Raw genomic sequence first — 49,864 nt, 5'->3', positions numbered from 1 at the left:
TCAATTTTGGAGATACACCCAGGCGAAAAGATGACTTTGGAAACACACCAGAAAACAGCCTAACATTTAAGCTCATAATAATTTGGTGGCTCTATCGACCCGGAAAGATCAGAAAGCCCCGGCGCCTCATGGCGATATATACCGCTCTTCGACCAATGTTCGTAGCCTGTTCCAAAGAGGGGGTTTCAGCGCTAGATCTTTATAAATTCCCCGCAGTTCAGAATAAAATTTTCACGGAAGCATCAAAAGGCAGAAATAAAACCGTGATTATGATAGCTCACGAGATCTGGGAGTCCAGAGACGAACTCGGCTTTTATCTCTTGACGCCATGGGACATCGGTAAAATCGCAGTAACAATAGAAAAAAACGACAAAGTCAAACAAACGCCTTACATACCTCCTCGCATATGGCTTTATCAGGCCTCGCGATTGAGAGCCTGCCTTGAAGATTTTATGGCTAATCGGGAGGCAATTGCCAACTGTTTTAAATTTTGCCTGGATACTTATGCGCACAATGCAGGCTCATTGGCGAAAGCCTGTTCGCAGGATTTCCCAGCCCACTTAAGGCCTTTCAATGTCAATAACAAGCGCCACCATAAAAAGCACCCAGAAGCCATATACTTCAAAACCTTCTTTGAAGTATCCGACAAGTTTGGCATTACGGAACTTTTAGAACGCTGGGTCCCCAGAATGAAAAAAGGCGGAGCCGCATCATTTTCAGCGTACTTCAATTTAATCAGTTTGGTTGGCACTGCTTATCTGGTCAACTTCTCTCTAATGCGGATCGAAGAATCATTCTCACTAAAGACCAACTCCCTTTCCATTGAAAGAGATGAGAATACTGGAGAAGACATATACATTCTAACAGGCGTCACAACGAAGACCATACACGATGACGATGCAAGGTGGATTACGGCACCATCGGCTAAACTAGCAATAGACGCTCTATCAATCGTTGCTAAATTACGAATCCAGTGCGCTGTACTGAACCCCAACGTCCCAATTAGTGCTTCCGACACATCTGACCCTTACCTTTATCAGCGCCCCTATGAACCCTGGAGAAAAAAATCCAAGGGATTTGAATATACGCAAGATATCAGACCCACGGTAAGCTCATACGTGGCAACGCTTCAAAAAAACACCAAGTTATTTGATCCTAGCGAAATGCGAATCACAGACAGGGACCTTGAGTCTGCACTTCTAATCACGCCATCATTGAACCCTAAAGAGTATTTTGTCGGCAATGAATGGTCCCTGGGGTGGCACCAGCTTCGCCGAACCGGAGCGGTTAACATGGCAGGTTCCGGCATAGTTTCTGAGAGCGCCATGCAGTACCAGTTGAAGCACGCCACTCGGGCAATGACTCGTTACTACGGCAGTGGTCATTATCACCTTCGATTTGGTCTGAATAGTTCTGCGGTGAATGAATACGTTAGAACGATCTATGAAATGCTTGCGAAAGAGGTAACGCTAGTAACATCGCCGAGATTCATTAGCCCCCACGGTGAAAAGCGCAAAGAACAATTGCTCGCAGCCATTTCAGAAAAAGACCATAAAGCCCTTGTGTCTGAGGCAAGAAAAGGGCGAATAAATTATCGTCCTATGTTTTTAGGCGCGTGCATGAACGACGGGCCATGCGAGTATGGTGGATTTGAGCATGTTGCTAGGTGCGGAGGGCTAAATGGTAGTCAACCTTGTGAGTCCGCACTCTATGACAAAAACATGCTGCCCAGAATTCAGGCTTTGCGGGACAATCTGCAAACACGACTGAGCGGAGCTGAGGAAGGAAGCCCCTTAGAGACTTCACTTTCCATACAAAAACTAGCAGTGGAGAATGCAATTAATGTCATCAACCTCTCATGAGAAGCCTATGAGCCGTGCTGAAGGGGCGTTCCGCCAAGCTTTTGAAAGGTTGAAAGTTAACCAACCTCTCATTATTCCAAAAGGCTCTGCTGTAACGCAAAATAATGTGGCTCGCGAAGCAGGGGTTGATCCTTCTGCTTTAAAAAAATCGCGCTTCCCTGCACTGGTCGAAAGCATTCAAAACTGGGTATCAGATAACAACCAGCGAATGCAATCTGGTCAGTCTCAACGTGGCAAGAATCGTGGGCTTAGGGAGAGACTTGCATCAATGAAGGAACAGCGAGACAGAGCACTAAACCTTCTAGCGAATGCAGATGCACTGATACTGGAACTTTTACGGGAGAATGAGCGCCTTCAAGCAGGAAGACCTCCAAGTAACGTTAGTCCGCTGAATGCAAAATGATTACATAGCGCCGCCACCGGTATCTTCGAGTACATTGAGATCTTTTATAGTCGCAAACATCGACACTCTGCACTCGGTAATATAAGTCCAGCAGAGTTTGAGCGAAAATGCGCATAAACAGTGTCTACTTTTTGTGGACAGGACCAGGTGAATCGCCCCGGCTTTCCTAGACACTTTCCAGGCTCAGTAAATGTTGCCTTTCAAGCTCTACCGGTGACAGCTGGTTGTTGAAACCGTGTCGGCGTTTTGGGTTGTAAAACATCTCGATGTAGTCGAACACGTCAGCGCGAGCATCCTGCCTAGTGCTGTAGATCTTTCGCCTAATCCGTTCCCGCTTCAGCAGTTGGAAAAAGCTTTCCGCTACCGCGTTGTCATGGCAGTTGCCACGTCGACTCATGCTGCCAAGCAAGTTGTTGGCTTTCAGAAAGCTCTGCCAGTCTCCGCTGCTGAACTGGCTACCCTGGTCTGAGTGAATCATCACCCCCTGCTTTGGCTTGCGGCGCCAAACGGCCATTAGCAACGCATCAATAGCCAGGTCGCTGGTCATCTGCGGCTTCATTGACCAACCGATTACCTGCCGCGAGAACAGATCGAGCACCACCGCCAAATACAACCAGCCCTCATAGGTGCGGATGTAGGTGATGTCCGTGACCCAGACCTTGTTGGGTTCGGTGACATTGAACCGACGCTCCAGATGATTCGGTGAGGCCGCTGGAGGCTTGCCGCCATAGCGGCCCGGTCGACGACGATACCCTGTCTGTGAGCGCAGCCCTTCCAGGCGCATCAGTCGAGCAACACGATGCTTGCCGCATGCTTCTCCAAGCTCACGCAGGTCGTCGTGGATTTTGCGGTAGCCGTAAACGCCACCGCTCTCTAGCCACGAGTGCTTGATCAGGCCAAGCAGACGTTGGTCATCCTTGGCTCGTGCCGACTTCGGTTCAGCCAGCCAGGCGTAGTAACCGCTGGCATGTACTTTCAGGGTCAGGCAAAGCCGGCGAACGGAATAGTCTGCGGATAGCTGACTGATGAGGGCGTACTTCAGCCGCACTCCTTGGCAAAGTACGCGGCGGCCTTTTTTAGGGTGTCTCGCTCTTCGGTCACGCGCTTGAGTTCGGCACGTAGACGACGCAGCTCAGCTTGCTGGTCGTCTTCTTGCACGCGTTGCTTTTCAGGTTTGCTGTAGCGCTTAACCCAGGCATACAGGCTGTGGGTCGACATGCCCAAACGAGCAGCTACCTCAGCCACCGGTATACCTCGTTCGGTCACCTGCCTGACTGCTTCGATTTTGAATTCGTCGGGATAACGCGGATTGCTCATGGCACCTCCTAGTGGGCCGTATTATGAGGCCAGGAGGTGTCTACGAAACTAGGGGCGATTCAAATGCATGAGGCGCGCTGCTAAAAGTTGAGTTGCGTAAGCGGGCTAAACTTCAGACAGTGGCGGTAGCAAGCCTGCGGGATCGCAGCCAAGAACTTTCGCAATACGGTACAGCTTCTCGATCGTGAGGTTGACTTCTCCTCTTTCGATTCGCCCAACGTAACTACGATCAAGATTGCTGGTTAGCGCCAAGACGTCTTGGGAGATGCCACACTTCCTTCTTTCTTCGCGGATGCGGTGCCCTAGCGATATCGCCAACGTTTCCATGACCATCTCAACTCAGCTTGAGATGGTACTATCGTGGGTTTGCGGACTCTGAGGCCACGGACTATAATCCGCATTTTGCGCTTCTCTTCCCTGGTACCTACATGAAATCGGCCGCGTTTACTTTTGACAGGCGCCTTCACGACTTACTCCAAGACCCAGGCCTCGCTAAGTTCACAACTGCAGAGTTGCGCGATGCATATGCTGCAAGCCTAGACAGCGAAAGTTTCCGCCTTGCAGATCTCCGTCTTTACGTTTACGAGCAGATCCGCAGGCTCGTGCGCGTAGGGTGGGTTACCACTGATGGTGAGCGCCGCTCAAGAGGGCAGCGCTATCAAGTGCTGAGCGCGCCACAGCATCTGCAAGTTGAGCTGGTAACCGGCAGCTTCGAGAGTAGCCTTGCTGATGCGCCTGAAGTCAGGAAAGAGGCTCTTGCAGGCACGGCAGTCAAAGTTGCCGCGAACCGCTCTGATCAAGACCTAGACAGGCTGCATAAAGAGACTCGCATGGACTTTTTGTCCTCCATGGGCGAGGCAGAATGTTTCAAAAAGCTCCTGAAGGAAATGCCTCATCTCCACCACTTGCTTGAGAGCCAATATATGGAAGCTAGAGACCGCAGCTCACGCTTGCTTGGTCATCTTCGCGCCATCGAGAAGACGCTCAAGACCTTAGCCAGGCCGTGATGAGCGAAGGACTTCGTCTTTGGCAGCGCCGTTGCATATCTCAAGCGATAAAGCGCTATGCACTTTCCCCGCACTTTTTTTGTCAGGCGACACCTGGCGCAGGCAAGACTCGCATGGCAGCTGAACTGGCGAAGCGGCTGGTCGACGAAGACCAGATAGATCTAGTCTTATGTTTCGCGCCCTCGTGCCAAGTAGTCGAAGGCTTTCGGACAACTTTTTCTTCTGTCCTTGGCCGGCGCCTCGATGGGCGTATAGGTGCAATTGGGAGCGCGTACACTTACCAAGCAATGGAGTTTCGCGACCACGACTTTTGGCAACTTTTTTCTGATTATCGAGTGCTCGCGGTTTTCGATGAGATCCATCACTGCGCGGGAAGTGATCCTTCCTTTAGTAATGCTTGGGGGCTTCAAATACTGTGTAGGATTCAGGACCGCGCTAGATTCACCTTGGCGCTGTCGGGCACCCCTTGGCGCACTGACGATAAGGGCATCGCACTTGCTCGTTACTCGACGCCGGACGGGCAATTGATCTGTGACTATCGATACTCGCTGAGAGAGGCAATTGCCGATGGCGTATGCAGAAGCCCTCGCATTGTGCTGCTCGACAACAGCGAGGTGACGCTGGAGGAGGCGCAAGGGCCAAGTAGTTCCTCCAGGCTGTTCAGCAGCGTAGAAAGCCTCCTGAGCGGATCCCGCGTTACATACGAGGCATTGGTGCGTCACGAGGAAATTATTGAGCGCGTTCTTGATCTCGGCTGCAGGCAGCTTGATGAGCTGCGCCAGGTAAGAGCCGACGCTGCGGGTTTAGTCGTTGCGACTGACATTGAGCACGCGGAACATATTGCTCGCTCTCTTCACGCCCGGGGCGAGACGTATAGCGTAGTCACAAATAAGACCCCGAATGCGCAGCAGGCCATCAACCGCTTCCGAACCAGTAGCAGCCGATGGATCGTAGCTGTCGGCATGATTAGTGAAGGTACTGACATCCCCCGGCTGCAGGTATGCTGCTATCTCAGTCGCATTCGCACCGAGTTACACTACCGTCAAGTACTGGGGCGGGTTTTGCGACGTTCTGGCGGGCGAGATGGGCTGGCGTGGTTGTTTATGCTGGCCGAGGAAAAACTGCGGGGGTTCGCTGAGCGTATTTCTGACGACCTGCCGGAGGACCTAGCTGTGCTAAGGGAGTTGCCGATGGCTGCATTGGAGGCCGGTGTTACCTTTGATTCTCTGGAGGGGGGGGTGGATGGTGTCGATGATGCTACAGGTCGAGGTGAGACCAGAGCAGATGACGAGGCTGATCTGGAATCCCATCACTGCCTATCGCTGGCTGCGAATGTTATTGAGCCGACATTCAAAGTTAGTTTCTCCCAGCAGTATAGACAGCAGCTACTGGCCTGCTTTTGATTGCTGGCAGGGATCTCCAGATTATTCAATGTGGGCGATGCATGTCGGCAATGTGGTGTCCGCTTCCACGCCTGCCAATGAGATGAACGGAGGTGGTCGCCGTGAGCCTTCGCTATGAGCGAACCCTGAGCATTTTGGAGACCGAGACCTTTCTGCGCGAAATCAGCCGAAATTCCGAGTTACCAGTGCACATCCGAAATCATGCGAAAGACCTGCTTAGGCATTACCCGTCCGCCGATCAGATCTTTTCGCTCGGGCGTTTAGAAGAGAGCTTGGCTCAGGAAAAGGTAGGAAAAGCGGTGCCAACGAGGTTGGTGGGACCCCATCAACCTCTGTTTTGCTCCAGCCTTAACCCCAGTATGAAAGATGAGCGGCTCTCGACACCGTTGGCAGACACTCCATGCGGTGTAAGCCCAGGTAATCAACGAGCAGCGCTGAAGGGCGATGGTTTTTCAGCTGGTCTTGCTGAGGGTACCAGTCACTTGGGTCAGGTTCGTATTCGGGCGGCGGAAGTTTTCAATGATGAGGCAGTCGCTGCCGCCTGGCTTACTGAGCCAAATGTTGTGCTAGGAGAAGAAAGCCCTGAATCGCTTTGTGCTTCAGAGGCTGGGGCGCAACGAGTACTTAAAGCTCTCAATGCGATAGAGTGGGGAGGCGCTGTGTAACTGGAGCGAGTACCTTTCGTTAGTGCAGTGTTTTGCACCGCCAAAAGGTCCACCGCCTCTCGGCTGCTCACGCGTTTCAATCCTTTCATTGTGGCCATCGGCACTCTTCGCCCAGGGTCCTCTATCAGTAATTTCTGGGTATCCGGATTTTTTGGTTGATTGGCTCATATCATGATGACGGAACCAACCATCAGCTCAGCGGATTACCTGGTTGATGACGACTCTTCTTCACGGCCCCTGCAAGTTTGCAGCAACGCCCAGGTTCGCATGCCGAGATACGCAGTGAGGCTTCGCGATCAACACACCATGCATTCACAATGTCACTGCAAGGTCCGGCATGTCTCTGCTCAGTCCTTACGGCCTGAGCTAGCCCTATACAGCTGTTGTTTGCTCTCCTCGCTGATCCCCGTCAGGATGCCGCAGGCATTGATCTCCCGACCCTCGTTGCAACTCGCCCTCAGTGAAACGAGTTGTTGCTCAAGCGCTTGCAAAGCAGTTATCTGCGACCGCACATGAGAGATGTGGTCATCGAGCATGGCGTTGACGGCGGTACAGGGCTGGCGAGGGTCGTCCTGATAGCTCTGTAGCTCGCGAATCTCTGTCAGTGACAGGTCCAGAACTCGGCAGCGGCGGATAAAGGCAAGCCACTCGCCATGCTTCTCGGTATAGACACGGTAACCATTCTCCTGCCGTTCTGGCGGCGGCAACAGGCCCTGCTGCTCATAGAAGCGGATCGTCTGCGTGTCGATACCCGCTATCTGGGCTAACTGACCAATGCGCATCAGGCTTACTCCTCAACGGATCATCTGTCCCATTGACCTTATAGTAGCTATATAGTTTTTAATACTAGCAATCTATGTTGGTTAACTGGAGCCGTATCGTGAGTAAAGCCTGTGGTGGCCCATGTAGCTGCGATGCAACGCCTGCAGCGGATACCGATATGCCGGTCTCCTCCGAAGCGTCAGGGGAATGGGTCAGCGTGTATGCTGTGCCGAAGATGGATTGTCCCTCAGAAGAACGGATGATCCGCTTGGCGCTGAACGGCTTTGATGAGATTCGAACGCTGTCCTTCGACTTGTCGAACCGCCGATTGGAGGTCGTGCATGACGGCGAGGCTGAGCTCATTACCGCGAAACTGGCGACCTTGGGGCTAGGCGCCTCTCTTCAGGAAACCGTCATTGCCGACCCAGAGACGATCAAGGCCGCTGAGAGCTCGGCAGTCTCTGCTACGCAGGAGTCAGGCACTCTGCGCGTGTTGCTCGGTATCAATGCGATCATGTTCGTGGTGGAAATGACTGCTGGCCTGATCGCCCAGTCTACCGGCCTGATCGCTGATTCCCTGGATATGTTTGCCGATGCAGCCGTCTATGGCCTGGCTCTCTATGCCGTAGGGCGCAGTGCGAAAATGCAGGTACGTGCCGCGCATCTGGCAGGGGTACTGCAACTGATTTTGGCTATCGGCGTACTCGTCGAGGTGGTGCGACGCTTTGTTTTCGGTAGTGAGCCTGAATCGCTGATGATGATGGCGATCGCCTTCGTCGCGTTGATCGCCAATACCGGTTGCCTGCTGTTGATATCCAAGCACCGCGAAGGCGGCGCGCATATGAAGGCAAGCTGGATATTCTCGGCCAATGATGTGGTGATCAACATGGGCGTCATCGCCGCCGGTGCCTTGGTCGCCTGGACGGGGTCCAGCTACCCTGACCTGATTATCGGTACCATCGTGGGCCTGATCGTCCTCAACGGCGCTCGGCGCATCCTGGCGCTCAAGGGGTGAGGCTGCACGGTACGCAGCTATCGATGCCTGGGACACTTGATCGAAGTGGCTGTACAAGCGCGCTAGGCCTGAACGACAGCATATAGCGCGAAGGCTCGGAGCCAGCAAGGTAGCGTATCTAGGAATCAACCAAGGAAGGAAGATGATGGATAGTATCTGGCTGGTACTCGGCCTGGCGCTGTTGCCCGCCTTAGGCAATTTTAGTGGTGGGCTCGCTGCGGAGGCCTCCCGAACTACCGGGCGCCGTCTCAATTACGCCCTTCACGGCGCTGCCGGCCTCGTCATTGCGGTGGTGGCGGTTGAAATCATGCCGCGCGTGCTAGAGAACCTCTCAGCCTGGGTAATCGCCCTCGCTTTCGCGCTGGGCGGCATTGCTTACGTAGGTATCGAGAAGCTCGTTGAGAGTCTCCAGAAGCGACAAGGCCAGCAGGGAGAAGGCGGTCAGACGAGTGTCTGGATGATCTATATCGCCGTATCCATCGACCTGTTCAGCGATGGCCTCCTGATCGGGGCGGGGTCGGCGGTCTCACCGTCGGTCGCGATAATCCTGGCGGCGGGTCAGGTTCTCGCCGATGTTCCTGAGGGCTTTGCGACGATCGCCACCATGAAAGATAAAGGAATCCCTCGTAGCAAGCGGATACTGCTCTCTGCTTCCTTCGCGATTCCTGTGCTCTCGGCAGCCGTCTTTGCTTACTTCGTACTCAGGAACCAGCCGGAGGCATTTAAGCTAGCGGCACTGACGTTCACGGCAGGCCTTCTCACGGTCGCTGCCATCGAAGATATGGTCTCCGAGGCTCACGAGAGCGGTGACGATACGCACATCTCACCGCTGGCTTTCATAGGCGGCTTCGTCCTGTTCGTTCTGGTATCAGCGGGCTTGGAAGGGGTGGTATCGCAAAGCTAACGTACTGCTCCCCAACACAGCCACTGTCGTGCTGGCCGAATACGAAGCAGCTCCCAGCTTACGGCGCACCTAGTCGAGTCCAGAAACATTCACTTTGCCACCCTGGCCAGCCGGCCGAATGAATTGACGCAGCTTGATTAAGCGGAGCAAGAAAGCATGAGCCACAGGGTTGATCCTGGATTCGGAGGCGAGAGAGCATTGGGTGATAAGTGCGCGCTACCCTCTAGCCTATACACGGGCGTGCGCTATAAGCCGCTTCTGACAGGGGGGATGGCTCTACTTGCTGGAGGCGCCATGCCGCTTGCCTTTGCCCCTGTGGGCTGGGCATGGCTTGCGGTGATCGCTCTGGCAACATTTTTTGTCCTGACCGCGCAGTCTTCAAGGCGTCAGGCGCTGTGGTCGGCCTACCTCTTTGGCCTTGGCTACTTCGGCGTGGGTGTCTCCTGGGTCTTTATCAGCATTAGCCAGTACGGCAATGGCCCCGTGGTGGCGGTGTTAGTCACGGCGGCCTTTGTCTCGCTGCTCGCCCTCTTTCCATGGGGCGTCGCGTACCTCGTGCGCTGCCTGCGCCCTGAGATGGATGCAATGGCACTCTGGCTAGGGCTACCTGCGGCATGGGTGCTGAGTGAATGGATGCGCACCTGGTTCTTGACCGGCTTTCCCTGGCTCTTCATTGGCTACAGCCAGACCGACACCACACTTGCCACTATCGCTCCCGTCTTTGGCGTGCTTGGCGTGAGTTTACTGGTGGCACTTCTCGCTGGCGGGCTTGCCTGGATTGTCCAGGGGCCAAGCCTGCGCCGTGCTGCGGTAGTCGGTGCCGTGTTAGTCGCTACCCTCGCCGGCTTGCAACTGCTGGATCGTGAATGGACGCAGCCAGCCGCTGACCCGATCGATGTCGTCCTCTTGCAAGGAAACATCGCGCAAGACAAGAAATGGGACCCGAGATACCGGGACATCACACTTGAGCGCTATCAGGCGCTTACCGCGCAGCATCTCGGAGCCGATATCGTGATCTGGCCAGAAGCGGCAATCCCGATGTGGCATGACCAGGCCAAAGCATATCTTGCTGAGCTTGAGGCGTTAGCCGATCAGGCAGGCACATCGTTAATGATTGGCGTCCCGGTACGCGAGGCGGAGGGCCGTACCTACAACGCCGTGGTAAGCCTCTCCGATCCCTCAGGCTTCTACTACAAACGCCACCTGGTGCCCTTCGGTGAATATGTTCCGTTTCGGGATCTTTTGGGGTCGGCCCTCGACGTGCTCGGGGCGCCCATGTCCGACTTCACACCGGGACGGGAAGCGCACGTCCTGAATGCAGCAGGGGTGCCCGTAGGGGCACTCATCTGCTACGAGGCGGTCTTTGGTGCCGAAGTCACTGAGCTTCTGCCCGAAGCGCAGTTACTGGTGAATGTCAGCAACGATGCCTGGTTCGGCAGCTCGCTCGGCCCCCTCCAGCATTTCCAGATGGCACGCATGCGTGCCATCGAAACCGGACGTGACCTTCTTCGAGCCACGAACACCGGTATCACAGCAGCCATCAATCATGAGGGCAAAGTGCTCAAGCGTGCTCCGCAGTTCGAAGTGGCCACCCTCAGCGCCGAAGTGACACCGCGAACTGGCGCGCCCCCTTATGTGCGCTGGCGGGATTGGCCTGTCCTTGGCCTGACCGCACTCGGACTCGGCCTGCTCCTGCTCCGTCGAATTCGTCGGCATCATCGGTTGGGTACATGACGCTTGTTATTTAGCAGCGAGCAAATTCTAGATTGGGTCAGGAGGAAGGGGATATGTCTACTTATGGCAGTCGGCTCGCAGAGAAAGCCCACGAGCCGGGAAAGGCGATGCGCTGGCTGTGGCTCTCGCTCCTGTTACTGTTTGTCGATCAGGCGAGCAAGTACCTTGCCAGCACCATGCTAGCGCATGGTGAAAGCGTGCCTGCCGCACCCTTCTTCAATTGGGTCCACCGCCACAATACGGGGGCGGCCTTCAGCTTTCTCGCGGATGTCGGCGGTTGGCAGCAGCCGCTTTTCATCGGACTGGCCCTGGTTATCTCGATATTACTGGTGTACTGGCTTTGGCGTTCACCACGCGTACTGAGTTATCGGCTCGCCCTCAGTGCGATCCTCGGCGGCGCGTTGGGCAATGTCGCAGATCGCTTGCGGTTAGGCTACGTAGAGGATTTTCTCGATTTTCACTATGCCCAGTGGCACTGGCCATCGTTCAACCTAGCGGACGTATGGATCTTCCTCGGTGTCGCCCTCTTTATTTGGGCGGAAATACGACATCAACCAGGCAGCCGCCGCCGCTGAATCGCCTAGCGTCTTCGCTATCGCATGCTTGACTTCCGGAATAGGCGCGTCCTGGGCCTTGATAAGGCGGCACGCCTTCATGAGCCAGCTGTACGTTCCTGATGCACGACTGCTGCCAAGGGCTCTGCTGCATCCTAACCAATCTGGAAGAGCGCACCCTGCTGGACCTGCTACCCGGTCGTCAGCAAGAGAGGGTGACAAGACGCCTCATGAGCATGGCCAACCGCCACCAGGTCGAGATCGTCAGCATGGACATGTGGAAGCCCTACCGCCGCGCCTTCCAGACGGTGCTGCCACAGGCCCGTATCGTGGTCGATAAGTTCCACGTCGTGCGCATGGCCAACGAGGCCTTAGAGAAGATCCGCAAAGGCCTAAGGAAGGAGTTGAAGCCCAATCAGCGCCGGACCCTCAAAGGTGACCGGAAAATCCTGCTGAAGCGCGCTCACGACGTTTCAGACCGCGAACGGCTCATCATGGAGACCTGGACAGGAGCATTCCCCCCAGCTCTTGGCGGCTTACGAGCACAAGGAGCGCTTCTACCATATCTGGGACTGTACCAATCGGCGTGGTGCCGAACAGGCTCTCGCCACCTGGATTGACAACATCCCTCAGGGGCAGAAGGAGGTTTGGAAGGATCTCGTCAGCGCCGTCAGTGGCTGGCGTGAAGAGATGCTGACCTACTTTGAGACCGACATCCCGATCACCAACGCTTTCACGTAGTCGATAAACCGCCTAGCCAAGGACAAAAACCGTGATGGCCGGGGCTATTCGTTCGAGGTAATGCGAGCCCGGATGCTCTATACCACCAAGCACAAGAAGAAGGCGCCACAAGTCAAGGAATCCCCGTTTCTGGGCAGAGCCACCATGACCTACAACATGGGACTCCCCGAGCCTGAGAAGAACTTCGGTGTCGATCTATCAACCTTCTGGAAGGACTAAGGGTTGGATGGGGCTGGAAGGCCCATCAACCACTTAATCCGGATACCCTAATTTCTCTGGTTGTCGGCGCAAGTTTGAGCTTCTTGGAGGTCGATCAAGCGACCCCGCCCACACCAGGCAGAAGCACTCATTTCCTGATTGTATCCATGCGGCCACTTGACCGACTTTTTCAGTCAGCCGCTCCAGGGCGCAAGCCTTGATACCCCAGGGCTCTATTGGGCAGTCCATGTTTGGCTATCGCTACTAAACCGCACTGCTGTTTGGGCTTAGTGCTTTGGTCACGTTCGGTCGAAAGTCATGTTGAAGCTATGTAGTATTCCGAGGCGGTGTGGACAGGTGGACTGTTCAATACGCACGCTGCCATGCGATTATCAGGTCCTTTATGCTTTGCTCGGTGTGCTTGTGCCGCCGGTCGGTACTAAAGGTTTAGTGACGGAGGAAGTCGCGACACTCACGGAGTGGTATATGGAAGTTTTCAGCCAGTTCGACACATACAGCCTTAAGGCCCGCGTTTTCCCTGCGCTGATATCGGGTCTTCCTTTACTAATCCTATTGTTCATGCTCGTGCCTTGGGATCACCTTGCACTCTCCCAAGTGATCGCAAGCAGCATAGGCTTCGTGCTTATTTTTGCGTTCGCAGACTTGGCCAGGCACAGAGGCAAGAAGCTTCAAGAGCGTCTAGGCACAGGAGAAACGCCGGACCAGTGGCTCAGGGGAAACCGGGATGTCCCGGAAGGCTCGAAGGATCGGTATAGAGGGTTCGTTGCCGAACAGCTTGCGTTGACAGCGCCAACACTTGAGGAGGAGCAAAGCGGTTCGGAACTTTCCGCTGATTTTTACCAGTCCGCTAACGCATGGCTGCGCGAGCAAACACGCGATCACTCTGCATATCCGCTTCTGTTTGCTGAAAACATTACGTATGGTTTTCGACGGAACCTCCTGGGTCTAAAGTCAATCGCGCTGGTGTGTAATTTACTAGTGCTGCTTAGTTGTGCCGGCATACTGTACTTTGAATCAGGTTATTTCGCCGCACTTCCGAATGTGGAAGAAAAGGTCTATATCGCTGTTGCTGCCGCGTTACTGCATTCGGCTTACCTGATGACCGCAGTTAACGAGCTGGCCTTACGAGAGGCCTCTCGGGCCTATGGTCGACAACTAATCTTGAGTTGTGAATCACTGATGCACTCGCACAAGTCCTCCCCTCCCAAAGATGAGTCGGCTTAGGCGTAAGGTTGTTGTGCTAGACCTATTGGCTGGCAAGCTCTGTTCAGTTGAAGAGATATTGCATTTGAGGGACCGGCAACATTTCATTGAGGTTCATGTGTTATAACCCCCTCCACCACCGCATGCTCAGCCCATCCAGTGCGAATCCAGGTGTCGTCTTCGCCGCAGATGGCCATAATGTATGGTCCTCCTAACGAACCTAAATGAGCTTCAAGGTGGGAGAATACTCCTTCATCATCATCGCTGGGTCTTGCAGGCACGGCTCTCGGGTGACTGTGCCATTCACCGAGGTAATGCAAACGTCCCGCTGAGCCAGACGACAGCTCTTCGATCCGAGGTTTGAGGTCCTTCTTGCCTCGGACGAAGTAGGTTGGAGCTTGTTTGCTGTCGGGAGGAGCTGGAAGCGCTGCCACGATATGAACCACATTACGAACGAGGTCGAAAGTGCCTATAAGTACCCCGCCCGTTTCGTTTCCGCCTGCTTCACGGCGAAGCTTTCGCATCGTACTAATGACACCGCTTGTAATAGACACCCGCACGGTGCCTTCTTGATAGCGGTGTACCTGTTGTACAGGAATAACCACTGGTTGGACTGCACCTGTTACGGGCTCCAGTCGCCAGACTTGAAAGCATGCATCTTCGTTCTGGAGCAGTCGCGCTACCTGACCAGCAGCGAGACCGCAAAGGGTTTGAAGCTGCCAAGGAGGCAGAGGTGCTGAAAGGTCCTGACAAGCGTTGGCATAGCGAATTTTATCCAGCCGTGCAGCAGACAAATGTCCTTTCAACTGCGCTTCTGTTGCTACATGCCAGAAGTATTGAGCCTCAATTTCATCAACTCTGACTGCCCGAGATTTGTTTTCTGCAAGCACAACCAGATCGGAACCGTCGGGTCCGAAGAAGGCACTGACTCCTCGCCTTATGGGTTGTTCAGATAGCCAGCCCAGAACAGCTGGTGAGGCGCTGAAGTCGATAGCAATTTCGGAGCTCCTTACAGCAGCGTCCAGCGCATCCGCCTGCTCACCTGGTGCGAACACATTGACAGGAATCGCAGTGTTCCCGCCTTCCTCAAAGACATTATCTAGAGCAAACTGCAACCCCAGCGCCTTTGGATATCCAACCGAGTCGCGTTTGTGAACTTGGCGAACAGTGTTATGTGGCAGAGTGATGTCCCCGTCGACCACTGTCCACGGCCCAATGCCTGAACGGGTCACCATCATAGCCACGTTCGATCCGATAGCACCGGCACCGATTGCTAGTAAAGGGGTGTCTGTCTTATTGGTTGCCCCCGCAAACTGACGGGCTGTTCCTCTATCCAGTCGTTGCACGACGCGCCATGGTTCGAGGGCGATCGACGGCAAATCCGCGTTCTCGGCAGTTCCTAGCAGCTTGTACGTAGTTTGTTTAGTCTTTTGGTCTGTAATGGTGATGTCTAGTCGCTCGCCGAGTTGGGCAAGGCTTTCGCCTAGGGTGTAGCACCATAATTCCAATTGCTCTTCTGGCGCGTCGCGCTCCCGACGCTTTGGTACTGTAAGTACTAGGATAGGTTGCAGCCTGTCCGCGTCTCTCAACTGATCAGGGGCCTGTAGCCAGCCCGTCAAGTCTCTTATTAAATCGAACCCGAGGTTTAAACACAGCTGCTGTAGGGCTCCCAGGTCATAGGGGGTTCTGGCTAATGCACCATGCTGTTGCCCGGGAAGCTGCGGCGCGTAGATCGCAAAATTGTGAGTGGTGAGCTCTCTTTCAGGCTTTTCTTTTGAAAGCCCAAGGATCATTTGGCCTTCATGCTTGTAGGCCTGTTGAATGTACCAAGGGCCATGCATCTCACCTGGAGGGATAATGAGCGTGTGGGAGCTCGCTAGGATTAATGGCTCCAATAGCTGCTCATCATCATGAACGGTGCCGGCCGCCATAGACGAGAACCAGCTACGAAGTCTCTCGACAAGTGCCTGCCCGGTGAGGTTGGTCGACAGATCTGGCCACGCCTCTTCCCATATACATAGGGCTAATCCCCCCGCTTCACGATCAAGGTTGGTATGGACCATGCCTGTCGGAAAGTTCTCGCGTGTTGACAGTACTCGTGGTGGCCAGCTGTCGTCATGCGCCATGAAAGTTAAACGGACGGGCTCTTTATGCTGAATAGGAACTGGGCGTCGCTGCGCCAGCTCAATCTCAAGCTCTATCTCTAACATATCGAATGAGCCGTTTAGACTGACTTGGTTTAGCGTCGCGTAGGGGTGATTTGGAGAGCCGACTAAGTACCGGACAACAGAGCGAGCCAACCGAGATCGAGGTGTGTCAAACGCCTCGCACATTATTGAGCTCCTGCGCGCGGGGCCGCCGTGGAGATGACGACCTTGGCGGTCTGCTTCCGGATCTTGTAACCAGCGCTCGTGATCTCGATTACCAATGGCTCTGGTTTAGTTTTTGTGGGGTGCTCCATAGAAACAATCCATTCGCCGCCCAGTTGATTGGCAACACTTTTGTAGTATGCCGCTGCCTGTCGGTGAGGCGGCTGATCGTCTTCATCACCATCTGGAATGATCTTGGATGTGCTGACTAGCAGCCCACCGGTTTGACCTGCTTCTTCGTACAACCATTTGGAGGTTGCCGTAGGTTCAGTCTTCTCGTCCCCTTTTTCGTCAGATAAAGACTTGTAGCTACAGTGATGGGGGATGTTGTTGATATCCCACTCAAGACGATACTCTCGGTCATGGCGTTGGGTCACCTTCACAATATCGTCGATGACTTCATGGGTGACGTCAGCCGACAGCACCATTTTTGTCTGCTGCTCCTCAACCTCAAACGTAGCCTGCATGAAAAGGGCGTCGTTATTTCGGACACGTACGACATCATCATCACCGCGCTTGCCGAAAGGCGAGTGCACGAAAAACTCCACCCCGTCGTGCTCCAGATTAAACTCTGGACACAAGGTGCCAGCGTCGCTGATCAAGTTGCGGCGCTTGGCCGGATCGATGTCTCGCTCGGTCAGAAAGTCATCCAGCTCTTCAGGCCGAGAAAAAACTCTTATGCCCTCACCGTTGATAAACCGGTGACGGGCTTCTGTGCGAAGGGTGCGGGCTTGACCGGTGACCCCTTGCTCTAGAACAGCATGGGCAGGAACCCAGAGCGTTTGAATCTTGATTCGGTCATCGTCTTGGTATTTCTGCGCGTGGTCTAACCAAAAAACTTCCTTGGCGCGGTGGCAATGATCACGATCTAGGTGAGTAAACGCCACGACGTCGATCACCTTGTCGTCCCCGAGAATTTCGCGTAGCTCCTTTTCGAGGTCGCATCGCTTATCGTCGGCGTCATCGGGGTTGTGCATGTCAGCGAAGTCGAAAAGAATTCGGCGACCGTTGGCTAGTTCAATCAGACAGGTGTCGGCATTGCCGATGGGGAAAAACCTAACGATATGCATCCTGAGGCTCCTCAAAGTAAGTCTTCGTTCGACTGGCCTAAAGCTATTGGGATGCTATCAGGATACTACATGTTGGTGTTTTTTTGTAAAGATAGCACTATAGGTGCTGTTTTGTGTCGCTGGATTGAGGTGATGATTCTCTTCTAACCACAGATGATTTGAGAGATAAAGGCATGCTTTCACCTCCTCGCGCATTGTTGGGAGTCGCGAAGGTTGGGCTTTGGGAGCGCGCTAGAGCATGCGCCATATTAAGGCGCTAAGGGACGTATCAGGGAGCTCGGTCACATTTCGTCGCGCGCCGGGTAGTAGAGTCGCCTCAAGCGAGCGTCGCATTGGTGCAGGCCCGCTTATCAACTCTTGGAAGGTAATGATGCTCCGTGGGCGCTGTATTTCAGTTTCGTTTCGGCTATCAACTGTGCTGAAGACAGGTGGCCGCTAGCGTACTCTTCCATTTTGGCTGCCATGTAACTGCTAACTCTGGCCCCTGATAGCCTGTTGGTCGCATGAACATGAAGTACATTTGCACGGCGTTTCTCAAGGTCGTTGTAATGCGGCATGTGAGGCTCCAGAAATGGCGTTCCAGCTATACATCTTTACTATAACGATACCCAGGGCAGATCAAGGTGGGCCACTGGTCCCGGGTGCCCAGGTGGTGTGGGCTTTGCTGGGCCGAGTGACGGTTACTGCTGGCCCTGCAGGCAACGTCTCCTGACAACCATCCGCAGAGCAAGAGACCGTGCTTTGTTCAAGTATGCCTAATTTGTACTCGTAACTCTGCTGGACTCTTCGCTTCGGTGTCGCTGCCGAAATTGAATATGTTTTGGCCAGCCATGAGTGGCTCCTTCAAGCTTTTTCATAGAGATTACTAGATGGGGCGTTGATCAATGGCTACTTCCAAGTGGCCCAAGGGCCTAGGCGTCCTGGCTGGAAAGCTGGCATTTGCGCGTATTGGGTAATTGCACTGGCTTGATCGCCTGTTCGCATTCGACTTGACTAGTCGTTTGCGTTCGATTTGACCGTCACGCTTTGCGATCGTAACAGGCAAAAATCGGCCAGAAGCGGTCGTTATCGACATGCCGCTTTCAACTCACAGCCAACACACGCCCTGCAAAATTCTAGGACAGGAATCGTTCATATGGATGGAAAGGTAAGCTGGTGATTGCGCATGCTACGACTAGTGCGCATCGCAGCCCGTAATGTGAGCCAAATCCCTTCTAAGGTTGGTCAGGCTGCAACATCTGGGGGCGGCATTTGGCGAACAGGTAATTCCATCAGTTTGCGGTATGTGCGTATGCACATGTAAAGCGCAGAAGAAGGCCAGGCACTGCTCTCTCTGATTGGGGAGCAGTGCCTGTGAAAATTACTTCTTAAGTGCTTGTAGGTAATCTTTCAGGGTCGCCTCGTCGGCAGACTTGACGGTCATACCTTCAGGGCCAGAACCGATGTCGGCGAACTGCTTAGCCGGCTCGCCGGATTTCTTGAACTCTTCTAGCTCCTTGGAGCCTTCACGGAATACCCACAGGCGACCATCTTCAACCTCGGTGACAAAGCCGGGTTTGTCGTATTGGCTAGCGAAAGTGGCGCTGGCAAACAGGCTGGTGAGCAGCATTGCGGTCAGGGTCAGTTTTTTCATCACAAGGTTCCTGCTTGGGTTTAGGTGAAAGCAATCCTAAAGCCCGTTTGATTACGGAAAAGTTACAAGATATGGATATGCGAGTAACCAGATGTTTCGCGATTTATCTGAATCGGATTCTGACCTTGTTGCGGTTACGCCAAAGGAAGTTTGGCTGTAAATCAGTAGGGATGATGCATGGTTCATCCCCTTACTATCCGTAATCGCAGCAGAGTCATGATTGATATTTAGAGATCAAGGCATTCGCGAGATGGGGCAGCGGTGCTTTTGCTGCCTTGATGATTTTGGTTTGATAGGCAAGGGCGTGGCTGGCTAGCCCGTCGGCCGGTCTGCATGTGGAGACTTCGAAAATGTCATCACGCTGTGCGATAAGTCATGCTGGAGTACCAGACTCTTTGCCGGGCATTAGCCTTTCATCGCTAAAGCTGACTGATCTTACCTAAGCAGCATCTCGCCGGATGAGCTCTATCAGGCCCACGACTACCTGAACGTACCAAGATATTCGTACTGAAAAAACTAAGCGCTGAGACCCTATGGCCGACTACCTTACTCCAACCACCGTTTTCAAATGCTTGGCTGATGAAACTCGTATCCGGCTGATGTTGCTTATCACCCGAGAGGAAGAGCTGTGTGTTTGTGAGCTGACCTGTGCACTGAATGAAAGCCAGCCAAAGGTATCCCGTCACCTCGCGCAACTGCGTAATTGCGGCTTGCTTGAAGATCGCAGGCAAGGTCAGTGGGTTTACTACCGCCTGCATCCGCGTCTTCCGGATTGGGTGATTCTGCTTTTGAAGAACACTTTGGCCGCTAATCAACACTGGCTCAGCCCAGATGCTAAACGCCTCGATCTAATGGGTGACCGCCCGCAGCGTCTTGCCGTTTGCTGCTGAGCTTGGCTTCAAGCTGAGTATGCCGATAACCCTGAGTTCAGCGCATTGCGTTAATTGCCCCCGAGCTGTTTCTCAACCTCTTCGGTGCTCAGTACTTTGCCAACCGAGACCACCTTGTTATCAATCACTAGGGCCGGTGTCGACATAACACCGTGGGCGGCGATCTCAGCGAAGTCTGTGACCTTGATGATCTGCGCCTCACGGCCGAGATTGGCCAGGGCGGCCTGAGTGTTTTCGGTCAATGTGATGCACTTCTTACAGCCGGAACCAAGAATTTTGATGATCATGCTGTGCTCCAAAAGTTAGATAAACAGATAGGCAAAGGCGTTAAAAAGGTAACCGATCAGTACAATGCCGACCGTAACGATGCCGACGAACAAGGCCAGTAGCGGTGCCTTGACCACTTTCTTGAGCATGATCAGTGAGGGCAGCGACAGCGCGGTAACGGCCATCATAAAGGCCAGCGCCGTACCCAGGCCGATGCCCTTGCCGACCAGCGCTTCGGCTATCGGCAGGGTGCCAAAGATATCGGCATACATCGGCACGCCGACCAGGGTGGCCAGCGGCACCGACCACCAGTTGTCCTGCCCCAGCAGCGCTTCGATCCAATCAGCGGGAATCCAGTTATGGATTGCCGCCCCGATGCCAACGCCAATCAACACATAGAGCCAAACCCTGCGGAAAATATCGCTGACCTGTGCCCAGGCAAATTGCGCCCGGTCACGCCGCGTCAGTTCTGCCTGGGGTATGTCTAGCACCGGGTTGTGCATGACAAAGGCTTCGACGTATCGCTCCATCTTCGCTCGGCCGATCAGGGTGCCGCCCAGCACCGCCAGCACCAAGCCGATCAGCACGTAGGCGATGGCAATCGACCAGTTGAAGATGCTCGCCAGCAGAATCACCGAGGCCAGGTCCACCAGCGGTGAGGAGATCAGAAAGGCAAATGTCACTCCCAGCGGCAGACCCGAGCTGGTAAACCCGATAAACAGCGGAATCGACGAGCAGGAACAAAACGGTGTGATAGTGCCCAGTAATGCACCGGTCAGTTTGGCCTTGAAGCCACTCATGCCGCCGAGAATCCGCCGCGTGCGTTCGGGTGGGAAATAGCTCTGCACCCAGGAAATGCTGAAGATCAGCACCGCCAGCAGGATAAAGATCTTGATTACGTCATAGATAAAGAAGTGCAGGCTGGCACCGCTTCGGCTGGTCATGTCCAGGCCAAAACCGTCCTCCAGCAGCACGCGCACCAGCCAGGCCAGCCAGTCCATGCGCAGCAGTTGGTCATTGAGCCATCTGAACAGTTCCATAGGGCTTCCTTATCCTTGCGCCGGGGCGCGCTCATACCAGCCCTTGCTGTTATTGACCATGCGTACCAGCCAGAGCATGACCGGCACCTCGATCAGCACACCGACCACCGTGGCCAGCGCCGCGCCGGAGTTGAAGCCGTACAGCGCGATAGCCACGGCTACGGCCAGTTCGAAGAAGTTCGACGCACCGATCATCGCCGCCGGGCCGGCAATATCGTGGCGTACCTTGAGTTGCCGGCACATCCAGTAACCGAGGGCGGCGATAAACAGCGTCTGCAGCAGAATCGGTACCGCCAGCATGGCGATGATTAGCGGCTGCGCGACTATGGTCTGGCCCTGGAAGGAGAACAGCAGCACCAGGGTGGCCAGCAGGGCGAGGATGGAGAACGGGCCGATGCGCGCGAGCACCGCTTGCAACGCCGCGTCACCCCGGCGCAGCAGACGCGCGCGGATAAATTGGGCGATGGCCAGGGGGATGACGATATACATCACCACCGACAGCAGCAGGGTGTCCCACGGCACTGGGATCGACGACACGCCCAGCAGCAGGGCGACGATGGGGGCGAAGGCGAACACCATCACCAAATCGTTGATCGCCACCTGGGTCAGGGTGAAGTTGGCGTTGCCCTTACACAGGTTGCTCCAGACAAACACCATCGCGGTACACGGCGCGGCACCGAGCAGAATCAGCCCGGCCACGTAGCTGTCGATCTGTTCGGCCGGCAGCCAGCCTTCGAACACATAGCGCAGAAACAGCCACGCCAGAAAGGCCATGGTAAACGGCTTGATCAGCCAGTTGATGCTCAGGGTCACGCCCAAGCCGGCGCGCTGCTGGTAGACCTCGCCGATGGCGCGAAAATCGATCTTCATCAGCATGGGGATGATCATCACCCAGATCAGCAATCCCACCGGGATATTGACCTGAGCGATTTCCAGCGCGCCCACCGCCTGCGCTGCCGTCGGCGCATAGAGGCCGAGCAGAGTGCCGCCAATGATGCAGAGAAAAACCCAGAGCGTCAGATAGCGCTCGAAAAAACCCAGAGGGGCACCTGCGGCTTGCTTACCGATGACTTCACACTGACTGGACATTGCTGGTTCCTTGTTGCTGAGTGCCGAGTTTAATGGCACTCGGGTGGTCTGCTATTGATCTGTATCGCCCTGCAGGGCTTCTGCGATTTCATTGACCGTACTGCGCGCGGTGCGGGTGACGCCGATCAGGGTCGCCGAAGCCGCCCCGGTCCACTCGCCATAACCGACCAGCCACAGCTTGGGTTGCTTGCTGGCGCGAGTGTCGTCGACCGTGACCTTGCCATCGGCTTCCAGCACGTCCAGGCATTGCAGATGATCCAATGCTGGGCGAAAGCCGGTGCACCAGATCACCGCATCAACCGCCTCGCGGCGGCCATCGATCCACTCAACACCTTCTTCCGTGAAACGCTGGAACGGCCGTTCGGCCACCAGTACGCCGCGCTCGCGGGCTTCCCGCACCGGCTCGACCATCACGATATCGCCCAGGCCGCCCACCGGCTGGTCGATCACGCGACCTTCCTGTTGGGCCTTCCAGCGTTCGGTGGCGCGCTCGAACAGCACCCGGCCATCGACTTCATCAGGCAGAAAGGCCGGCGGCTCTGGGGTGATCCACAGGGTCTCGGCGACTTTTGATACCTCGGCGAGAATCTGCGCCCCGGAGTTGCCGCCGCCTACCACCAACACGCGCTTGCCGGTAAAGGCCTGCGGGTTGCGGTAATGCGCCGAGTGCAGCTGCTCGCCGGCGAACTCTGCGCTGCCGGGATAGGACGGGATAAACGGCTTGCTCCAGGTGCCGGTGGCGCTGACCAGGGCGCGGCAACGCCATTGCTGGCTGCCGGCCTGCACCACAAACAACTCGCCGTCATGCGTCACCGAATCGACATGTACCGGTCGCACAATCGGCAGCTGATAGCGCGCCTCGTACTGCGCAAGGTAGTCGATTACGGCATCGCGGTGCGGGTAGCCAGGCTCAGGGTTGGGCATCTGCCAGCCGGCAATCGAACTCCAGGTGGCGGGGGAGAACAGCCGCAGCGAATCCCAGCCATGCTGCCAGGCGCCGCCGGGTTGCGCCTGATCATCCAGCAGCAGAAACGACAGCTGGGTGCGCCGTAGAAAGTAGGCTGTGGCCAGCGCGGCCTGGCCGCCGCCGATAATCAGAACATCCACTGGCTCTTGCAGGGTCATGCAATCGCTCCTTGGTTGCTCGCTTGTGGCGAGAGTAGGGTCATCAAGATATTCGGTTTACAAGATATATGGTTTTTAATATATTCGCCAAACCGAATTTTAATGGCGCTGCTGCAATGACATCGAAAACCCGAGTGTTATTTCTCTGCGTGGCCAACTCGGCCCGTTCGCAAATGGCCGAAGCTTTGCTGCGCCATACCGACCCGGATGGCTACGAGGCGTTCAGCGCCGGTACTTTGCCTGATGAGATTGACCGGCGAGCACGCATGGCGCTGGATCAGCTGGGGGTTGCAACCGATAGTCTGCGTAGCAAGTCATTAGATGAGTTTGCTGGTCAGCACTTCGACTACGTCATCACTTTGTGTGACAAGGCTGCTTTCGAGTGCAGCACCTTGCCGGGCGCCGGAGAGTACCTTGCCTGGAATTTTGCAGACCCAGCGACCAGCCAACAGGCCAACGCCTATAAACACACGCTTCACGAGATTCACGAACGCATCAAGCTGTTTGTATTGGTGAAGAGCAAGCGCTGAGGCCCCGATGCTAGAACCCATAAGTCCCACCAGTGTCTTTAAATGCCTGGCCGATGAAACCCGCGTACGCATGACCCTACTTATCGCTGCCGAGGGCGAGTTGTGCGTATGCGAGCTGACCACTGCGCTGGAAGACAGCCAGCCGAAGATTTCTCGTCACCTGGCACAACTGCGCAGTTGCGGCCTGTTGGAGGATCAGCGTCGCGGTCAGTGGGTGTACTACCGCCTACACCCACAGCTGCCCGAGTGGGTGCAGCAGATGCTGAAGGTGGTTGTGCAGGCTAACCAGTCTTGGCTGGCGGTTAATAGCGAAAAGCTGCTGAGCATGCGCAATCGACCCGAGCGGCTAAGCCTCTGCGGTTAGCCTAAGCCTCACATCAAGGAATGCCATGAAAGTCTTGTTTCTCTGCACCGCAAATAGCTGTCGTAGCATCCTTTCCGAGGCGCTATTCAATCACTTGGCTCCAGCCGGCATGCGCGCTTACAGCGCCGGCAGCCAGCCCAAGGGCGAGGTTCATCCTCAGGCTTTGGAGGCCTTGCGCCGCGCAGGTATTTCCACTGAGGGGCTGAACAGCAAGGGCACCGAGGTACACGCCGAACTGGCGCCGGAGTTGGTTATTACCGTGTGCGACAAGGCCGCTGGTGATGCCTGTCCAGTGTTCTTCGGTCCCGCGCTCAAGGCACATTGGGGTTTGGCTGATCCATCCGAATTGGTCGGTACGCCCGCGCAGATCGACGCGGCTTTCGATGCAACCGTGGCGATTATTCAGGCGCGGCTTAATGCTTTTTTTGCGGCCCTGCCGACCACTCTTAACCGCGAGGCTCTGCGGGCCGAGTTGCGCCGTATCGCCAGCCTCTGATGCCAGGAATTGCTATGTACCCTGAACTGCCGAATATCGACCCTGAACTGCTCGATCCGCCCAGCCAGGAGCAACTGGCCAAGCCGGCCCCGCAACACAAACCGCGCATTCTGCTGCTGTACGGTTCCAACCGCGCGCGCTCCTACAGCCGCCTGTTGACCGAGGAGGCCGCGCGCCTGCTGCAGCAGTTCGGTGCCGAAACGCGCATCTTTAACCCCAGTGGCCTGCCGTTGCCGGACGATGCGCCCGAGGATCACCCCAAGGTGCAGGAACTGCGCGAGCTGGTGCTGTGGAGCGAAGGCATGGTTTGGTGCTCACCGGAGCGCCATGGTGCTATGACCGGGGTGTTCAAGTCGCAGATCGACTGGATTCCCCTGAGCATGGGCGCCGTGCGCCCTACCCAGGGCAAGACCCTGGCGCTGATGCAGGTCAGCGGCGGCTCGCAGTCTTTCAATGCGCTGAATCAGATGCGCGTGCTGGGCCGTTGGATGCGCATGTTCACCATCCCCAACCAGTCCTCGGTGGCCAAAGCCTTTCTCGAATTTGACGACGCCGGGCGGATGAAACCTTCGGCTTATTACGACCGCGTGGTCGACGTGATGGAGGAACTGGTCAAGTTCACCCTGTTGCTGCGCGGCCAAACGGACTACCTGGTGGACCGCTACTCCGAGCGCAAGGAATCCGCCGAGCAGCTGTCCAAACGGGTCAATCAGGCTTCCATTTAATTTTCAGGATCAATCAGCATGTCCCATCCCTTTGATGTTCTCAGCATTCCTAATCGTCCCGGCCGCTTGATCTTCACGCCTTGCCCTGGCACCAAGGACAGCAGCATCGACAGCGCTTTGAACACTCTGCAACAGGCTGGCGCCGATGCGGTACTGACCCTGATGCCCTACGCCGAACTGGCGCATAACGCCGCTAGCGATTTGCCGGCGCTGTGCGCCGCGCAAGGTTTGCTTTGGCTGCATCTACCTGTGGCCGATGAGCAGGTGCCGCAGGCGGATTTCGACGCCGCCTGGCCGGCGGTCATGGTGCAGATTGCTGGGCTGCTGGCGGCCGACAAGGCCATTGCCATTCACTGCAAGGGCGGCTCCGGGCGTACCGGGCTGATTGCCGCGCGCATCTTGGTCGAATTGGGTATTGAGCGCAGCGAAGCCGTCAGCCTGGTGCAGACGCTAAGGCCGAAAGCCATTCAGCATCCGGCCCATGCGGACTGGATCGCCCAGTTCGGCAACTGAGGTGAGCATGCTCAACACCCTGGGCCTGTTCGCCCTGACGGCCCTGGCCGAGATTATCGGCTGCTACCTACCGTACCTGTGGCTCAAGCAGGGCAAGAGCATCTGGCTGCTGGTGCCGGCCGCCGCCGCGCTGGCGCTGTTCGCCTGGCTGCTGACCCTGCATCCAACCGCTGCCGGGCGGGTGTATGCCGCTTACGGTGGGGTGTATGTGGCGATGGCAATTATCTGGCTGTGGCTGGTGGACGGCATCCGTCCGACCCATTGGGACCTGCTGGGCGCGGCTGTGGCCATGCTCGGTATGGCGATCATTATGTTTGCGCCGCGTAGCGCCTAATCACTTTGTAGAGGGAATTGGTTTATGGCTATCAAGGTAGGTATCAACGGTTTTGGTCGTATCGGTCGCCTGACGCTGCGCGCTGCCTGGGGCTGGCCGGAACTGGAGTTTGTGCAGATCAACGACCCGGCTGGCGATGCGCCGACCCACGCCCATCTGCTGAATTTCGACTCGGTGCACGGCCGCTGGCAGCATGAGGCGAGCAGCGAAGGCGAGTGCATCCTGATCGACGGCAAGCGCATTCAGGTCACGGCCAACAAGACCATCGCCGATACCGACTGGAGCGGCTGCGATCTGGTGATCGAGGCCAGTGGCAAGATGAAAACCGTCGCAGTGTTGCAGGCCTATCTCGACCAAGGCGTGAAGCGCGTGGTGGTCTGCGCGCCGGTCAAGGAAGCCGGTGCGCTGAATATCGTGATGGGCGTTAACCAGCAGCTGTTCGACCCAGCTGTACACCGCATCGTCACCGCTGCCTCCTGCACCACCAATTGCCTGGCCCCGGTGGTCAAGGTGATTCACGAGAACCTCGGCATCCGCCATGGCTCGATTACCACCATCCACGACCTGACCAACACCCAGAGCATCCTCGATACGCCACACAAGGATCTTCGCCGCGCGCGCGCTTCAGGCATGAGCCTGATCCCCACCAGCACCGGTTCGGCCACGGCAATTGCCGAGATATTCCCTGAGCTGCGCGGCAAGCTGAATGGCCACGCAGTGCGCGTGCCGCTGGCCAACGCCTCGCTGACTGATTGCGTATTCGAAGTCGAGCGCGCCAGTACGGTGGAGGAGGTCAACGCCCTGCTCAAGGCCGCCGCCGACGGTCCGCTGGCAGGCATCCTCGGCTATGAGGAACGGCCGCTGGTATCCATCGACTACCGCACCGACCCACGCTCCTCGATTATCGATGCGCTGTCGACCATGGTGATCAACGGCACCCAGGTGAAGCTCTACGCCTGGTACGACAACGAGTGGGGCTATGCCAATCGTGCCGTGGAGTTGGCACGGATGGTCGGCGCAGCCGGCTGAGAATCGCTCTGCGTATTTGGGAGGGGCTTTAGCCGCGACTTGCCTCAACTGCTGTCGCGGCTAAAGCCCCTCCCACCTAGTTGCACACCACCAGCCAAGTAACCTGAGCAGGATCGATATGCACGCCTTATCCCGCCTAGCCCCAGAAGTGCGCCAATACCTGCTGGTGACCGGCAACTACTGGGCCTTTACCCTCACCGACGGCGCGCTGCGCATGTTGGTGGTGCTGCATTTTCATAGCCTGGGTTACACGCCGCTGCAGATCGCTGCGCTGTTTCTGTTCTATGAGATTTTCGGCGTGGTCACCAATCTGGTCGGCGGCTATCTGGGCGCGCGGCTGGGGCTGAATCGCACCATGAATATCGGCCTGGGTCTGCAGGTGGCGGCCTTGCTGATGCTCACCGTGCCGGCGGCCTGGCTGACGATTCCCTGGGTGATGGGTGCGCAGGCGCTGTCCGGTATCGCCAAAGACCTGAACAAGATGAGTGCCAAGAGCTCGATCAAGTTGCTGGTGCCGGACAGCCAGCAGGGCACGCTGTACAAGTGGGTGGCAATCCTTACCGGCTCGAAAAACGCGCTCAAAGGTGTGGGCTTCTTTATGGGCGGTGCATTGCTGGCGCTGCTCGGTTTCGCCGGCGCGGTCCTGGCCATGGCGGCGGTGCTGGCGTTGATCTGGCTGGCCAGCCTGTTGCTGTTGAAAAAGGATCTGGGCAAGGCGAAAGCCAAGCCGAAGTTTCGCGACATTTTGTCTAAGAGCCGGGCGATCAACATTCTGTCAGCCGCACGCTTGTTCTTATTCGGCGCCCGCGATGTGTGGTTTGTCGTGGCGTTGCCGGTGTACCTGTCCAGTGTGTTTGGCTGGGATTTTTGGATGGTCGGCGGCTTTCTCGCTGCCTGGGTGATCGGCTACGGCATTGTGCAGTCCTTCGCCCCGGCCATCACCGGCAAGGCCAGCGGCCAGTTGCCGGATGGTCGTGCGGCATTCGCTTGGGCGGCCGTGCTGGCTGGGTTGCCCGCCGCAATTGCCCTGGGTCTGAACAGTGATTTGCCGGCGCAGTGGGTCTTGCTCGGCGGGTTGATGGTGTTTGGCGCGCTGTTTGCGGTGAACTCCTCGCTGCACAGCTACCTGATTGTCAGTTACGCCAAGGAAGACGGCGTGTCGCTGGATGTCGGCTTCTATTACATGTCCAACGCCCTCGGCCGGCTGATCGGCACGCTGCTGTCGGGCTGGGTGTATCAGGCCTATGGCTTGGAAGCTTGCCTGTGGGTGTCCTCGACTTTTGTCTTGTTGGCGGCGTTGATCTCCATTGGGCTGCCTCGGCATACCAGTAACTGATCTGCCTTATTCCATTTGGCCAGCACAGCGACCTCATTTGATATGAATCGCCACTGGTCTTGTAGGCGCTCGATGACCGCTATTGGCCGCTAGTGTGCGCTCTCTTGCTTGGATGGCATTACGTTCTGGCCCAACGTTACTGTAGCGAATCCGCAGCAGTATCAATCAAAGCCTCCTGTATCCCGCGTGAAGAAAGACGCTACGTTGCGCCCGTTCTTCCACGGCTTCGCTTGCCGCCCCGCTACGGCAGATTCGAAGTATTCATCGAAATGTCATCCTTTAGAAGCAGTGCGGTAACAAGGAATTTCTACCCTTTGCATCGCGAACCGCAATTGTGCGGCCAGCAATATTGCGAAAGGTGATCAAATGAAGCCCCATCCGATACAGGACGCCGTGCTGCGGGTCGACCGGTTGAGCGTCGTCTATCCAGGCGGCGTGACAGCCCTACGCGATACCTCGATTGCATTTCGGCGTGGTGAGTTCACCGTGCTGCTTGGTCTCTCGGGCGCAGGCAAGTCGACCTTGCTCCGTAGTCTCAATCGACTCGTCACGCCCACTGGCGGCAGTGTCACCAGCGAACTCGGTGAACTCGGCAGCGGCTCGGCCTTGCGTCAGCATCGTCGGCGTACCGCCATGATCTTTCAGCACCACCAGCTAATCGAACGTCAAAGCGCACTGGCTAATGTGCTTACCGGTCGGCTGGCCTTTCACAACACGCTCCGCTCGCTGTTTCCTCTGCCGCGTGCCGATCAGGAGATTGCGCTCAGTTGCCTCGCTCGGGTCGGTCTGGCAGACAAGGCGCTAAGCCGGGTGGACAAACTGTCCGGTGGCCAGCAGCAGCGGGTAGGCATCGCGCGTGCGCTAGCGCAACAGCCGGCGATCATTCTGGCCGATGAGCCGGTAGCCAGTCTCGACCCGGCCACTTCGGTCCGTGTTCTCGGATTGCTGCGCGACATCTGCAAGGAAGACGGCATCACCGCCATCGTTTCGCTGCATCAACTCGAATATGCCCGCCGCTTCGCCGATCGCGTCGTCGGGCTGGCCGATTCTCAGATCGTTTTCGATGCCGCGCCCTCGGAACTCACCGATGCGCAGCTTGAGCGCATCTATGCAGGCCGCTCTACGACTCAGCCAGCGAATGCTCCGGCTGAACCACCTGTCATGCTCGAACCTTCACTGGAGATGTCCCGATGAAACGCTTATCCGCGCTCTTATTGACTTGCTTGCTGTCCGCTGTTTCAAGTTTGTCCGCCCTAGCGGCCGATGCCGATCCGGATGTGCTAAAGGTTGCCCTGCTGCCGGACGAAAACGCCTCCGAGCTGATCAAGCGTAACCAGCCGCTGAAGGATTATCTGGAAGAGCATCTGGACAAGAAGGTGCAGCTGATCGTAACCACCGACTATTCCTCGATGATTGAGGCGATGCGCTTTGGCCGTATCGACCTGGCGTATTTCGGTCCGCTGTCCTACGTCATGGCCAAAAGCAAAAGCGACATCGAGCCCTTCGCTGCCATGGTCATCGACGGCAAGCCGACCTATCGCTCGGTGATTATCGCCAATGTGGCGTCAGGCGTGAATGAGTATGCCGACCTTAAGGGCAAGAAGATGGCCTATGGTGACCGGGCATCGACGTCCAGCCATTTGATTCCCAAAACCGTGCTTCTTGAGACGGCCGATTTGACGGGTGGGCAGGACTACGAACAACATTTTGTGGGCACGCATGACGCCGTTGCCGTCAACGTGGCGAACGGCAACGCCGATGCGGGTGGGCTGTCGGAGGTAATTTTCAATCACGCAGTCGAACGTGGCCTAATCGATCCGAGCAAGGTGAAAGTACTTGGTTACAGCGGCGAATACCCCCAGTACCCCTGGGCGATGCGCTCGAACCTGAGCCCCGAGCTGAAAACCAAGGTGCGGGATGTATTCGTCGGTATCGACGATCCCGAAGTGCTGCGCAACTTCAAGGCCGAGGCCTTCGCGCCAATCACCGACGCCGACTACGATGTGATCCGCAACATGGGATCGCTGCTCGGCCTCGACTTCGCCACGATGTGAGCACCGATATGTCTACTCATTACGACGTGCAGGCGCTGCCTGCAGAGCAACGCGAGCACATCCTTCGAGGCTTCGGCCTCGGTTGGTGGCGCCAGCTGGGGCAGGTGGCGATTGTATTCGGAGTGGTGCTGTTGGCCTGCTGGTACGTGGGGCTGCTCGATGCCACCACGCTGCTGAACGGGCTGCCCTCCATCGCGACCCTGGCAGGCGAGGCCATGCCGCCAGACTTTTCGGGCTATCGAAGCTGGATTCGCCCCTTGATCGACACCTTGGCGATGAGCATCGCCGGTACGGCCATCGCAGTGGTGTTCTCGCTGGTGGTGGCCTTCGTTGCAGCGCGCAATACGGCGCCGCACCCCCTTGTGTTCGGTGTTGCCCGGGTGCTGCTCAATGCCCTGCGGTCGGTGCCGGAGCTGATCATGGGCATCATCTTCGTTGCAGCCGTAGGGTTCGGCGCCTTGCCGGGCGTGCTTGCCCTGGGTCTGCATTCGGTCGGCATGGTCGGCAAGTTCTTCGCCGAGGCCATCGAGCACGTCGACGAAGCGCCGGTGGAAGCCGCTCGGGCGGCGGGGGCTACGCCGATGCAAGTGCTGCTGCACGCGGTTTTGCCACAGGTGACGCCGCAGTTCGCCGACGTGGCGATCTACCGCTGGGAATACAACTTTCGCGCCTCCACCGTGATGGGCATGGTTGGCGCCGGCGGTATCGGCTTCGAACTCATGGGCTCGCTGCGCATCATGCAGTACCAGGAGGTTGCAGCAATCCTGCTGGTCATCCTGGCCATGGTCACGCTAGTAGACGCCTTCAGTGGCGTGCTGCGCAAACGTTTCAAATAGGACAAACCATGCTGCCGAAACTCGTTATAACTCACCGAGTACACGATGAGATCCTGCAACTGCTGGCGCCACATTGCGAGCTGATGACCAACCAGACCGACAGCACGCTGCCGCGCGAGGAAATTCTGCGCCGCTGCCGCGATGCTCAGGCGATGATGGCGTTCATGCCCGATCGGGTCGATGCAGACTTTCTTCAAGCCTGCCCTGAGCTGCGTGTAGTCGGCTGCGCGCTCAAGGGCTTCGACAATTTCGATGTGGACGCCTGTACTGCCCGCGGGGTCTGGCTGACCTTCGTGCCTGATCTGTTGACGGTCCCGACTGCCGAGCTGGCGATCGGACTGGCGGTGGGGCTGGGGCGGCATCTGCGGGCAGCAGATGCGTTCGTCCGCTCTGGCGAGTTCCAGGGCTGGCAACCACAGTTCTACGGCACGGGGCTGGATAACGCTACGGTCGGCATCCTTGGCATGGGCGCCATCGGACTGGCCATGGCTGATCGCTTGCAGGGATGGGGCGCGACCCTGCAGTACCACGAGGCGAAGGCTCTGGATACACAAACCGAGCAACGGCTCGGCCTGCGCCGGGTGGCGTGCAGCGAACTCTTCGCCAGCTCGGACTTCATCCTGCTGGCGCTTCCCTTGAATGCCGATACCCAGCATCTGGTCAACGCCGAGCTGCTTGCCCTCGTACGGCCGGGCGCTCTGCTTGTAAACCCCTGTCGTGGTTCGGTAGTGGATGAAGCCGCCGTGCTCGCGGCGCTTGAGCGAGGCCAGCTCGGCGGGTATGCGGCGGATGTATTCGAAATGGAAGACTGGGCTCGCGCGGACCGGCCGCGGCTGATCGATCCTGCGCTGCTCGCGCATCCGAATACGCTGTTCACTCCGCACATAGGGTCGGCAGTGCGCGCGGTGCGCCTGGAGATTGAACGTTGTGCAGCGCAGAACATCATCCAGGTATTGGCAGGTGCGCGCCCAATCAACGCTGCGAACCGTCTGCCCAAGGCCGAGCCTGCCGCATGTTGAATCCGGTCTGGCTGAAGAGCCTGGTAGCGATCGTTCAAACAGGCAGTTTTCAGAGCGCGGCGAGGGCGTTGGGGCTGGCCCAGCCGACGGTGTCGCAGCACTTGCAGAAGCTTGAAGAGCAGGTCGGCGTAACGCTGGTGCAGCGCAGTCGTAGCGGCTGCCAGCCTACCACACGGGCGCTGGCCTTCATGCCGCATGCGACCGCCTTGCTCGACATGCACGCCCGGGCGCTAGAAGCCCTGCATGGAAATAGTGAGCGCGTCGGGGCCAGCTCCAACATCGGCACCTACCTTCTCCAGCCATTCGTGCGCAGCTATCTGACGACCGCAAATGAGAGGGGCGAGGTGGATCTGCGCATCGCCGCCAACCCGGATGTGGCCGACCAGCTACTGGCGGGCCAGCTCGACGCCGCGATCATGGAATGGTGGCTACCTCACCCCGACTTCGAACACCGCCTCTGGCGGGTCGAGCCGCTGGTACTTATCGTCAGCCCCGACCATCCGCTGGCTGAAGCAGGGTGCATAGAACGCGATCGTCTGGTGGACCTGCCGATGCTGGGAGGTGAACCGGGTAGCGGTACCGGACGGCTTCTGACCGAATACTTTGGCGAGCTGGGCGTGCCTCGCAGCGGTATGCAGCTAGGCAGCACCGAGGCAGTCAAACAAGCAGTCAGGGCGGGACTCGGCGTGTCGTTGGTGATGGCTTCCGCAGTACAAGACGAAGTTCGCAGTGGCGCGCTGGTAGCTCTTCCCATCCCGGGGCTTGAAAAGCGTCTCCAACTGATCTGGCGCAAACCGCCCGGAAATCTGCACCCGCCGGGATTTGTGCGGCACTTATTGGCCGGTTAGCGACGGCCTGACTTCGACCGTCGCTATACATGGTCAAACCTCGGTCTGCTCTGCCATTTCCAAGGCGTCGTCGACCTCAATCCCAAGATATCGAACGGTGCTCTCCAGCTTCGTATGGCCAAGCAGAAGTTGAACGGCCCGCAAGTTCTTTGTCCTGCGATAGATCAGTGATGCCTTTGTACGTCTCATTGTGTGAGTGCCATACATGGCCGGATCAAGGCCAATGGTTTGCACCCAGCCTTTGACGATACGAGCGTATTGACGAGTGGATAGATGGTCTGAGGTGTGCAGCCTGCTCGGGAAAAGGCAGTCCTGGCTACGGAGCTGGGCTTGGTGTATCCAGGCCGCGAGAGCAGCCCGTGTTTGCTCAGTAATTTCGAACTGCACTGGTCGCTTCGTTTTCTGCTGCATAACCATTGCTCGTGATGACACATGCTCGCCATGAGCAACGTCGCATACACGGAGCTTGGTTAAGTCGCAGGCTCGAAGCTTGCTGTCGATGGCCAGATCGAACAAAGCCAGATCCCGGGTTCGTTCTGCAAGCTGAAGCCTTACTCGGATGGCCCAGATATCTCTCAGCCGGAGCGGGGTTTTCTGTCCGACCAACTTTCCTTTGTTCCAGGGCCGGCGGGTGCAGGTAGCAGTGATGTTCATGGCAAGTCCTCCACATGTGGGAGGACAAGCATGGCTAGCCAGAGAAGTGGTTGCTAACCGGCCAAAAGCAGTCCTTGAGAGCGATCGACCCGAAGCAGATGGTGTCCACCCGTGTAGCTGGACGGGCTGACCTATGCAGTTCGCTTGCAGCGCTGGCTGTATGCAACATACCGTTTAGCGGGGCGGGGATTGGAAACCTCGTCTCGGCACATTGGACTTGCCCTCAATGTCCGCTGGCTTCTTGACGACTCGTACCCCTGAGACTTCCTAGTCACTAGTGACGGTTTTGGTTGATAACGTGAAACCGCCACTCGGTTAGATTCGCATGGTGCAAAACTATCGCTACGCGGATACCTACGCCTGTGGCGGGGCGTCCAGATCTTCCGTGGCTCATATTGTCATTCGATGCTGGAGCGCGGTTGCGATGCTCAATGAAATGCTGCGACGTGATCGTGAATCATCAGCCATGGCACCGTGGTGGGTTCTCCTTAAAGCGAAGAAGTTTCAAATGCGCCAGCTTCTAGTGTGCGGCTTGCTAAGTTGCCTGGCTTTCGCTGCGCCGGCAGAGGTTATGTCACCGGCGCAATTGCACTTTCTGGAAGTAAACGCTGCTGAACCCGAGGCTACCCAGGCCTGGAGGCGGGGCGTGTACATTTGGGATAGCCGTGCGTTGCTCAATCCTGCTACTCGAACCGACGAGCTGTCTCGCCTGGACCGCACGGGCATCCAACGTCTATATATCGGGCTGAGCGCCGAGCAATTAGCGCAACCGGAAGTTGTGCGGACGCTCGATGCGGTTGCCATAACGCTCAGAAAACGTGGCTTCGAGCCTGTGCTGCTTTTGGGTGATCCAGACTGGATGGCGCCTGAGAACCGCGCTTCGCTGATCGCCATCATTTCGAAATTGAAGTCTGTGTCGTTCTCAGCACTTCATCTGGATCTGGAAGTTGAGCAGCGTGGCTGGCCGGTTCCGGCGAAACATGTGCGTGAATGGCTGGACACGCTAAAGCATGTGGCAGCCGCTAGTCCTTGGCCTGTCGAAATATCGAGCCATTACCGCTGGTTTACTGAGGAGATGGGTGGCTTTCCTTGCGCTCCGTGTGAGCTACCTTCCATCGGTGTAAGTAAGGTGAGTTTGATGATCTACACCCGCAGTGCTGAACGCAGCGCCCAGCTCACGGAGAAAATCGCTCAGCGCTGGCCGGCCGTGCGCTTTCGACTCGCGCAGAGCATAGAGCCTCAGCTTGCGCCTGAAGAAACCTGGGGCGGCGCAGCACAGGCTCTACTTCAAGAGCAGGACAGCTTTTGGCGGGCTAGGCTGCAGCCTTTGGCTGTAGGGGGTATCGACTGGCAAGAGTGGGAATATTATCCAACCGGCCAACAACTATGAAAATCTATTGCTAATAAACGAAACAGCTACGATCCGGAAGCAGCAGGAGCCGGTTGCCGCTCTAACGTTTCCTGCCTCGCATTGCTCCAAGATGCTAATTTTCTACTTGCACCGACGAGGTCTTCGTGCCGTTCGTAAACAAGCCTGCCATCTTGGCACGTGCCATCGCCATTATAGTTCTTGTCAGTTTGCTGATAGTTGCCGTTACCGCTTTTATCGAGCGAAACACATTTGATCGCTTAGATGATCTAAACGGGCCTACTGAAGTGAGCCATATCTCTGACCAGGGGCGTTCCGACTGGAATCGCTTCGCCAGCGGAGAGCCTTCTCGTCTTGCAATCTTGTTGACTGATAAGGATTCCGCTTGGCTCGGCCTGTCTCATGGCCTCAAAAGTATCGGCGTGCCGTTCACTATTACCGATGACGTCGCCGAGGCTACTCGTCATAACGTCGTCCTCGTGTATCCGTTGCTTTCGGGACGCACCCTTGACGATGCTGGGCGCACAGCGCTGCGCCGCCACGTGGAAGCAGGACGGACTCTAATAGCCACACAAGTGCTGGGTGGCGGACTACACGATCTGTTTGGCTTCGAATCGACTTTGGAATCGCGAGCTCACCACAGTATCACCTTCGAACAAGCGCCAGCCCTTGGCTGGATCAGCGATCCCCATGAAAAGACAGTACTGCTTGGCCAGCCTGATCTGCCGACAAGTTGGATCGGCACGCAAACGTATGTGAATGCGCAGCAGGTTTTGGCCAGGTTCGAAGACGGATCCGCCGCTTTGGTCAGAGGAGACAACAAGGCAGGCGGCAGCGCATATGCGTTGGGTTTTGACCTCGGCTTTTTCATCATGCGAGCGCACAACGATCGTAATGACCAAGGCTACCGGGCCTATGCCAATGGTTATGAGCCCTCCGTCGACGTATGGCTGCGCTGGCTCAGGGCTGTCTATCGCCAGCACGAACCGCTAGCCGTCACGATTGGCTCTGTGCCACAAGGCCAACGCCTGGCTGCGGTCGTGACGTTTGATGTGGATTACGTCAAGTCGATGGGCAATCTACTTGCCTATCGGGACTTGCTCGTGCGGGAAGGAATACCGGCAACCTTTTTCCTACAAACAAAATACTACCGCGACTTTCAGGACGAAGGTTTTTTCAACGACCGTACGCTTGCTGCGATGGATGCCTTGGTGGCGGCTGGTATGGAGATAGCCAGCCACTCAGTTAGCCATTCCGACATGTACGCCTCGCTTCCGCTTGGTGATGGGAGCGAGCAATATCCGACCTACCAGCCGAGGGTTAAGGCTCTCGGCGATACGCAAGGTGCGACGGTGATGGGCGAGCTTAGGGTGAGCCGCTTTTTGTTGGAGCAACTGACCGGTCGCTCGGTGGTCTCGTTCCGTCCCGGCTATCTAGCAACACCGCCTCGCCTCCCTGAGGCTCTGGCCGCATCGGGCTATCGCTTTTCGAGTTCAGCAACTGCAGGGAACCTCACCACACACTTACCGTTTCGCACAAACACGCAACGGATGTATAGCGATGAAACGACAGTGTTTGAGTTTCCAATTGCGATTGAAGATGAGATACCGCCGATTATGGATCAGCGAGTCGAGGAGGCGGTTGAGCTGGCCGAGAAGCTTGCCCGATATGGCGCAAGTTACGTGATGCTGCTTCACCCGAATGAAGTTGACCATAAGTACCGCTTCTTGGAGCAGATCCTTCCTCGACTCAAACCATTCGCCTGGTTTGGAACCATGAGCCAGTACGGCAGCTGGTGGGCTGCACGCGATAAAGTCGAGGTCGATGTGCTGGCGCAACGCGGTCAAATTGTGCTCAACGTCCAAGCGCAAGAGCCTATTAAAGATCTGGTATTTGAGTTGCCAACTGGCCTGCGGCCGGTCTCTGGCAGCGCCATGCAAAAGCTATCCGATGGGCGATGGCTGTTCCGCGATATTCCCGCCGGCACGATTATGATTGACTTACATCACTAAAGACGCAGGAAATCCAGGTTCGACTGCGACTGTCACCACGGGCAGGTTTTGGCCGGAGGCGGTCATCGATGACAGGCAGCTGCCGGCCAGCAGCAGTCATGGTCAACTTGAAGAAACATGACGCTTGAATCCAGTTAAATCCGTAGGAGTCCTTGTCGTCCCGCTTTGCGGAAAACCCCACAGCGCTTAAAAGAGCTGCGCATTTTCGGCGCAGCCCTCGTCATTATCTAGATAACGCGCTTGATGGCGATGTAATCACCCTCGGTGCGCAGCGTCAAAGTCACTGGCTTGTCAGTCCGATTACGCCAGAACCAGCCGTGCATACCGTCGAAAGCTGCCTCCAGTACACCGCTGTCCTCTGGCGTAAAGCGACCCTTGCCGTAGCCATGGTAAAAGTCACGTGGTGCGCCGTAGGGATCACCATGGGTGTCGTAGTTCACCTGACCGCCGTTGGCCGTCCAGAAGTAACTCACCTTGGTGCCTTTGAGCATTTCCAGTTTGATCTCCGCACCCTGACCAGGGGCAAGGGATATGCTCATTTCGTGTTGCAGGCGGGCTACTTCTGGCTCTGCTGCTACTTCGTCAACAGCAGGCGTTTGCGCTACGACCGGCTCAGCGGCTACGGGTTCAGGCGCTGGCTGAACCACTGGAGGTGCGGCGACCGCTACCTGTGCAACGGGTGCGGTAACTTCTGCAGCGGCTTCCTCGGCAAGCTGTTGTTTAATCTCACCCATCTGGGTAAGGCCAAGCAGACGACCTGCGCCAGTTGGGTCAATTGCGTATTCAGATGGCATGACCACAGTAACCAGCAGGGCGATGGCCACCAGCAGGGCGATGACAGTCGAGCGCAGCAGCTGGAGACTGCTCGGCAGCTCATTAAGGGTTGGAGCTTTGCTATTGAACATATGAAAATTCCTTACTGAGAAACGATCAGGCCGGTGAGCTGGTAACCCATCAACAGGAAACCGGCGCTCATCATGGCGACGTTGGCTGTGTAGGCATGACGCCAAAAGCTGGCTGTGCGTCGCCAGTACCCCATCAGAATGAGAATCGCGCCAAGGGCGAGTAGCTGGCCGATTTCTACGCCGACGTTGAAGGCGATCAGATTGACGATCAGGCCATCCGGTGAAATTTCAAACTCCTGAATCTTGGTCGCCAGACCGAAGCCGTGCAGTAAGCCGAAGATCAACGTGGCGGCACGTGTATCAGGCTGGACTCCAAACCAGCGTTGAAAGGCTCCAAGGTTGTCGAGTGCTTTGTACACCACTGAAAAACCGATGATGGCATCGATCACGTAGGGGCTGATGCTGATGCTGCTCAGCACCCCAAACAGCAGCGTGATCGAATGCCCCACCGCAAACAGCGTGACGTAGAGGCCAACATCTTTCAGGCGGTACAGAAAGAAGATCACTCCGAACAGGAACAGCAAATGGTCATAGCCGGTAATCATGTGCTTTGCGCCCATGTACATGAACGGAACAAACAGCACGCCGGTGCTTTCCTGTATGAAGCCTTTGTCGCCTTCCGGCACGCCGTGAGCGAGTGCCTCGGGCATGCCGACCAGCATTAACGCTAATACCAGCAGCAAGAGTAACGGTCGCCGCATCGCGCCATATCCGCGCAGAGATAGTGATTGCATAAAAAAATCCTGAGTTGTGGAGATCTGGGCTCTTAGGCCGGTGTCAGAATGCCGATCAGGTGCGTGGTGGTCGCTCAATGCGGGTGGGTGGGCTGATGACCAGCCTCTTGGCATAGCCGAAAGCGGGTGCCTCTGCCTGCGTGCGGGGCGCTCGCGGCCAAGCTGTCAGGTGAGGGGTTTCATGCAGATGGTCTGCGACCAGCGATGAGTGCTGGTGGTCATCACCCGGTTGCAGGCTTTGGCTGCTTAAGTCGTCGTCGCCGCTGTGCGGGTGGCTGTCGTAAGTTGCTTGAGCACCTTGCCCGTTACCGTCTGTATAGCCTGCCAGCGCATGCCCGGCCCATAGCAGCATCGACAGAAGCGCCAGAATGGGCAATGAGCGGGAAGCGGTGAGATGTATCAGCATTGACGACGATACTCAGACTCAGCATCAGAAAAGTTTGTGTTGCTGCATCCCCCCCAGGGGGATAGGATGCTGGTCTCAATATCGTTGCATGAGACTCCGCGATGAGCAAGCTCCAAGGCGAACATAAGCACCAAAGTCATACGGAAATCATCAAAAGGTTGAAGCGTGCTGAGGGTCACCTGCGCAGCATAGTCGGCATGATCGAAGACCAGCGAGCCTGCGTGGATATTGCCCAGCAGTTGCACGCCGTTGAAAAGGCTGTATGCCAGGCCAAGCGCACGCTAATTCAGGATCATATCGACCATTGCCTGGAGCATACCGTCGGGGCACTCACCAATGGTGAGCGGGCACCGCTGGAAGAGTTCAAGCAAATTACCAAGTATCTCTGAGAACTGAGCCATGTCTTCTTTCGCAGAACTTCTGCAGCAGGGCGCTTCGCAGGCTTGGCTGTATGTCCCGACAGCTATCGTACTGGGTGCGTTACACGGTCTTGAGCCGGGACACTCGAAGACCATGATGGCGGCGTTCATCGTGGCGATTCGGGGCACGGTCGGTCAGGCCATATTGCTCGGGTTGGCGGCGACGGCTTCGCATACAGTGGTGGTCTGGCTGGTCGCCATTGGCGGCATGTATCTGGGGCAGAACCTTGACGCTGAAACCACTGAGCCCTATTTCCAGCTTGCCTCGGCAGCGCTGATCATCATCATCGCGCTTTGGATGCTCTGGCGTACTTGGCGTGGCGAGCAGATGTGGCGCTTTGAGCAGGGCGACGATCACCACCATTCACATGACCATGTGCACGCTGAAACCCGTCACATCGACACCGGGCATGGGCGTATTGAACTGGCCATTTTTGAAGAAGAGGTGCCGCCACGGTGGCGTCTGCGAACGCTCAGCGGACACCCGTGGAAGGCGGCAGATGTGCGACTGCAGATCACTCGTGAGAACGGGACTGTTGGGCTCTTCACCTTTGTTGAGCGCGATGGCTACCTGGAATCGGTGGACGATATTCCCGAACCTCATGCCTTTGACGCACGGCTCAGCCTCGGGCACGCCGGGCATTCACATGACTACGATCTGTCGTTTTGCGAGCATGATCACGCTCATGACGAGTTGGAAGGTCTGGAGTTATCGCTGGAGGGGTATCAGGATGCCCATGAGCGGGCGCACGCAAACGACATTCGTCAGCGCTTTGCCAGTCGTAACGTAACCACCGGCCAGGTCATTTTGTTCGGCCTGACCGGTGGGCTGATTCCCTGCCCCGCTGCAATCACGGTGCTGCTGCTCTGTCTGCAGGTTAAGGAAGTTACGTTAGGTGCTGTCTTGGTCCTCGGTTTCAGCATTGGTTTGGCGTTGACGCTGGTCACGGTCGGTGTTGCGGCTGCAATCGGAACACGCCATGCGTCCAATCGCTGGCCTTGGATGGGCGCTGTGGCGCGGCGCGCCCCATATCTCTCAAGCTTGCTGATTATTGGCGTGGGTGTTTACGTCGGTTGGCACGGATGGGCAGGCTTGAACGCCTAAGATCGGCACTCATTCAAAGCAGCGTTACCTGCACCTTTCCCCGCGCCCTCCGTGCTGACTGTGCATGAACCCATAGTTTGGCCGTAGATTGTTACCATAGTCTGGCCGAGAGCCATGGGGAGCTGCGCTAGCAGCTCTGGCCGTCCCGAGCCCCATTAATCTGTCACGGTCTTTTGGCCGGATCCTGCCTGTTGCGATAGGCGCCTTCCGGCCAGAAGCTAACACGCGCTATTTCCGGAACGGTGCAGAGTCTGCCACTGAATGCGGGCTACGATTTGGAGATGCCAACGCCGAAGACGCTTGAATTCGTGCTGACGGACAACAAAATCGTGGCTATTGACCTTTTGCAGTTTTGCTCCACCCCGCGTAATGGCATGATCGGACATAGCCACATACCAAGGAGTAGCTATGGCTCGGAAGTCACCCCCATCCCCGGTTGTTCAACCAAAGGTTCACTTGACGACAGATCAGCTGCAGAAAGGAATTGACCGGCTTGAGCAAAGAATTGCGGATCTTGATGCGTTTGATCTCAACACATTGAAGAATGGGACATCTCCCGAACTCCAGGCTCTAGAGCGCAGTATTGAAGATACGTTGGAGCGCTATTTCGGAGTAAACACTACCGCAGCCAATCGTTATAAAGCGGCGCAGGAGCTGCATTACCATCAGATGATTTGGGTATCTGGAATGCCAGAGCCCAACTACAAAGCACACACAAAAACAAATATAGAAGCGGCGAAAGCGCTGCTAGGCCAAGCGATAAATGCCTTAAAAGCGGACCTTGAAGACCTTGGGCCTAGCCTTCTTGCGCCAGCAACGAAAGCTAGTTCATCAGCGGACTCCTCTCGAGTTTTTCTCGTCCATGGGCACGATGAAGCTGTCCGTGAAACCGTTGCACGCTTCCTAGAGAAGCTCGGCCTCAAGGTGATCATCCTCCACGAGCAGGCCAATAGTGGGCGCACGATCATTGAGAAAATCGAGCACAATTCTGATGTGGGAATGGCCGTGGTGCTGCTAACGCCCGACGATGTTGGCTGCAAAGCGGGCGGCCAGGTGGAACCTCGCGTGAGGCAGAATGTGCTACTGGAGCTTGGTTACTTTATGGGTGCGCTGGGTCGTGACAAGGTCTGCGCGCTGAGATCTGGAGAAGTGGAAATACCTACCGACTTTGCCGGGGTAGTTTGGACAGAGATGTCCGGCGAGTGGAAAACCGCACTGGCACGCGAGTTGAAACAGGCGGGCTATGCAATCGACTGGAACAAGGTTATGGGCTGAATAATCTCAGCCTAAATCCGTCTTTCCTCATGACACTCTGTAAGATAAAGAGGCTTCCCCGTGTCCATAGAATTCCTGGTTAGCACATTCGACAAGGTCAGCTACCTACAAAACCTCTTGGTGGCCCGAGCTACTGGCAATGCTGCGGATCCGAATGAGTATCTCCATCTTCGACGTGAACTGCTGAGTGATCCTGCAATGAGCGCAGCACTCCCAGCATTCGTGAGACAACATGGCTCCCTTGATACTTTTTGGACTTGGATAAAGGGGAAATACCAAACGTACTCCGAGCGGAGAACGTTTCTTTCAGAGCAGTTCACCCCGCTCTTAGACTCGTTGGAATTCTCTCCGCCCTCGCGTCCGACTCCCCCTCCCCAGCTTATACGGCCGAACGGTATTGGCCCCTCTGAATCGCCCCGGCTTTCCTAGAGAGCCACAGACCTGAAATGTCGGCGAACTCAGACCAGGTTTGATCCGTCCGCTTTTGGCCGATAGCCGACCGTTGCGACAGGCAGATGTCGGCCATTAGCGGTCATTTGAGAGTCCCTACAGTGGCTTGCCCTATTCACTACAGTAGTGAAGCCGGTTACATTGTGATCTCGTTGTGCCATCTGAAGGCAGATGGGCGGACGATATGGAATGGAGGCCGTTTGTCGATCATCACCCCTGCCGATCTCGAAGCTGCTCTGACGGGGAACCCAGAAGCACTTGAGGTTTACCTGACGCTCGTAGAGCGTGACGTGCCCATTGATGGGCACTTAGTCAAGATTCACTGCCACTGCCTATCAGTTGATGGAAATGGCCGTGTTCAAACTCATCGACTGGCAGAGTTCATGCGGAATGCCGTCGTAGATTATGCGATCCCGCGCTCGAAGCTCGCCGACGCAAAAGCGCGGGACAACAGATTCAACAGCACCGAGGCAGTCGCTGAGCTAATAGAGCGTGCCAAGCGCTCGTTTACTGATTTGGCGAACACCGGTGAGGGCGGAGAGATGCTGCTGTTCCTGCTGGCGGAGCGCTTTCTCAAGCTGCCACAGATTCTTTGCAAGATGGACCTCAAGACGGACACACGTATGCACTATCACGGCGCGGATGGGGTGTACGCGGGGGTGACATCAGAGGGCATTTTAAAGCTTTACTGGGGCGAATCAAAAGTTTACGCGGATGCGAGCGCTGCGATTCGCGACTGTCTCAATTCTCTCTCCCCCTTTTTGATCGAGCCCGAGCACGAGGATGCAGGGCGGGAGCGCGATTTGATGCTCCTTAGCGATAAGGCCGACCTTAGCAATCCAGCACTCACAGATGCACTCAAGAAGTATTTTGACAAGTCATCGGTCATGTCGAAGCGGGTTCAATATTGCGGCTTGGCCCTTGTAGGCTTCGATGCACCGTTCTATCCGAAAGACGAGGCGAAGGCGGTTGCTGAGGAGATCGTCGAGGCGTCCCGCACTGCACTTAGCGGTTGGAGGGATCGTATTGGCGAACGGCTGAAATTGGAGAGGCTCGAACAGATAGAAATCGAGTTATTTTGCGTCCCTCTGCCGTCGGCCGAAGGTTTCCGCGCTGCATTCCTAAAGGCAATGGGGGTCAAGGAGTAATGAGCCTCGCCGACCTACAATCGTGGCTTCTCCAAGAAGGCGTTCGATGCGATCTCGATACGATCACTCAACTCACAGTACGTAATGAACTCGACAATCTGTCAGCAGATACCTCGATACAGTCCCCAACGTCAATTGACTGGCCCAGATTGTTGCTCGCCGGCAGTATTCTCGCGCGATCCGATCAAAGGGGCGATCAAGAAGCCGCTCTTCGAGTCGCAACCGCTGCAATTTCTTTGACAGATGATCAAGCATTCAAGGACGCTGGTGCCGTCCTGATGGGCAAGCTTTCCAACTTTCGGGCAATTACATTAGCCACTGATCGAGAGTTGGTGGAAGCTGATCTCGATACGCGGCTTGGTATTGCGTTGCGTCTTGAGGCTCAGCGTCGTGAGATAGATCGTTCCATCCTGGTGCAATCGAGCGGGACTTGGCTTCAAGTAAACGATTTTCAGCAGCGCTTCTGGACCAATGCGACTGGCGATAACTGGCTATCAGCATCAGCACCGACTGCTTCAGGTAAGACGTTTCTTGTGCTTCAGTGGTTGATCGACCAAGTAATAGCGGGTGAGAGCCGGGTGGTTGTTTATCTCGCTCCGACCCGCGCGCTTGTCTCCGAAATCGAGACCAATCTTAAGGAGCTCCTCGGTAATGTCGAACTAGTCGAGGTTTCGTCCCTTCCCCTCACCGATAAATATAAAGCTGCGCGGGCGGGTGGCGCACGAGTGATTCTCGTCTTTACGCAAGAGCGGCTGCACCTTCTCGCCAACTTGCTCAGCGATGTGCTTTCGGTAGATCTGCTAATCGTGGACGAGGCGCACAAGATCGGTGACAACCAGCGCGGCGTGATTTTGCAGGACGCAATAGAGCGTGCCACTCGCGCCAATCCAAAGCTGAAAGCCGTTTTCATCAGCCCTGCAACCCAAAATCCGGAAGAGTTACTCTCGGACGCCCCCGATGGTGTGCAGACCATCGCTGTCGATAGCGATTCATCTCCGGTTCTTCAGAATCTAATGGTCGCGACCCAAGTGCCGCGAAAATCGAAGCTTTGGGCGATTACGCTACGACAGCAAGGCGCAGAACTTCCAATAGGGGTTCTTCAGCTCGCGAGTACACCAGCCGGACTTAAGAAGCGCCTCGCATTCATCGCAGCAGCTGCCGGAGAAAGAGGTGGAACCCTTGTCTACGCAAATGGAGCAGGAGAAGCGGAAGAAGTTGCTGACTTGATCAGCCAGCTTTTGCCCAAACCTGAATGTATTGATCTGGAGCTTTCACAGCTCGCTGAACTCGCTCGAAAGGGCGTGCATCAGGACTTCCGGCTAGCACCGCTTGTGGAGCTCGGGGTAGCGTTCCACTACGGCAACATGCCGTCACTGCTCCGTTTAGAGATAGAGCGGTTATTTCGGTTAGGTAAGATACGTTTCCTGGTATGCACCTCCACTTTGATCGAGGGCGTGAATCTGTCCTGTCGGACAATTGTGGTGCGCGGACCGCGTAAAGGGAAAGGCCATCCGATGGAGCCGCACGACTTCTGGAACTTGGCTGGTCGCGCAGGGAGATGGGGTGATGAATTCCAAGGAAACATCATCTGCATCGATCCGGAAGACAAGCAGGCTTGGCCGGCCGGGGTTCCTGGTCGCGCACGCTATCCCATTAAGCGCGAAAGTGACGCAGTTCTCGATCTTGGGGACGGCATGGCGGACTATCTCTCTAAACGTGGACTATCGGATCTCTCCAGTATTGAGGACAAGGATAAGTTCGAGCAGGTTGGAGCCTATTTGCTCACCACTTTTATGCGGCTCGGCTCCATATCAGCGGCTAGCCTTGCGAAACGCCATGACGCTGCATCGATTGCGAAACTCGACCAAGCCCTAGGGGGGCTAGCAGAGCAGATCGAAATCAGCGTCGACCTTGCCACCAGACACCCAGGCGTGAATGCGATTGGCCTTCAGCATCTTCTCGAAGCTTTTCGTGCCTACCCTGGTGATGTAGAAAACCTGCTCCCTGCTGAAGTCGCGAGCAACGACAGCTATGATCGATTCGTAACAATTATGGAGAGAGTCAACGAGCATTTGTTTTTTGCTTTCACACCCGGGACTCGTATCAAGCTGTATGCGTTGATCGTCGTCAAATGGCTAAAGGGGTACTCGCTGGCCAGGATCATTCGTGACAGTATTGATTGGCACCAAAAGGTCGGCAGGTCTTTCAAGTTGCCTGAGCTCATCCGTGGCACGATGGAGTTAGTGGAGCAGATCGCTCGGTTTAAAGCACCAAAATACCTTTCCGCTTATATGGATGTGCTGCATTTGCACCTTCGCGAGATTGGCCGTGAAGACCTAATCGATGATGGCATAGATATCGGAATGCAACTTGAGTTTGGCGTTTCGTCGACGACGCTACTTTCGCTCATGGAGCTTGGTCTCTCCCGCATGAGCGCTGTTGCTTTATACGAGAAAATTGCCCGCGACGATTTAAACAAGGAGGAATGCATAGCGTGGGCCTACGAGCGCGCAAGCCAACTTCACGCAATGGATATTCCAGCCATTATCATTCGCGAGGTGCGCGAGCGTCTTGCACTACCCGATCAAGCAGCGCAGTAAAATAACCCTACGACTTAGAGGTTACCTATGCCAGCAAAGCCTATCACTCTCGGCTCTTTGCACTTTGAAAGGAGGGGGGACGCCATTGCGTTTCTCAAAGCGATGCTCGGGCGTTATGACTTAGGCGATCGAGTCAACGCTGACGACGCAGTTTTCTTGCGAGCGGCGCTAGAGAATCACCCGGATTCTGCCAAGAAAATCGGTTGTGGCATTATTGACTTTAGCGTTCGAAGCGCCGACTTCGGCACCAAGTGCTTCTGGGTCAACCGCTCCGATGGAACGACAGAGAAGTTTTCCGTCACTGCTTGTATCCGCGGCTAGCTCTACGAAAAACGAAGTATTGCCCGCTCGCAGTGAGTGACCGCTTCTGGCTGCTTGCAGTAAAGAACAGGCCAAGTGCATTCTTCAGAAATCGCTCATCCGCGTCAGCCAACTCAGATCAAGGAAGAATCATGGAAGCAGTCATCTACACCAAGAAATTCAACGGCTATCTGAGGTCGCTTCAAGAAGCTGGCCAAAAGAAGATCGTTCAAGCCGTTCGAGCTGCGATGGCCGAAGCAGGAACAAATGGCTCTATTAGCTCTCTGCCTCGCACCAAGCATGGCGAGTCGCGCCTCAAAAACGTAGAGAAATTCGATCTTCCTGGCGCCTATCGACTTGTTGTCCAGCTGGTGGACGGCGTGAAAAAAACCAGGGCATTCCTGTTCGTTGGGGATCACGACGATGCCGAAAGATGGCTGGATAGCCATCGAAACTACACCTGGGTAAAAAGCCCAACGGATGGCACGCTGAACTTCATGCCAGCCACCTACGACGGTAACCGCCATGTTCCGGTCGATCGCTTGGACTTAGATAGCCCTGAGTCCGAGCTCCAAGCTCCTCTCCTTAGATTCTTGAGCGACGATGATTGGTCGAACCTGAAGTGCAACGACAATCAAATGTCACTAGCAAAACGAATAACTGGTGCGCAATTCGAGCAAGACGCAGATGGCATCCTCGTAAAGTTGGATGAACTGGGTGACTACGATTCAGCTAGTACGCTTTTCGACCTATTCGTCTTGGCTCATAACAAGGACTGGGCAGAGCTTAACCATCGAGTACTTATCGCAGACGAAGCGAGCGTAGTATCCGAAGATAATACCCTTCAGGCGGAAATGCGCTCCATCGCCAACGCCGAGCACTTTGTTACCTTCGACGACGAAGGCATGCTTGATGAGTTTTTCGGGAAAAAAACATTTTCCGACTGGATGCTGTTCTTGCACCCAGAACAGAAAAAAATTGTACAGCGGGACTATAAGGGACCCGTTCGCCTGCGAGGCGTATCGGGAAGCGGAAAAACCTCAGTCCTGGTGCATCGAGCTCGTTTCCTAGCCAAGAAATACCATCAGCCTGTCGTGCTTGTGACGCTTACGGAAAGCATGAGAAAGCTTTTGGAAAAGCTGGTCGATGAGCTTTGTGGTGCAGAAAAATCACTCATCCAGACCAAGACCATGAACTCCTTTGCTCGGGACGTGCTTAGCGAATTGCAGGTACGCATCAATTTTGCGCCCTTAGCACCTGAGGCCCAGCAAGTCCTGATGGAAGACGCTATAGCAACACTCAAAGATGAAGCTGGCTTTTCCAAAACCCCAATGGGCTCAATGCAAGAGCTTGAACTACGCAACTTCCTTAAGGAGGAGTTCGAGTATGTTCGCGGTCGCCTGTGCCCATCAGAGTTTGAGCGCTATCTCGATTCAAGCCTGTTCAATCGTAGAGGCAGGGCGATAGCGCTCAATAAATCCGCACGCGAAATGATCTTGAAGGTAGTAGTGCGCTATGCCGCTGGCGTTGAATCCAAGCGTCAGCAAGATCATGAGCTTCTTGTATCCCAAGCTGTCGAGCGCATGTCTAAAGAAAGTGGGAATGTTGGCCAGTACCGCAGCGTTTTGGTCGATGAGGTCCAAGACCTGACCGAACTAGACGTCGTGCTTCTTAGCAAGCTCAAAACGCCGGAGGGCGAAGTGTTGGCCCATGTCGAAAACGGGATATTCCTGGCCGGCGATGGAGCTCAGAGCATCTACAAACGGGGCTTTGCACTCAAACGAGCTGGTATTGATGTTGTCGGACGAAGCGTTAGCCTCAAAAAGAACTACCGGAATACACACGAAATCCTCACCGCTGCATTCAACCTGGTCTCTAAGTTCGAGTTCTCGGATACCGACGAAGATGATCTCCGCCGCCCATCTCTACCGGACTTTGCCAAACGACACGGTGAAAAGCCATGGTTGATTCAGTGCCAGAATCAGAATGATGAAGTCGAGGCGGTCGCGAACAAAGTCCAATCACTGCTTGCCATGGGACAAACTGCTGGCCAGATCTGCATCATTGCGCCCCAGAATAGACTACGAGAGGAGGTCCGGCAGGCTCTGACGAACAGAGATATACAAAGTGCTGAGCTTCGTCAGGACATCGACTATGAGAGCGATAACGTTAAAATCAGCACCATTGAGTCCGCGAAAGGGCACGAGTTCGCTACCGTGTTCATCATGGGTTTGGTTGAGGGGGTAATGCCCCAGGCAAATATACAAGCCCATGAGGAATCGCGAGAGGCATCCAGGCTCTACGTGGCAATGACTCGTGCGCGGGAATCGCTATATCTGACGTACAACCCTACGCCCGGCTACCCAGCGTCCAGATTCCTAATGTCTATTCAGGATGATTGCAGAGAGGCTAGGTACCGGAGCGGTGAGTTCCAGCTGATTGAAGCTTAGTCAATGGGATGAGCGTACTGGGAGTCTGAGTCGCCCTTAGTTTCGCACGCAACTTTAGGCGTCCGCTTTTGGCCGACTCCTGCCGGTCAAGACGTACCCGTGCGCGGGGCACATCCGATGCAAATGGCTGGTCAAGTCGAATACAAACGCTTGGCCAAGTCAGGTACACTTTTTCCAATTCAGGGCATGGACATATCCAGTCCTCATGTCCATGATTAATGGATTCACCTATGGACAATACCGTAGCATGCCAACCCCAAGTAGGCAGCGGGTTAACCGGTATGTCCATACCCGAAATGATGCCCGTGCTGCTGTGGGTATCAGGGCGATCCATCCAGCCGCTGTCGCTGCACACCCGAGCAGGTCCAGCGCTACCGAAGCAAGCTGTCGGGGCCGCTGCTGGACCGCATCGACCTGCATCTGGCAATGCGCAACGAGCCGTTCAGCCTACAGGGCAACAGTGGCCCCGGCACCCCCGACAGTGCGACCGCCGCGGCGCAGATTGCTGCAGCACGCGCGCGCCAATTGCAGCGCCAGCAGGGGCTGAATGCGCATCTCGGGCTGGAGGGGTTGCGTATGCACTGTCGTCTGAGCGACGGCGATGGTCAGTGGCTGGAGCAGGCAGTAACCCGACTGGGCCTGTCGCACCGCGCCAGTCACCGGGTATTGAAGGTTGCGCGG

Annotated in this window: 48 protein-coding genes and 2 pseudogenes; 35 read left to right on the top strand and 15 right to left on the bottom strand. The window is 56.1% G+C overall.

Features of this window, described 5'->3' with window-relative positions:
- Together C1949_RS16835 and C1949_RS16830 are read left to right on the top strand one after the other, a co-directional pair.
- Nucleotides 1-1,862, top strand: a 1,862-nt coding sequence (locus tag C1949_RS16835) for a hypothetical protein (protein WP_211287192.1), incomplete at its 5' end; no start/stop codon positions are given.
- A gap of 7 nt (nt 1,863-1,869) precedes the next feature.
- A complete protein-coding gene (locus C1949_RS16830; RefSeq protein ID WP_229744491.1) occupies nt 1,870-2,265 on the top strand; it encodes a hypothetical protein in 396 nt (131 codons plus the stop codon).
- A 166-nt stretch (nt 2,266-2,431) separates the two neighbouring features.
- Here the strand turns inward: C1949_RS16830 and C1949_RS16825 are convergent.
- Together C1949_RS16825 and C1949_RS16820 are read right to left on the bottom strand one after the other, a co-directional pair.
- Nucleotides 2,432-3,582 (bottom strand): IS3 family transposase gene (locus C1949_RS16825; RefSeq protein WP_104739588.1). Its coding sequence is split into 2 segments (ribosomal slippage): nt 2,432-3,339 and nt 3,339-3,582, totalling 1,152 coding nucleotides; the frame shifts between segments, so codons are not numbered across the junction.
- A 105-nt stretch (nt 3,583-3,687) separates the two neighbouring features.
- Nucleotides 3,688-3,909, bottom strand: a complete 222-nt coding sequence (locus C1949_RS16820; RefSeq protein WP_096005345.1) for a helix-turn-helix domain-containing protein — start codon at nt 3,907-3,909, stop codon at nt 3,688-3,690.
- Nucleotides 3,910-4,010: 101 nt separating this feature from the next.
- Here C1949_RS16820 and C1949_RS16815 point away from each other — a divergent pair, with 101 nt between their 5' ends.
- From C1949_RS16815 to C1949_RS16805, 3 genes are all read left to right on the top strand, one after another.
- A complete protein-coding gene (locus C1949_RS16815) occupies nt 4,011-4,589 on the top strand; it encodes a hypothetical protein (protein ID WP_104739587.1) in 579 nt (192 codons plus the stop codon).
- On the top strand, nt 4,589-5,992 hold the full coding sequence (locus C1949_RS16810; protein ID WP_104739586.1) for a DEAD/DEAH box helicase: 1,404 nt from the start codon (nt 4,589-4,591) through the stop codon (nt 5,990-5,992). Before C1949_RS16815 ends, C1949_RS16810 begins: the two co-directional genes overlap by 1 nt.
- Nucleotides 5,993-6,093: 101 nt before the next feature.
- Nucleotides 6,094-6,657 carry an MbcA/ParS/Xre antitoxin family protein gene (locus tag C1949_RS16805; RefSeq protein ID WP_133065902.1) on the top strand — a complete coding sequence of 188 codons (564 nt, stop codon included), beginning with the start codon at nt 6,094-6,096 and terminating at the stop codon, nt 6,655-6,657.
- 347 nt (nt 6,658-7,004) lie between these two features.
- Here the strand turns inward: C1949_RS16805 and cadR are convergent, their stop codons facing one another.
- A complete protein-coding gene (gene cadR / locus C1949_RS16800; RefSeq protein WP_096005329.1) occupies nt 7,005-7,439 on the bottom strand; it encodes a Cd(II)/Pb(II)-responsive transcriptional regulator in 435 nt (144 codons plus the stop codon).
- 98 nt (nt 7,440-7,537) lie between these two features.
- Between cadR and C1949_RS16795 the strand changes: the two genes are divergently transcribed.
- The 6 genes and pseudogenes from C1949_RS16795 (at nt 7,538) to C1949_RS16770 (ending at nt 13,810) form a co-directional block, all read left to right on the top strand.
- The gene (locus C1949_RS16795) at nt 7,538-8,434 is read left to right on the top strand and encodes a cation efflux transmembrane domain-containing protein (RefSeq protein ID WP_096005328.1); all 897 of its coding nucleotides are present in this window, start codon (nt 7,538-7,540) and stop codon (nt 8,432-8,434) included.
- Nucleotides 8,435-8,576: 142 nt separating this feature from the next.
- The gene (locus C1949_RS16790) at nt 8,577-9,338 is read left to right on the top strand and encodes a ZIP family metal transporter (RefSeq protein WP_009686175.1); all 762 of its coding nucleotides are present in this window, start codon (nt 8,577-8,579) and stop codon (nt 9,336-9,338) included.
- A gap of 294 nt (nt 9,339-9,632) precedes the next feature.
- A complete protein-coding gene (gene lnt, locus C1949_RS16785; protein ID WP_133065901.1) occupies nt 9,633-11,072 on the top strand; it encodes an apolipoprotein N-acyltransferase in 1,440 nt (479 codons plus the stop codon).
- Between the two features lie 53 nt (nt 11,073-11,125).
- Entirely contained in the window at nt 11,126-11,647 is a 522-nt protein-coding gene (gene lspA / locus C1949_RS16780; protein WP_008930575.1) for a signal peptidase II, read from the top strand.
- A gap of 128 nt (nt 11,648-11,775) precedes the next feature.
- Nucleotides 11,776-12,586, top strand: a pseudogene (locus C1949_RS16775) (ISL3 family transposase); the annotation flags it as partial.
- Between the two features lie 465 nt (nt 12,587-13,051).
- Nucleotides 13,052-13,810 carry a hypothetical protein gene (locus C1949_RS16770; RefSeq protein WP_096005326.1) on the top strand — a complete coding sequence of 253 codons (759 nt, stop codon included), beginning with the start codon at nt 13,052-13,054 and terminating at the stop codon, nt 13,808-13,810.
- Between the two features lie 83 nt (nt 13,811-13,893).
- On the opposite strand, the gene C1949_RS16765 is transcribed toward C1949_RS16770, so the two are convergent.
- The 4 genes from C1949_RS16765 to C1949_RS16755 all read right to left on the bottom strand — a co-directional run bounded on the left by C1949_RS16765 (nt 13,894) and on the right by C1949_RS16755 (nt 18,861).
- Nucleotides 13,894-16,122, bottom strand: coding sequence for an anti-phage 6A-MBL system cap2_3 protein (locus tag C1949_RS16765; protein ID WP_096005325.1), 2,229 nt, complete (start codon nt 16,120-16,122; stop codon nt 13,894-13,896).
- Nucleotides 16,122-17,228 (bottom strand): anti-phage 6A-MBL system MBL-fold protein, encoded by a 1,107-nt coding sequence (locus C1949_RS16760; protein ID WP_104739585.1) that lies wholly within the window; start codon nt 17,226-17,228, stop codon nt 16,122-16,124. Before C1949_RS16760 ends, C1949_RS16765 begins: the two co-directional genes overlap by 1 nt.
- Before the next feature lie 350 nt (nt 17,229-17,578).
- Nucleotides 17,579-17,785, bottom strand: coding sequence for an antitoxin VbhA family protein (locus tag C1949_RS19875; RefSeq protein WP_133065900.1), 207 nt, complete (start codon nt 17,783-17,785; stop codon nt 17,579-17,581).
- A gap of 803 nt (nt 17,786-18,588) precedes the next feature.
- Nucleotides 18,589-18,861 (bottom strand): hypothetical protein, encoded by a 273-nt coding sequence (locus C1949_RS16755; protein ID WP_088276321.1) that lies wholly within the window; start codon nt 18,859-18,861, stop codon nt 18,589-18,591.
- Nucleotides 18,862-19,394: 533 nt separating this feature from the next.
- Here C1949_RS16755 and C1949_RS16750 point away from each other — a divergent pair.
- Complete coding sequence (locus C1949_RS16750; RefSeq protein ID WP_088276322.1) at nt 19,395-19,751, top strand: metalloregulator ArsR/SmtB family transcription factor; 357 nt, start codon at nt 19,395-19,397, stop codon at nt 19,749-19,751.
- 50 nt (nt 19,752-19,801) lie between these two features.
- Here C1949_RS16750 and C1949_RS16745 read toward each other — a convergent pair whose 3' ends face one another.
- From C1949_RS16745 to C1949_RS16730, 4 genes are read right to left on the bottom strand one after another with little or no spacing between them, the layout of a single operon-like run.
- Nucleotides 19,802-20,038, bottom strand: a complete 237-nt coding sequence (locus C1949_RS16745; protein WP_088276323.1) for a thioredoxin family protein — start codon at nt 20,036-20,038, stop codon at nt 19,802-19,804.
- Between the two features lie 15 nt (nt 20,039-20,053).
- The gene (locus C1949_RS16740; protein WP_104739584.1) at nt 20,054-21,058 is read right to left on the bottom strand and encodes a permease; all 1,005 of its coding nucleotides are present in this window, start codon (nt 21,056-21,058) and stop codon (nt 20,054-20,056) included.
- 9 nt (nt 21,059-21,067) lie between these two features.
- Nucleotides 21,068-22,147 (bottom strand): ACR3 family arsenite efflux transporter, encoded by a 1,080-nt coding sequence (arsB, locus tag C1949_RS16735; RefSeq protein ID WP_104739583.1) that lies wholly within the window; start codon nt 22,145-22,147, stop codon nt 21,068-21,070.
- Nucleotides 22,148-22,198: 51 nt separating this feature from the next.
- A complete protein-coding gene (locus C1949_RS16730) occupies nt 22,199-23,272 on the bottom strand; it encodes an ArsO family NAD(P)H-dependent flavin-containing monooxygenase (protein WP_104739582.1) in 1,074 nt (357 codons plus the stop codon).
- Nucleotides 23,273-23,388: 116 nt separating this feature from the next.
- Here C1949_RS16730 and C1949_RS16725 point away from each other — a divergent pair, with 116 nt between their 5' ends.
- The 13 genes from C1949_RS16725 to C1949_RS16665 all read left to right on the top strand — a co-directional run bounded on the left by C1949_RS16725 (nt 23,389) and on the right by C1949_RS16665 (nt 33,356).
- The gene (locus C1949_RS16725; RefSeq protein ID WP_104739581.1) at nt 23,389-23,802 is read left to right on the top strand and encodes an arsenate reductase ArsC; all 414 of its coding nucleotides are present in this window, start codon (nt 23,389-23,391) and stop codon (nt 23,800-23,802) included.
- A 7-nt stretch (nt 23,803-23,809) separates the two neighbouring features.
- On the top strand, nt 23,810-24,166 hold the full coding sequence (locus C1949_RS16720; RefSeq protein ID WP_036991825.1) for a metalloregulator ArsR/SmtB family transcription factor: 357 nt from the start codon (nt 23,810-23,812) through the stop codon (nt 24,164-24,166).
- A gap of 25 nt (nt 24,167-24,191) precedes the next feature.
- Complete coding sequence (locus C1949_RS16715; RefSeq protein ID WP_036991824.1) at nt 24,192-24,662, top strand: arsenate reductase ArsC; 471 nt, start codon at nt 24,192-24,194, stop codon at nt 24,660-24,662.
- A gap of 14 nt (nt 24,663-24,676) precedes the next feature.
- Nucleotides 24,677-25,387: an arsenical resistance protein ArsH gene (arsH, locus tag C1949_RS16710; RefSeq protein ID WP_088276330.1), complete on the top strand. Its 711-nt coding sequence runs from the start codon at nt 24,677-24,679 to the stop codon at nt 25,385-25,387.
- An 18-nt stretch (nt 25,388-25,405) separates the two neighbouring features.
- Nucleotides 25,406-25,900 carry a phosphatase domain-containing putative toxin gene (locus tag C1949_RS16705; RefSeq protein ID WP_104739580.1) on the top strand — a complete coding sequence of 165 codons (495 nt, stop codon included), beginning with the start codon at nt 25,406-25,408 and terminating at the stop codon, nt 25,898-25,900.
- Nucleotides 25,901-25,907: 7 nt separating this feature from the next.
- A complete protein-coding gene (locus tag C1949_RS16700) occupies nt 25,908-26,234 on the top strand; it encodes a YnfA family protein (protein ID WP_104739579.1) in 327 nt (108 codons plus the stop codon).
- Between the two features lie 24 nt (nt 26,235-26,258).
- Nucleotides 26,259-27,263 (top strand): ArsJ-associated glyceraldehyde-3-phosphate dehydrogenase, encoded by a 1,005-nt coding sequence (locus C1949_RS16695; protein ID WP_104739578.1) that lies wholly within the window; start codon nt 26,259-26,261, stop codon nt 27,261-27,263.
- Nucleotides 27,264-27,381: 118 nt separating this feature from the next.
- Nucleotides 27,382-28,599 (top strand): organoarsenical effux MFS transporter ArsJ, encoded by a 1,218-nt coding sequence (gene arsJ / locus C1949_RS16690; protein WP_104739577.1) that lies wholly within the window; start codon nt 27,382-27,384, stop codon nt 28,597-28,599.
- 366 nt (nt 28,600-28,965) lie between these two features.
- Nucleotides 28,966-29,793 (top strand): phosphonate ABC transporter ATP-binding protein, encoded by an 828-nt coding sequence (gene phnC, locus C1949_RS16685; protein WP_083728748.1) that lies wholly within the window; start codon nt 28,966-28,968, stop codon nt 29,791-29,793.
- Nucleotides 29,790-30,653, top strand: a complete 864-nt coding sequence (gene phnD, locus C1949_RS16680) for a phosphate/phosphite/phosphonate ABC transporter substrate-binding protein (RefSeq protein ID WP_083728746.1) — start codon at nt 29,790-29,792, stop codon at nt 30,651-30,653. The genes phnC and phnD overlap by 4 nt, the downstream gene beginning before the upstream one ends.
- An 8-nt stretch (nt 30,654-30,661) precedes the next feature.
- Complete coding sequence (gene phnE, locus C1949_RS16675; protein WP_010466252.1) at nt 30,662-31,489, top strand: phosphonate ABC transporter, permease protein PhnE; 828 nt, start codon at nt 30,662-30,664, stop codon at nt 31,487-31,489.
- Nucleotides 31,490-31,497: 8 nt separating this feature from the next.
- Nucleotides 31,498-32,508, top strand: a complete 1,011-nt coding sequence (ptxD, locus tag C1949_RS16670) for a phosphonate dehydrogenase PtxD (protein WP_063142062.1) — start codon at nt 31,498-31,500, stop codon at nt 32,506-32,508.
- Complete coding sequence (locus tag C1949_RS16665) at nt 32,502-33,356, top strand: LysR family transcriptional regulator (protein WP_003118389.1); 855 nt, start codon at nt 32,502-32,504, stop codon at nt 33,354-33,356. The genes ptxD and C1949_RS16665 overlap by 7 nt, the downstream gene beginning before the upstream one ends.
- Before the next feature lie 33 nt (nt 33,357-33,389).
- On the opposite strand, the gene C1949_RS16660 is transcribed toward C1949_RS16665, so the two are convergent.
- A complete protein-coding gene (locus tag C1949_RS16660) occupies nt 33,390-34,010 on the bottom strand; it encodes a tyrosine-type recombinase/integrase (RefSeq protein WP_096005319.1) in 621 nt (206 codons plus the stop codon).
- A gap of 424 nt (nt 34,011-34,434) precedes the next feature.
- Here C1949_RS16660 and C1949_RS16655 point away from each other — a divergent pair, with 424 nt between their 5' ends.
- A complete protein-coding gene (locus tag C1949_RS16655) occupies nt 34,435-35,400 on the top strand; it encodes a hypothetical protein (RefSeq protein ID WP_165771289.1) in 966 nt (321 codons plus the stop codon).
- A 125-nt stretch (nt 35,401-35,525) separates the two neighbouring features.
- Nucleotides 35,526-37,391, top strand: a complete 1,866-nt coding sequence (locus C1949_RS16650; protein ID WP_104739576.1) for a polysaccharide deacetylase family protein — start codon at nt 35,526-35,528, stop codon at nt 37,389-37,391.
- Between the two features lie 227 nt (nt 37,392-37,618).
- Here C1949_RS16650 and C1949_RS16645 read toward each other — a convergent pair whose 3' ends face one another.
- Genes C1949_RS16645 through C1949_RS16635 form a run of 3 tightly spaced genes read right to left on the bottom strand, consistent with a single transcriptional unit; the run spans nt 37,619 to nt 39,436 of the window.
- Nucleotides 37,619-38,296: a transmembrane anchor protein gene (locus tag C1949_RS16645; protein WP_096005316.1), complete on the bottom strand. Its 678-nt coding sequence runs from the start codon at nt 38,294-38,296 to the stop codon at nt 37,619-37,621.
- A gap of 11 nt (nt 38,297-38,307) precedes the next feature.
- Nucleotides 38,308-39,030: a HupE/UreJ family protein gene (locus C1949_RS16640; protein ID WP_096005315.1), complete on the bottom strand. Its 723-nt coding sequence runs from the start codon at nt 39,028-39,030 to the stop codon at nt 38,308-38,310.
- A 55-nt stretch (nt 39,031-39,085) separates the two neighbouring features.
- Nucleotides 39,086-39,436 (bottom strand): hypothetical protein, encoded by a 351-nt coding sequence (locus C1949_RS16635; RefSeq protein ID WP_146040344.1) that lies wholly within the window; start codon nt 39,434-39,436, stop codon nt 39,086-39,088.
- Nucleotides 39,437-39,537: 101 nt separating this feature from the next.
- On the opposite strand from C1949_RS16635, the gene C1949_RS16630 reads away from it, so the two are divergent.
- From C1949_RS16630 to C1949_RS16590, 8 genes and pseudogenes are all read left to right on the top strand, one after another.
- Nucleotides 39,538-39,825, top strand: a complete 288-nt coding sequence (locus tag C1949_RS16630) for a metal-sensing transcriptional repressor (RefSeq protein WP_096005313.1) — start codon at nt 39,538-39,540, stop codon at nt 39,823-39,825.
- A 10-nt stretch (nt 39,826-39,835) separates the two neighbouring features.
- Entirely contained in the window at nt 39,836-40,960 is a 1,125-nt protein-coding gene (locus C1949_RS16625) for a nickel/cobalt efflux transporter (protein ID WP_096005312.1), read from the top strand.
- Between the two features lie 408 nt (nt 40,961-41,368).
- Nucleotides 41,369-42,235 (top strand): TIR domain-containing protein, encoded by an 867-nt coding sequence (locus C1949_RS16620; RefSeq protein ID WP_096005311.1) that lies wholly within the window; start codon nt 41,369-41,371, stop codon nt 42,233-42,235.
- 650 nt (nt 42,236-42,885) lie between these two features.
- On the top strand, nt 42,886-43,833 hold the full coding sequence (locus tag C1949_RS16610; protein ID WP_104739575.1) for a HamA C-terminal domain-containing protein: 948 nt from the start codon (nt 42,886-42,888) through the stop codon (nt 43,831-43,833).
- Entirely contained in the window at nt 43,833-46,433 is a 2,601-nt protein-coding gene (locus C1949_RS16605; RefSeq protein WP_104739574.1) for a DEAD/DEAH box helicase, read from the top strand. Before C1949_RS16610 ends, C1949_RS16605 begins: the two co-directional genes overlap by 1 nt.
- A 27-nt stretch (nt 46,434-46,460) precedes the next feature.
- Nucleotides 46,461-46,754, top strand: a complete 294-nt coding sequence (locus C1949_RS16600) for a DCL family protein (RefSeq protein WP_092383472.1) — start codon at nt 46,461-46,463, stop codon at nt 46,752-46,754.
- Between the two features lie 131 nt (nt 46,755-46,885).
- Complete coding sequence (locus C1949_RS16595) at nt 46,886-49,183, top strand: 3'-5' exonuclease (protein ID WP_104739573.1); 2,298 nt, start codon at nt 46,886-46,888, stop codon at nt 49,181-49,183.
- A 303-nt stretch (nt 49,184-49,486) separates the two neighbouring features.
- A pseudogene (locus C1949_RS16590) lies at nt 49,487-49,864 on the top strand (magnesium chelatase subunit ChlI family protein); the annotation flags it as partial.

The organism is Halopseudomonas oceani (genome assembly GCF_002903165.1).
Taxonomy (GTDB): Bacteria; Pseudomonadota; Gammaproteobacteria; order Pseudomonadales; family Pseudomonadaceae; genus Halopseudomonas; species Halopseudomonas oceani.
The sequence above is the reverse complement of the archived record's forward strand: the minus strand, read 5'-3'. Positions and strand labels throughout refer to the sequence as shown.

What these genes read in the sequence shown, in the direction of transcription:
- lspA (WP_008930575.1), top strand. Translation starts at nt 11,126, where the DNA reads ATGTCTACTTATGGCAGTCGGCTCGCAGAGAAAGCCCACGAGCCGGGA.
- C1949_RS16815 (WP_104739587.1), top strand. Translation starts at nt 4,011, where the DNA reads ATGAAATCGGCCGCGTTTACTTTTGACAGGCGCCTTCACGACTTACTC.
- C1949_RS16700 (WP_104739579.1), top strand. Translation starts at nt 25,908, where the DNA reads ATGCTCAACACCCTGGGCCTGTTCGCCCTGACGGCCCTGGCCGAGATT.
- phnC (WP_083728748.1), top strand. Translation starts at nt 28,966, where the DNA reads ATGAAGCCCCATCCGATACAGGACGCCGTGCTGCGGGTCGACCGGTTG.
- C1949_RS16740 (WP_104739584.1), bottom strand. Translation starts at nt 21,058, where the DNA reads ATGGAACTGTTCAGATGGCTCAATGACCAACTGCTGCGCATGGACTGG.
- C1949_RS16625 (WP_096005312.1), top strand. Translation starts at nt 39,836, where the DNA reads ATGTCTTCTTTCGCAGAACTTCTGCAGCAGGGCGCTTCGCAGGCTTGG.
- C1949_RS16600 (WP_092383472.1), top strand. Translation starts at nt 46,461, where the DNA reads ATGCCAGCAAAGCCTATCACTCTCGGCTCTTTGCACTTTGAAAGGAGG.
- C1949_RS19875 (WP_133065900.1), bottom strand. Translation starts at nt 17,785, where the DNA reads ATGCCGCATTACAACGACCTTGAGAAACGCCGTGCAAATGTACTTCAT.
- C1949_RS16745 (WP_088276323.1), bottom strand. Translation starts at nt 20,038, where the DNA reads ATGATCATCAAAATTCTTGGTTCCGGCTGTAAGAAGTGCATCACATTG.
- C1949_RS16760 (WP_104739585.1), bottom strand. Translation starts at nt 17,228, where the DNA reads ATGCATATCGTTAGGTTTTTCCCCATCGGCAATGCCGACACCTGTCTG.
- C1949_RS16755 (WP_088276321.1), bottom strand. Translation starts at nt 18,861, where the DNA reads ATGAAAAAACTGACCCTGACCGCAATGCTGCTCACCAGCCTGTTTGCC.
- C1949_RS16695 (WP_104739578.1), top strand. Translation starts at nt 26,259, where the DNA reads ATGGCTATCAAGGTAGGTATCAACGGTTTTGGTCGTATCGGTCGCCTG.
- C1949_RS16605 (WP_104739574.1), top strand. Translation starts at nt 43,833, where the DNA reads ATGAGCCTCGCCGACCTACAATCGTGGCTTCTCCAAGAAGGCGTTCGA.
- C1949_RS16705 (WP_104739580.1), top strand. Translation starts at nt 25,406, where the DNA reads ATGTCCCATCCCTTTGATGTTCTCAGCATTCCTAATCGTCCCGGCCGC.
- C1949_RS16630 (WP_096005313.1), top strand. Translation starts at nt 39,538, where the DNA reads ATGAGCAAGCTCCAAGGCGAACATAAGCACCAAAGTCATACGGAAATC.
- ptxD (WP_063142062.1), top strand. Translation starts at nt 31,498, where the DNA reads ATGCTGCCGAAACTCGTTATAACTCACCGAGTACACGATGAGATCCTG.
- C1949_RS16665 (WP_003118389.1), top strand. Translation starts at nt 32,502, where the DNA reads ATGTTGAATCCGGTCTGGCTGAAGAGCCTGGTAGCGATCGTTCAAACA.
- C1949_RS16620 (WP_096005311.1), top strand. Translation starts at nt 41,369, where the DNA reads ATGGCTCGGAAGTCACCCCCATCCCCGGTTGTTCAACCAAAGGTTCAC.
- C1949_RS16645 (WP_096005316.1), bottom strand. Translation starts at nt 38,296, where the DNA reads ATGTTCAATAGCAAAGCTCCAACCCTTAATGAGCTGCCGAGCAGTCTC.
- arsH (WP_088276330.1), top strand. Translation starts at nt 24,677, where the DNA reads ATGTACCCTGAACTGCCGAATATCGACCCTGAACTGCTCGATCCGCCC.
- C1949_RS16655 (WP_165771289.1), top strand. Translation starts at nt 34,435, where the DNA reads ATGCTCAATGAAATGCTGCGACGTGATCGTGAATCATCAGCCATGGCA.
- lnt (WP_133065901.1), top strand. Translation starts at nt 9,633, where the DNA reads ATGCCGCTTGCCTTTGCCCCTGTGGGCTGGGCATGGCTTGCGGTGATC.
- C1949_RS16820 (WP_096005345.1), bottom strand. Translation starts at nt 3,909, where the DNA reads ATGGAAACGTTGGCGATATCGCTAGGGCACCGCATCCGCGAAGAAAGA.
- C1949_RS16730 (WP_104739582.1), bottom strand. Translation starts at nt 23,272, where the DNA reads ATGACCCTGCAAGAGCCAGTGGATGTTCTGATTATCGGCGGCGGCCAG.
- C1949_RS16720 (WP_036991825.1), top strand. Translation starts at nt 23,810, where the DNA reads ATGCTAGAACCCATAAGTCCCACCAGTGTCTTTAAATGCCTGGCCGAT.
- C1949_RS16830 (WP_229744491.1), top strand. Translation starts at nt 1,870, where the DNA reads ATGAGCCGTGCTGAAGGGGCGTTCCGCCAAGCTTTTGAAAGGTTGAAA.
- C1949_RS16750 (WP_088276322.1), top strand. Translation starts at nt 19,395, where the DNA reads ATGGCCGACTACCTTACTCCAACCACCGTTTTCAAATGCTTGGCTGAT.
- arsJ (WP_104739577.1), top strand. Translation starts at nt 27,382, where the DNA reads ATGCACGCCTTATCCCGCCTAGCCCCAGAAGTGCGCCAATACCTGCTG.
- C1949_RS16635 (WP_146040344.1), bottom strand. Translation starts at nt 39,436, where the DNA reads ATGCTGATACATCTCACCGCTTCCCGCTCATTGCCCATTCTGGCGCTT.
- arsB (WP_104739583.1), bottom strand. Translation starts at nt 22,147, where the DNA reads ATGTCCAGTCAGTGTGAAGTCATCGGTAAGCAAGCCGCAGGTGCCCCT.
- C1949_RS16790 (WP_009686175.1), top strand. Translation starts at nt 8,577, where the DNA reads ATGATGGATAGTATCTGGCTGGTACTCGGCCTGGCGCTGTTGCCCGCC.
- C1949_RS16725 (WP_104739581.1), top strand. Translation starts at nt 23,389, where the DNA reads ATGACATCGAAAACCCGAGTGTTATTTCTCTGCGTGGCCAACTCGGCC.
- C1949_RS16640 (WP_096005315.1), bottom strand. Translation starts at nt 39,030, where the DNA reads ATGCAATCACTATCTCTGCGCGGATATGGCGCGATGCGGCGACCGTTA.
- C1949_RS16810 (WP_104739586.1), top strand. Translation starts at nt 4,589, where the DNA reads ATGAGCGAAGGACTTCGTCTTTGGCAGCGCCGTTGCATATCTCAAGCG.
- C1949_RS16770 (WP_096005326.1), top strand. Translation starts at nt 13,052, where the DNA reads ATGGAAGTTTTCAGCCAGTTCGACACATACAGCCTTAAGGCCCGCGTT.
- phnE (WP_010466252.1), top strand. Translation starts at nt 30,662, where the DNA reads ATGTCTACTCATTACGACGTGCAGGCGCTGCCTGCAGAGCAACGCGAG.
- C1949_RS16660 (WP_096005319.1), bottom strand. Translation starts at nt 34,010, where the DNA reads ATGAACATCACTGCTACCTGCACCCGCCGGCCCTGGAACAAAGGAAAG.
- phnD (WP_083728746.1), top strand. Translation starts at nt 29,790, where the DNA reads ATGAAACGCTTATCCGCGCTCTTATTGACTTGCTTGCTGTCCGCTGTT.
- C1949_RS16715 (WP_036991824.1), top strand. Translation starts at nt 24,192, where the DNA reads ATGAAAGTCTTGTTTCTCTGCACCGCAAATAGCTGTCGTAGCATCCTT.
- C1949_RS16595 (WP_104739573.1), top strand. Translation starts at nt 46,886, where the DNA reads ATGGAAGCAGTCATCTACACCAAGAAATTCAACGGCTATCTGAGGTCG.
- C1949_RS16765 (WP_096005325.1), bottom strand. Translation starts at nt 16,122, where the DNA reads ATGTGCGAGGCGTTTGACACACCTCGATCTCGGTTGGCTCGCTCTGTT.
- cadR (WP_096005329.1), bottom strand. Translation starts at nt 7,439, where the DNA reads ATGCGCATTGGTCAGTTAGCCCAGATAGCGGGTATCGACACGCAGACG.